At 44.9% G+C, this 57,671-nt stretch carries 47 protein-coding genes and 1 tRNA gene (1 of these 48 running past the window's edge); 19 read left to right on the top strand and 29 right to left on the bottom strand.

Annotated elements, in window-relative coordinates; translation table 11 throughout:
* The 3 genes from Q1A86_RS06755 to cutA form a co-directional block, all read right to left on the bottom strand.
* On the bottom strand, positions 1 to 493 hold the 5' portion of the coding sequence (locus Q1A86_RS06755; RefSeq protein ID WP_299804508.1) for a cation:proton antiporter family protein. The gene continues 1,166 nt to the left of window position 1, outside the view; 493 of the gene's 1,659 nt are visible here — the first part of the coding sequence; its start codon is at positions 491 to 493; its stop codon lies beyond the left edge, outside the window.
* A 182-nt stretch (positions 494 to 675) separates the two neighbouring features.
* A complete protein-coding gene (locus tag Q1A86_RS06750; RefSeq protein WP_299804505.1) occupies positions 676 to 2,508 on the bottom strand; it encodes a protein-disulfide reductase DsbD in 1,833 nt (610 codons plus the stop codon).
* The gene (gene cutA, locus Q1A86_RS06745) at positions 2,505 to 2,828 is read right to left on the bottom strand and encodes a divalent-cation tolerance protein CutA (protein ID WP_299804502.1); all 324 of its coding nucleotides are present in this window, start codon (positions 2,826 to 2,828) and stop codon (positions 2,505 to 2,507) included. Before cutA ends, Q1A86_RS06750 begins: the two co-directional genes overlap by 4 nt.
* 318 nt (positions 2,829 to 3,146) lie before the next feature.
* Here cutA and Q1A86_RS06740 point away from each other — a divergent pair, with 318 nt between their 5' ends.
* Entirely contained in the window at positions 3,147 to 3,731 is a 585-nt protein-coding gene (locus Q1A86_RS06740) for an FxsA family protein (RefSeq protein ID WP_299804500.1), read from the top strand.
* Here the strand turns inward: Q1A86_RS06740 and Q1A86_RS06735 are convergent.
* Positions 3,728 to 5,530 (bottom strand): protein kinase, encoded by a 1,803-nt coding sequence (locus Q1A86_RS06735; protein ID WP_299804665.1) that lies wholly within the window; start codon positions 5,528 to 5,530, stop codon positions 3,728 to 3,730. The two genes, Q1A86_RS06740 and Q1A86_RS06735, sit on opposite strands and share 4 nt — an antisense overlap.
* A 245-nt stretch (positions 5,531 to 5,775) precedes the next feature.
* On the opposite strand from Q1A86_RS06735, the gene Q1A86_RS06730 reads away from it, so the two are divergent.
* Positions 5,776 to 6,117, top strand: a complete 342-nt coding sequence (locus Q1A86_RS06730; RefSeq protein ID WP_220758999.1) for a hypothetical protein — start codon at positions 5,776 to 5,778, stop codon at positions 6,115 to 6,117.
* Positions 6,118 to 6,337: 220 nt separating this feature from the next.
* Entirely contained in the window at positions 6,338 to 6,997 is a 660-nt protein-coding gene (locus tag Q1A86_RS06725; RefSeq protein ID WP_299804494.1) for a thiopurine S-methyltransferase, read from the top strand.
* 275 nt (positions 6,998 to 7,272) lie between these two features.
* Here Q1A86_RS06725 and Q1A86_RS06720 read toward each other — a convergent pair whose 3' ends face one another.
* Together Q1A86_RS06720 and Q1A86_RS06715 are read right to left on the bottom strand one after the other, a co-directional pair.
* The gene (locus Q1A86_RS06720) at positions 7,273 to 8,316 is read right to left on the bottom strand and encodes a porin (protein WP_299804491.1); all 1,044 of its coding nucleotides are present in this window, start codon (positions 8,314 to 8,316) and stop codon (positions 7,273 to 7,275) included.
* Between the two features lie 651 nt (positions 8,317 to 8,967).
* Positions 8,968 to 10,032 carry a porin gene (locus Q1A86_RS06715; RefSeq protein WP_299804488.1) on the bottom strand — a complete coding sequence of 355 codons (1,065 nt, stop codon included), beginning with the start codon at positions 10,030 to 10,032 and terminating at the stop codon, positions 8,968 to 8,970.
* Positions 10,033 to 10,407: 375 nt separating this feature from the next.
* On the opposite strand from Q1A86_RS06715, the gene tcdA reads away from it, so the two are divergent.
* Positions 10,408 to 11,223, top strand: a complete 816-nt coding sequence (gene tcdA, locus Q1A86_RS06710; protein ID WP_299804486.1) for a tRNA cyclic N6-threonylcarbamoyladenosine(37) synthase TcdA — start codon at positions 10,408 to 10,410, stop codon at positions 11,221 to 11,223.
* 165 nt (positions 11,224 to 11,388) lie between these two features.
* Positions 11,389 to 12,006, top strand: coding sequence for a superinfection exclusion B family protein (locus Q1A86_RS06705; RefSeq protein WP_299804484.1), 618 nt, complete (start codon positions 11,389 to 11,391; stop codon positions 12,004 to 12,006).
* A 278-nt stretch (positions 12,007 to 12,284) separates the two neighbouring features.
* Here Q1A86_RS06705 and Q1A86_RS06700 read toward each other — a convergent pair whose 3' ends face one another.
* Complete coding sequence (locus Q1A86_RS06700) at positions 12,285 to 12,419, bottom strand: DUF3149 domain-containing protein (protein ID WP_012153859.1); 135 nt, start codon at positions 12,417 to 12,419, stop codon at positions 12,285 to 12,287.
* Positions 12,420 to 12,760: 341 nt separating this feature from the next.
* Here Q1A86_RS06700 and Q1A86_RS06695 point away from each other — a divergent pair.
* Together Q1A86_RS06695 and Q1A86_RS06690 are read left to right on the top strand one after the other, a co-directional pair.
* Positions 12,761 to 12,845, top strand: a tRNA-Leu gene (locus tag Q1A86_RS06695).
* A gap of 416 nt (positions 12,846 to 13,261) precedes the next feature.
* Positions 13,262 to 15,175, top strand: a complete 1,914-nt coding sequence (locus Q1A86_RS06690; protein ID WP_299804481.1) for a S9 family peptidase — start codon at positions 13,262 to 13,264, stop codon at positions 15,173 to 15,175.
* A 76-nt stretch (positions 15,176 to 15,251) separates the two neighbouring features.
* Here the strand turns inward: Q1A86_RS06690 and Q1A86_RS06685 are convergent, their stop codons facing one another.
* The 10 genes from Q1A86_RS06685 to Q1A86_RS06640 all read right to left on the bottom strand — a co-directional run bounded on the left by Q1A86_RS06685 (position 15,252) and on the right by Q1A86_RS06640 (position 27,459).
* Positions 15,252 to 16,388, bottom strand: a complete 1,137-nt coding sequence (locus tag Q1A86_RS06685) for a site-2 protease family protein (RefSeq protein WP_299804479.1) — start codon at positions 16,386 to 16,388, stop codon at positions 15,252 to 15,254.
* Positions 16,389 to 16,489: 101 nt separating this feature from the next.
* Entirely contained in the window at positions 16,490 to 18,154 is a 1,665-nt protein-coding gene (locus tag Q1A86_RS06680; RefSeq protein ID WP_299804477.1) for a DUF342 domain-containing protein, read from the bottom strand.
* Between the two features lie 180 nt (positions 18,155 to 18,334).
* The gene (locus tag Q1A86_RS06675; protein WP_299804475.1) at positions 18,335 to 19,363 is read right to left on the bottom strand and encodes a class I SAM-dependent methyltransferase; all 1,029 of its coding nucleotides are present in this window, start codon (positions 19,361 to 19,363) and stop codon (positions 18,335 to 18,337) included.
* Between the two features lie 333 nt (positions 19,364 to 19,696).
* Positions 19,697 to 20,956 (bottom strand): alkaline phosphatase, encoded by a 1,260-nt coding sequence (locus tag Q1A86_RS06670; RefSeq protein ID WP_299804663.1) that lies wholly within the window; start codon positions 20,954 to 20,956, stop codon positions 19,697 to 19,699.
* A gap of 59 nt (positions 20,957 to 21,015) precedes the next feature.
* On the bottom strand, positions 21,016 to 21,969 hold the full coding sequence (gshB, locus tag Q1A86_RS06665) for a glutathione synthase (RefSeq protein ID WP_299804472.1): 954 nt from the start codon (positions 21,967 to 21,969) through the stop codon (positions 21,016 to 21,018).
* A 119-nt stretch (positions 21,970 to 22,088) separates the two neighbouring features.
* Positions 22,089 to 22,820, bottom strand: a complete 732-nt coding sequence (gene rsmE / locus Q1A86_RS06660) for a 16S rRNA (uracil(1498)-N(3))-methyltransferase (RefSeq protein WP_299804470.1) — start codon at positions 22,818 to 22,820, stop codon at positions 22,089 to 22,091.
* Between the two features lie 13 nt (positions 22,821 to 22,833).
* The gene (locus Q1A86_RS06655; RefSeq protein WP_299804467.1) at positions 22,834 to 23,577 is read right to left on the bottom strand and encodes an endonuclease; all 744 of its coding nucleotides are present in this window, start codon (positions 23,575 to 23,577) and stop codon (positions 22,834 to 22,836) included.
* A 167-nt stretch (positions 23,578 to 23,744) separates the two neighbouring features.
* A complete protein-coding gene (locus Q1A86_RS06650; protein WP_299804465.1) occupies positions 23,745 to 24,323 on the bottom strand; it encodes a SprT family zinc-dependent metalloprotease in 579 nt (192 codons plus the stop codon).
* Between the two features lie 596 nt (positions 24,324 to 24,919).
* On the bottom strand, positions 24,920 to 26,080 hold the full coding sequence (locus Q1A86_RS06645) for a hypothetical protein (RefSeq protein ID WP_299804463.1): 1,161 nt from the start codon (positions 26,078 to 26,080) through the stop codon (positions 24,920 to 24,922).
* A gap of 467 nt (positions 26,081 to 26,547) precedes the next feature.
* The gene (locus tag Q1A86_RS06640) at positions 26,548 to 27,459 is read right to left on the bottom strand and encodes a LysR family transcriptional regulator (RefSeq protein ID WP_299804460.1); all 912 of its coding nucleotides are present in this window, start codon (positions 27,457 to 27,459) and stop codon (positions 26,548 to 26,550) included.
* A gap of 122 nt (positions 27,460 to 27,581) precedes the next feature.
* Between Q1A86_RS06640 and Q1A86_RS06635 the strand changes: the two genes are divergently transcribed.
* Entirely contained in the window at positions 27,582 to 32,135 is a 4,554-nt protein-coding gene (locus Q1A86_RS06635) for a biotin carboxylase N-terminal domain-containing protein (RefSeq protein WP_299804458.1), read from the top strand.
* Positions 32,136 to 32,228: 93 nt separating this feature from the next.
* On the opposite strand, the gene Q1A86_RS06630 is transcribed toward Q1A86_RS06635, so the two are convergent.
* The 4 genes from Q1A86_RS06630 to glf form a co-directional block, all read right to left on the bottom strand.
* Complete coding sequence (locus Q1A86_RS06630) at positions 32,229 to 33,473, bottom strand: cation:proton antiporter (protein ID WP_299804456.1); 1,245 nt, start codon at positions 33,471 to 33,473, stop codon at positions 32,229 to 32,231.
* A 107-nt stretch (positions 33,474 to 33,580) separates the two neighbouring features.
* Positions 33,581 to 36,226, bottom strand: a complete 2,646-nt coding sequence (locus Q1A86_RS06625; RefSeq protein WP_299804453.1) for an HAD-IC family P-type ATPase — start codon at positions 36,224 to 36,226, stop codon at positions 33,581 to 33,583.
* Between the two features lie 253 nt (positions 36,227 to 36,479).
* Entirely contained in the window at positions 36,480 to 37,295 is an 816-nt protein-coding gene (locus tag Q1A86_RS06620; protein WP_299804450.1) for a DUF707 domain-containing protein, read from the bottom strand.
* 23 nt (positions 37,296 to 37,318) lie between these two features.
* Positions 37,319 to 38,464 carry a UDP-galactopyranose mutase gene (gene glf / locus Q1A86_RS06615; protein WP_299804448.1) on the bottom strand — a complete coding sequence of 382 codons (1,146 nt, stop codon included), beginning with the start codon at positions 38,462 to 38,464 and terminating at the stop codon, positions 37,319 to 37,321.
* Between the two features lie 223 nt (positions 38,465 to 38,687).
* Between glf and Q1A86_RS06610 the strand changes: the two genes are divergently transcribed.
* Entirely contained in the window at positions 38,688 to 39,644 is a 957-nt protein-coding gene (locus Q1A86_RS06610; RefSeq protein ID WP_299804446.1) for a sensor domain-containing diguanylate cyclase, read from the top strand.
* Positions 39,645 to 39,687: 43 nt separating this feature from the next.
* Here Q1A86_RS06610 and Q1A86_RS06605 read toward each other — a convergent pair whose 3' ends face one another.
* Complete coding sequence (locus tag Q1A86_RS06605) at positions 39,688 to 40,593, bottom strand: LysR family transcriptional regulator (RefSeq protein WP_299804444.1); 906 nt, start codon at positions 40,591 to 40,593, stop codon at positions 39,688 to 39,690.
* A gap of 117 nt (positions 40,594 to 40,710) precedes the next feature.
* Here Q1A86_RS06605 and Q1A86_RS06600 point away from each other — a divergent pair, with 117 nt between their 5' ends.
* The 7 genes from Q1A86_RS06600 (at position 40,711) to Q1A86_RS06570 (ending at position 48,618) form a co-directional block, all read left to right on the top strand.
* Positions 40,711 to 40,851, top strand: coding sequence for a hypothetical protein (locus Q1A86_RS06600; RefSeq protein ID WP_299804441.1), 141 nt, complete (start codon positions 40,711 to 40,713; stop codon positions 40,849 to 40,851).
* A gap of 706 nt (positions 40,852 to 41,557) precedes the next feature.
* The gene (locus Q1A86_RS06595; protein ID WP_299804439.1) at positions 41,558 to 42,262 is read left to right on the top strand and encodes an SPOR domain-containing protein; all 705 of its coding nucleotides are present in this window, start codon (positions 41,558 to 41,560) and stop codon (positions 42,260 to 42,262) included.
* A 148-nt stretch (positions 42,263 to 42,410) separates the two neighbouring features.
* Entirely contained in the window at positions 42,411 to 43,040 is a 630-nt protein-coding gene (locus Q1A86_RS06590) for a hypothetical protein (RefSeq protein WP_299804437.1), read from the top strand.
* Between the two features lie 62 nt (positions 43,041 to 43,102).
* Positions 43,103 to 43,552: a DUF4402 domain-containing protein gene (locus Q1A86_RS06585; protein ID WP_299804435.1), complete on the top strand. Its 450-nt coding sequence runs from the start codon at positions 43,103 to 43,105 to the stop codon at positions 43,550 to 43,552.
* 97 nt (positions 43,553 to 43,649) lie between these two features.
* Positions 43,650 to 44,489, top strand: a complete 840-nt coding sequence (locus tag Q1A86_RS06580) for a molecular chaperone (RefSeq protein ID WP_299804432.1) — start codon at positions 43,650 to 43,652, stop codon at positions 44,487 to 44,489.
* Between the two features lie 79 nt (positions 44,490 to 44,568).
* Positions 44,569 to 47,700 (top strand): sporulation protein, encoded by a 3,132-nt coding sequence (locus tag Q1A86_RS06575; protein WP_299804430.1) that lies wholly within the window; start codon positions 44,569 to 44,571, stop codon positions 47,698 to 47,700.
* A gap of 69 nt (positions 47,701 to 47,769) precedes the next feature.
* The gene (locus tag Q1A86_RS06570) at positions 47,770 to 48,618 is read left to right on the top strand and encodes an SPOR domain-containing protein (RefSeq protein ID WP_299804427.1); all 849 of its coding nucleotides are present in this window, start codon (positions 47,770 to 47,772) and stop codon (positions 48,616 to 48,618) included.
* A gap of 109 nt (positions 48,619 to 48,727) precedes the next feature.
* Here Q1A86_RS06570 and Q1A86_RS06565 read toward each other — a convergent pair whose 3' ends face one another.
* Both Q1A86_RS06565 and Q1A86_RS06560 read right to left on the bottom strand, forming a co-directional pair.
* Positions 48,728 to 48,988 carry a DUF5062 family protein gene (locus Q1A86_RS06565; protein ID WP_220769919.1) on the bottom strand — a complete coding sequence of 87 codons (261 nt, stop codon included), beginning with the start codon at positions 48,986 to 48,988 and terminating at the stop codon, positions 48,728 to 48,730.
* Positions 48,989 to 49,090: 102 nt separating this feature from the next.
* A complete protein-coding gene (locus Q1A86_RS06560; protein ID WP_299804416.1) occupies positions 49,091 to 50,152 on the bottom strand; it encodes an AraC family transcriptional regulator in 1,062 nt (353 codons plus the stop codon).
* 166 nt (positions 50,153 to 50,318) lie between these two features.
* Here Q1A86_RS06560 and Q1A86_RS06555 point away from each other — a divergent pair, with 166 nt between their 5' ends.
* The 3 genes from Q1A86_RS06555 to Q1A86_RS06545 all read left to right on the top strand — a co-directional run bounded on the left by Q1A86_RS06555 (position 50,319) and on the right by Q1A86_RS06545 (position 52,658).
* Positions 50,319 to 51,401: a hypothetical protein gene (locus Q1A86_RS06555; RefSeq protein ID WP_299804414.1), complete on the top strand. Its 1,083-nt coding sequence runs from the start codon at positions 50,319 to 50,321 to the stop codon at positions 51,399 to 51,401.
* A 155-nt stretch (positions 51,402 to 51,556) separates the two neighbouring features.
* Positions 51,557 to 52,435, top strand: a complete 879-nt coding sequence (locus tag Q1A86_RS06550) for a universal stress protein (protein WP_299804412.1) — start codon at positions 51,557 to 51,559, stop codon at positions 52,433 to 52,435.
* Between the two features lie 43 nt (positions 52,436 to 52,478).
* Positions 52,479 to 52,658, top strand: coding sequence for a hypothetical protein (locus Q1A86_RS06545; protein ID WP_299804410.1), 180 nt, complete (start codon positions 52,479 to 52,481; stop codon positions 52,656 to 52,658).
* 79 nt (positions 52,659 to 52,737) lie between these two features.
* On the opposite strand, the gene Q1A86_RS06540 is transcribed toward Q1A86_RS06545, so the two are convergent.
* Genes Q1A86_RS06540 through Q1A86_RS06520 form a run of 5 tightly spaced genes read right to left on the bottom strand, consistent with a single transcriptional unit; the run spans position 52,738 to position 57,605 of the window.
* Complete coding sequence (locus tag Q1A86_RS06540) at positions 52,738 to 53,163, bottom strand: nitrate reductase cytochrome c-type subunit (protein ID WP_239888250.1); 426 nt, start codon at positions 53,161 to 53,163, stop codon at positions 52,738 to 52,740.
* The gene (gene napH / locus Q1A86_RS06535) at positions 53,160 to 54,068 is read right to left on the bottom strand and encodes a quinol dehydrogenase ferredoxin subunit NapH (RefSeq protein WP_299804405.1); all 909 of its coding nucleotides are present in this window, start codon (positions 54,066 to 54,068) and stop codon (positions 53,160 to 53,162) included. The genes Q1A86_RS06540 and napH overlap by 4 nt, the downstream gene beginning before the upstream one ends.
* Positions 54,065 to 54,799: a ferredoxin-type protein NapG gene (gene napG, locus Q1A86_RS06530; RefSeq protein ID WP_299804403.1), complete on the bottom strand. Its 735-nt coding sequence runs from the start codon at positions 54,797 to 54,799 to the stop codon at positions 54,065 to 54,067. Before napG ends, napH begins: the two co-directional genes overlap by 4 nt.
* A 60-nt stretch (positions 54,800 to 54,859) precedes the next feature.
* Positions 54,860 to 57,340, bottom strand: coding sequence for a nitrate reductase catalytic subunit NapA (gene napA / locus Q1A86_RS06525; RefSeq protein ID WP_299804400.1), 2,481 nt, complete (start codon positions 57,338 to 57,340; stop codon positions 54,860 to 54,862).
* Positions 57,330 to 57,605, bottom strand: coding sequence for a chaperone NapD (locus Q1A86_RS06520; protein ID WP_220759036.1), 276 nt, complete (start codon positions 57,603 to 57,605; stop codon positions 57,330 to 57,332). The genes napA and Q1A86_RS06520 overlap by 11 nt, the downstream gene beginning before the upstream one ends.
* Positions 57,606 to 57,671: the final 66 nt, after the last annotated feature.

Here is a 57,671-nt window from a genome sequence, read left to right as displayed (position 1 = left end):
AGATGGTGAGAAAAGCGACCGCAAAGATATCTTGCATAATCAAGATACCAATGGCGACGCGGCCATAAAGCGTCTGCATATCACCCTTATCTTCGAGCACCTTTACCGCAAAGATAGTACTGGAAAAACTTAAAGCGAAGGCGAGTAGGGCGAGCTGGTTAAGTTCAAGACCTGTAAGCTGTTCTAGCCCTAACAGGCCAAGCAGTTTTAGTAGCGGGATAAAAAACAGCATGGAGCCCATTAGGTGCAAACTTGAGCCTGCCCATACCTCGGCTTTAAATAGGCTGCGAAGATCTAACTTCAGGCCAATGGCGAATAACAGTAAGGTGACACCTAAGTTAGCCAGCTGCTCCAACATAGGAAGGCTAGATTCTTCAATTCCGAATAGAAACAGCACAAATCCCGCAACAAGATAGCCAATTAGAGGGGGAAGTCCCACACGGCTAACTAACATGCCGCAGGCTAAGGTGATAATGAGTATGGCGGGTTCCATGATGCTCCTTTTTAATATGGAATGATGCACCATTGTATAAGAAATTTATGAAGTTGAGCTGAAAAATGTGAATAATTTTGGCGATTTATGATGAGGGTAGCATTGAGGGGCATATAAAGAAAAACCCCAGCTTATTACAATAAACTGGGGCTTGGATATAAGCTAATGAGTGTTACTAAAGCTTACTTTACTAAGTGGTCTAGATGCTCGGCAAAGGCCTTTGGTCGCATAAAACCGGTAACACGAAGATCATCACGGATAGCGCCATTTTCATCGAACATTAACAACGTAGGTAGGCCGAGAATGTTGTAGTGCTCCAGCAATTCGATATCAATTGCATCATTCTTAGTGACGTCAGCTTGCAGCAGTACCATCTTGTTCATACGCTCTAGAACCTGTGCATCTTTAAAGGTAATAGCTTCAAATTCTTTACAGGCCACACACCAGTCGGCGTAAAGATCTAACATCACCGTCTTGCCTTGAGCACTTGCAGCTGCGATCTCGCTATTCAAGTCTTCTAATGACTTGATACGTTTGAATCCATGACTTTGAGCCTCACTCGAGCTATTAACTACTGCATGGTTACTAAAACCAAGTTTAGCCATTACTGCCTGCATACCGTAGGAGAAACTCGCTAATAATGACAACATGAGCAGTACCGAACGGGTGGTTTGCTTCCAGTTAAACTCGGTGAGTTTGTTTTGATGCATTAGGTAACCAACAAGTGCGATACCCCAGATAGACCAAAGTAGATCTGAGATAAAGCCTGGCCAGATCCGCCCTAGCATCACGATGGACACGGCGATGAGTAAGAAACCGAAGATAGTCTTGATGACATCCATCCAGCTACCAGCTCTTGGTAAGATCTTACCGCCAGAGGTACCAATAATCAGTAGCGGTACGCCCATACCCATGCTCAACACATACAGGGCTAAGAAACCTTGCATTAAGTCGCCAGTTTGCGCCACATAGATTAGCGCGCCTGATAGCGGAGCCGTGGTACAAGGCGAGGCAACGAGGCCTGAGATAATCCCCATCACAAACACGCCAATGACATTGCCGCCCTTCTGATTATTCGACAGCGAGTTCATCTTCTCTTGCCACTTAGAAGGCAGTTTTAGATCGTACAGGCCAAACATTGACAGACTTAATACAAAGAAGAGTATTGCCAATACAATAAGCACGGCAGGGTGCTGCAATGCCGCTTGGTACTTCATACCTGCCGAGGCAACGATAAGCCCTACTAACGAGTAGGTAATGGCCATACCTTGGACGTAAACCATCGACAGACTGAAGGCTTTAGCCGTAGAAAGCTTCTTACCTTGGCCGACGATGATCCCTGACAGGATTGGATACATAGGGAATACGCAAGGAGTTAGCGCTAGACCGACACCTAGACCGAAGAAGATGACTAAAGTCCAGATAAGGCTATCGCCCGCAAGCATAGCGCTTAGGGTATCTTGTTGCGTGATAGGTGCGCTGGTGGCTTCAGCAGGAGTTGCCGTTGCATCGACACTACCTAGCGACTTATCGGTATCGCTTAGCAGACCATCATTGGCAGCGACTTCGGTTAAGTCAGCCGTTTTCTTGGTCGGTGGAAAACACAGCTTGCCCTCGGCACAGCCCATAAAGGTGACATTTAACTTGCCGCCAGCAACCGACTCTTTGATTGCGACGGGCATCTCGACGTAAGTGTAATAAACCTCTTGCTCACCGAAGTATTCATCGGTGTGAGGCTTACCTTGTGGCAGCGCTATTTCACCTAAGACGGCACCGTCGGCTGCTTCGAATTTAAGCTTGTCGCGGTACATGTAGTAACCGTCGGCGATGACCCAGCTAATTCTGACTTGGTCGCCTTGCTGTTTAAAGTCGAACACGAATGCCTGATCGACAGGCATGAGCTCAGGCTCGCCCTTTAAAAAGTCAAACTTATTACTACTGAAAATACCCTCTGCATGTGCCAGTGGCGTCAGCAGTAGTAGTGAGGCTAAAAACAGGTTTATGATTCTTTTCATGGCTGTGTGGTTTCTTTTATCCAATCAAAATAGGCTGGCAATCCTTGGGTCACAGGGAGTGCGATTAGCTCGGGTACATCATAGGGGTGTAACTTTGAAATAAGTCGCTCGATGGCATTGTAATGTTGCGCTAAGCATTTTATGTGTACAACAAACTCTTGTTCTTCACATACTTGCCCCTGCCACTCATATACCGAAGTCACCGCTTGTGATATCTGCACGCAGGCAGCGAGTTTGGCTTTGACCAACTCATGGGCAAGCGATTTAGCCTGATTTTGAGTCGGGCAAGTTGTGATGACTAACAAAAATTCGTTTTGCATGACACTATTTCTATTTTCCAACAGATTAAAATTGTATTAAGCCAACTATTGTATTGTGTCGTTCAGATTACAATGACTTCACTTAAAGCGAACAGTTTTTAAAAATCTAATCGATACTTTACGTCTTTTAACTTAGCCTTGCATTAAGGTGTGGCTAAAATAGTGATGCCAGTAGTTTTTGCTTACAATTAGGCACCTAATTGCTGCATCAGTTAGGATTTATACTCTTATGTAGTAGCACCAAATAGGCAACGACTTGAAAGTAGACCGAGTCGCCCCAATTTAGTTTTCATCACTAGCAAAAAATGTGAGGTCAGTGTGTTTTTTATTTTGTTATTAATATTCGTGGTAGTCCCTGTGATGGAGCTATCTGTGCTGATCCGTGTTGGTGAGGTTTTAGGCAGCTGGACAACTGTTGCGTTGGTAATTTTTACTGCGGTAGTGGGTGTCTCTTTAGTGCGTAGTCAAGGGATAAGTACCTTGATGCAGGTGCAACAAAAACTTGCTCGTGGTGAAGCGCCGGGACAAGAGATTGTCGAAGGCATGATGTTAGCCGTTGCAGGTCTTTTATTGCTGATCCCGGGCTTTGTCACCGATTTTATCGGTCTGGTGTTACTGACGCCATTTACTCGTATTCCTGTCGCAAAATTCTTCTACAAGCGTATGCAGCTAAAAGTGCAAGCAAACGGTGGCTTTCAATCGGGTTTCGGCCCAGGATTTGGTCCTGGTATGGGTCCACAAGGGCACAATCCATTTGATAGCGACAATTCTCCTTTTGACCAAGGCAATACATTCGATGGTGATTTCGAACGTAAGCCTGATCCGAGCGACAAGCGTCCCGAGAGCCATCAAGTCAATGATGCGAGTAATCAGCCAAACGATGACAAACAGCCAAAGGCCTAACTCTGTTTGGGATTTCTAGGGTAGAAGCGATCGGCTTTACAGTTGATATGGTTAAATTTACGGGTGTTCTTATAAGGCAACTTCATAAAACCTGACACCCCTTTGCCCTGAATTTTATCTACATGAGCCAAGATCCTATCAAGGCTTGCCCTAAATGCGGCCTGTTTCCTTGGATTGAGTAGCCGTAAGTAGCTATGGATCTTCATGTGATTAGGCAATACCTCAAAGATGATACAGCCAGTATGGTGAATTTGGTTTATCCAGCCCAGTTCGGTCATGATTTCTTTGGGCAATTCTAAGTTCTCCTCTGGGTCTCGGCCATCTTCAAAGTAGGAGTGCAGGCGAGACTTATCCTCTAGAGATGGCACGTTACCCACTTCAAATGGTAATTGTTGATCGCTGCCTGTAACGAAAGGCTGTGTACTGTCTTCACGTTCAATATGTAAGGTATCTCGGGCGTTAAAGAAACAGGCTTTAAAAACTCCGATGCGGCGGATCCCGCGAGCCAATGTCACCATGTTATTGACTGCGATTGTGATGGCGTGTTTTTGCTCAGGCTTGTAAATCGCTAGATTGGAGTCGATAAACACCCCTGTCTCACGCCAATGAATGGCTAGACCACCGACAATGGCGTATTGGCTAAGACGACCAACTGCGGCGATAAAACCTTTCTCGGTATCTCCCATGCCAGCCATAAAGTTGCGGTAATACTTTTCAAGCTGCAGATCATCCATCTTAGCTATGGGGTCATGGCCATTATGTTCTTTTAAGAATGCCTTACGCGAGCTATAGCTCACCGTCTCAACTTCTTTATCTCTAGGTAGGATCCACACCGGGATCTCTGCAGTTAGCGCTGCCGAATCAATCTCGGGTAGATGCATACGGTGGCTGTGACTCATACTCTTTAAAAAGTAATCGCCAGCTTTTCTACGCTGTAGCGGGTCCTCACTGAGCATGCCATCTAAGGTTCTAGCCAGTTCGATGGGAAGGCCGATACTGGTCGGTGGGATCACCTTGCTACCAAAACGGCTCGCCTGACCAGAGGCTAGGGCATATAAGGTGGCTGCGACCCCTTGCTCATCAAATCTTGGACTAGAGAGCGCCCCATTGAGTTGTTCGTCACCGATGAAGTAGACATCGCCCATTCGAGCGTTGGTATGCTGCTGATCGCTGGACATCAAGTCCATCACATTGCCATTAACCGGATTACCATCATTATCTCGCTGAGCAAATACAGCCGAGCCCCAGTCAATGAGGGAGAGATGTTGCGTCTCGACGTCATAAACTAAGTTAGAAGGTTTGATATCGCCATGAATAAGCGGACGACCATTGTGTAGATACTGCAAGATGGCGGCGAGTTGGCGGGCGATATTCATCACTGTGGCTACAGGTAATGCGCCGACTCGAATGCAGAGTTGCTCGAGATCTTCACCTGGAGCCCTTGCCATGACTAAGATCCCTTGTTTGCCGACATGCTCAAACTTAATCACAGGTGGCACATTTGGGTGAATGACCTGCGATAGCATAAAGGCCTCCTCTTCAAGGCGGTCTTGAATATGCTGAGGCAAGGTTAGGCGAGAGAACTTAAATACGTGAGCCTGCCCTAGCTTATTCACGCCAGCAAATACAAAGCCATAGGCGCCTTTACCGACTAACTCCAATTCTTGATACCCCAACTTGCCTAGCTGCTGCTTACACAGGCGGATCCAGGCTCTATGTTTACGAGCATCGTGAGCACCGAGCAGATAGATAGATTGCTCTTCTGAGATGTAAAAATGTTGAAGTTCAGGTGTTTGCAATGGCGATCCCTCTTGTGTGAACTCCATTAAATCAACAAGCTGTAATAAAGTCCAAGCAGATTCAATTTAAAGCAATAGTCGTTGCTTATAAAAAGCCGGCATTAGTGACACCTAACCAATATTTTCGGGTTAGATATTGATGCACATCAAGCCTATGAGAATAAGAGAGAGGTAATCTTTAGTTAGTAAGACTATAAATGATATAAGCCAGATAAAAAGGCTTACATATCAACACAGAGGTGGCTATGTCAGGATTAGACAAATTACAATTAATTGAACTGCTTGAATACCCTAGGCGTCGAATCCTTCAGTCAATGGAACTGAATTATTGCCCTCATGCTGGGTTCTTTAACCATACCGATATGGAGTGCATTAATTGTCATCAAGGTATGGAATGCACCTGGATGAATCACAATGATGAAACCGTCGCGGTTGAGAAAAAATCGGTCGAAGAGCTGAAGCAGCAACTTCTGGTCGCAGTCGATTTCATCGATTCGAGTTTAACGCCGCACCATCTGTCCCGCCGTCAATGTGAATGTGAAAACTGTGTATGGTTAAAGAAAGTGCAGCAAGTGCTGAAGGTGTAATCAAGTCGGTAGTTTTGACTCGGTATTTAAAGTGAGACGCCGCTGATAAGTTTTGCTTCTGCTTAATTGTGTCTATAGAGTAAGGCCAAAGTGGTATATCAAGTCTTGAGTCCTGCTTATTTCAGTGAGAGCTAACTTCAGTGAGATGTTAGTCGTTCTCGCCTGAGGATATTCAAGTGCTAGGTCATACCTTGGTTTTCTTTGATATGGACCTTGAACAATGCAGCCAAGTTTTTGGCACGACAAATGGGATGCCCAACAGATAGGCTTTCATTTAAGTGCAGTTAATCCCCTCCTTATAAAATACTGGCCACAACTTGAGCTCGCCGCAAATACTCAGGTATTTGTTCCTCTGTGCGGCAAGTCATTAGATATGTGCTTCTTAGCAGAGCAGGGCCATGACGTCTTAGGCTGCGAGTTAAACGAGTTGGCCGTGCAGCAATTTTATCGTGAAAATGCTCTGACTGTTGATGTTAGCACTGTAGCTGAACACCAACGTTTTCACACCGAACAAGTCACCATCTATCAGGGTGATATTTTTACCCTAGATGCTGCAGAGATGCCGAGTACCAAGGCTTTTTACGATCGCGCCGCCTTGATTGCTTGGCCTGAAGAGATGCGTGGAGCCTATGCCCGTCAACTCGCTAAGCTTATTCCGGCAAACAGTGTTGGACTATTAATTACCCTCGACTATCCTCAAGCAGAATTAAATGGACCGCCTTTCGCTGTATCAGACGATTGGGTGCAGGCCAACCTCGCCGTAGACTTTGAGATAGAGCGTTTAGCGAGTGAAGATGTGTTAAGTGAGAACCCTCGTTTCGTGAACAAGCAGGTTTCATGGCTGACGGAGTCAGTTTATAAGTTAGTTAGAAAAGGTTGAAAAGCAGGTTCTAGGAAAGGCTGGTTCTAGGAACTAGGAAAGGCAAAGATGGTAAAAGCCGGAAAAGCTAAGAAAGAGCAAAGATGATGTTTTTTGCTTTATTCTCTTCCTAGCTGGGCGTAGCCCGTCCTCGTAGCGAAGCGTCCTAGGAGCTAGTCCCTTTTTTAAAACGAAGCGTCCTCGAATCTTCTCTTATCATTTTACCAGATCAAAAAAGCGACCCTAAGGTCGCTTTTTTATGGCTTAAAATCGTAAGAGTCTACAGACTCATTCGATTAGAAGTTGTAACGTACACCAACAGTGAATACGTTGTCATCTGCTAGGTCAACTTTAGCTGTACCCACTTTGTGGTCGCCTTCGTACATAGCGTAGTGGCCATATACCATAGTTGATTTAGAGATCTTGTAGTCAGCACCAACAGTGATTGACTGAACGTTTACGTCTGAACCGTCTACATCAGAGATGTTTGAGTAGTACTTACCAAAACCTGCTTCGTCTTTACCGTACTCAGCCTTTAGGTTAACGCCGTTTAGGTTGTAAGCAACGTTTACGAAGTAAGTGTTACCTTCTTGATCAGTTGTTTGGCTTTCAGTGTTCTGGAATAGACCACCGATTTTGAAGTCACCCAATTTAACTTGAGCCACACCACGGTATGCATCGATGCCACCGATAGTGTTGTAGGCAGCAGCTACATAGTAGTTTTGTGCCTTAAGTTTCTTGTCACCGATAGTCGCGCTTAGTGCGTACTGATCTTCATCAATTGGATTACCAGCCTTATCAGTTTGGTTGTCTTCCATTAGGTAAGTCGCGTTTAACGTTACTAGATCAGCGATCTTTGGCGAGTAGTACCAGATACCGTCTGCAGAACGAGTTTGACCACCAACTAGACGATCGATATCGGCGTTAGTGTTACCAAAGATATCTACGCCACCTTCAGCTTGCTTGAATACAGTGTCGTTACGACCAACAAGTACAGTACCAGCTTGAGACTTAAGACCTAGGAAAGTGTTACGCGCTTTAAATACGTCACCTTTGCTTGAAGTGTTTTCTACTTGGAATTCCATCTGGTAGATAACGTCGATGTTGTTAGTTAGGCTTTCGCTGCCCTTAACACCGATGTGAGAGAAGTTATTTTCAAAGTAAGTACCGCTTTCACCAACTTTAGCACCGTTAGTGCCACCTTGAAGTGTTGCACCATTATCTGTGTTAGTCACAGCTAGATCTAAACGACCGTAAAAGCTAGGACCATCGGCTAGCGCGCCGAAAGAAGCTAGGGTTAAAACTGATGCCACTGATGCCGAGATTAGCGTCTTTTTCATTTCATTTGCTCCCAGAACCTAAGTTCCTATTCGTTTCTTATGGTTTATTACATAAACTTTTGTTTTTGTTACAAGCATCCGAGCGCATAACAACTGTGGGGCAAATATTACAGTTTTATGGATTTTTAATTGTGGACTAGATCATGTTTTCAAGGGTTAAACACTGAATTGAGATTTTTTTGTGACGATTAGGCGGTTTTAGTTATCTGTTTGGTAACTTATATGGAACTAACGATTTAAATGTATCTATAAATAGGTATTCACAGGTGTTTTCGCTGAATGCTTTACCGCTTTATTCGTGAACTAGTTACTCAATGTCGACGCAATTATGCTATTGGAATGCTTGTGTGAAAAATGTACAGGAGGCGTTTTGAGGACGTTAAATTAGTCAAAGAGGTGAATATCCACTTTTCTTGTTGAGAGTCTTGTATTTACGGGCATTTGCGGTTGCATAATATAAAAAATCTTATCGAGTAAAGTCGGTAGTAGAGTAAGGAGTTGAGTAAAGAATTGAATAAGGAGTGGAGTTGAAAATGAACACTTGAAGCAGAAATTGCAAAGGCAGCCTAAGCTGCCTTTGAGAATTGACTCATACCTCTGTTGCCCTTTCTTGCTTTTCTTAGCCTGAGGAGTAACAGACGAAAAGTCTAATTAGAAATCGAAGCGCATACCAACAGTGAAGATATCGTCACTTAGGTCATGGCTAAAACCACTAAGCTTCATATCGCCATCGTACTTAGTGTAGTGGCCGTATACTAGAGTGTTCTTGCTTAGGCGGTAATCCGCACCAACGCTGAACTGTTGTAGATCCACATCGCTAACTGTTTCTAGCGTTGCACCATCAGTGCCACCTACGTAACGGCTAACATACTTACCTAAACCTGAGTCATCACTACCGTACATAGCTTTAAGTTTTAGGTTGCCCATTACATAAGCTGCGTTTACGAAGTAGGTGTCGCCTTCTAGGTTTGAGAACTTGCTGTCAACGTGTTCACTGTTCTGGTACAAACCACCTAAGATAACTTGACCAAGCTTAACTTGAGCCACACCGCGGTAAGCTTTTACGTTGTCGATGCCATCGTTGTAGGCAGCAGAAACGTAATAGTTCTGTGCTTTAAGACCTTTATCACCAACAGTTGCACTCAATGCATACATGTTGTCAGTGTAAATGTCTTCACCTTGAGCATTGGTTTGATCGTAGTTGTCGTCCATTAAATAAGTGGCATTTAATGTCACTAGATCGGCAATCTTTGGTGAGTAGTAGCTAAAACCATCGGCGCTACGAGACTGACCAGCCGCTAATAGGTCGATATCAGAGTTAGTGTTACCGAAAATGTCAAAGCCACCTTCAGATGCTTTAAATACAGTGTCGTTACGACCCACTAGGATGGTACCAGCTGTTGCTGACTTAAGCCCTAGGAAAGTGTTACGCGCAGAGAAAGTGTTATTAGAGTTATCGAAGTTGCTTACGCCAAACTCCATTTGATAAACCACTTCAAGATCGCTGTTGATCGCTTCAGTGCCTTTCACACCTAACCAAGAGAAGTTGTTCTCAATGATAGTACCTGATTTTTGGTTTTGGGTTGCGATACCCATATCAGAGTTAGTGATTGCAAGATCGGCACGGCCGTAGAAATTTGGGCCATCAGCAAGTGCTGTAAAAGAAGTGGCGGCTAGTGCTGAAATAATAGTGGCAGACAGAACAGTTTTTTTCATTTTCATATTCCTGTAGCGAATCGCTATTTTATAGTTGCAGGCTATCAATAATCGTTAGCCCTATTTTGCGGGCTAACAAGAGTGAAGCTGTTATTTGTCGGATGAGATTCTTGCACGGAAATGGAACTTTCATGCGTGACGCTTGTCACAGTTCGCAGATCTTATGTGATACATGTCAGTTGTTTTTACCTATAAAAAACAATAGTTTGAATAAAAATTAACAGCTGAAGCATTTCAGGTGTCTAGTCGGTGAGTTTTGTTGTTTTGCTTTACAGATGTAACTGTGGTTGGGTTTATTTTTTTAGAGTTTTATTCACTTTTGAGATAAAATCTGTATCAAGCTTCACTTTCTACTTTTTTACACTGAGTATCATTTTGAATAATCACACTTTGTCAGACGCTTACTTGAATCGCTTCGCAGGTATCGGCCGTTTATATGGTCAACAGGCTTTAAGCTTTTTTGCACAGGCCCATGTTGTCGTAGTGGGGATCGGTGGTGTCGGCACTTGGGTTGCTGAGTCTTTGGCAAGAAGTGGTATCGGACAGATCACCCTTATCGATTTAGATGATATCTGTGTGACCAATACCAACAGGCAGGCTCATGCGTTAAAAGACACCATTGGTGAGTCTAAGGTCGAGGTGATGGCGCAGCGATTAAAGCAGATTAACCCAGAGTGTATTGTGAATGAAGTGGAAGACTTTATTACACCTGAAAATTTGTCTGAGTATTTTCAAGGTAAGAAGCAGGGCGGCAATCTCGATTATGTGGTGGACTGCATCGACTCGGTTAAAGCCAAGACAGCCCTGATTGCCTGGTGTAAACGTCAAAAGTTACCGATTGTAACTGTAGGTGGAGCGGGAGGGCAGATGGATCCCACTCAGGTGCAGGTTGCCGACTTAGCCAAGACCTACCAAGATCCGTTATTGGCCAAAGTCCGCAATATGCTTAGACGTGAGTATAACTTTTCTAAAAATGTAGCCCGTCGTTTTGCCATTGAAGCGGTATTTTCAACGGAGCAACTGGTATATCCGCAAGCTGACGGCACTGTATGCAGCACTAAGGCCACAGCAGAAGGTAGCATGAGGATGGATTGTGCGTCAGGTTTCGGTGCGGTGACTGTCGTTACTGGGACCTTCGGATTTGTTGCCACGAGTCGTGTATTAACTAAGCTTGCCGCTAAGGCACAATAGATTTCTGCAGACATAAATAGAGCTTAAGGCTTTGTAGCTAGAGAGGCGCTAATTCAGCGCCTTTTTTGTGCCTGTTTATTCAGAATTAGTTAGCTTCAGTGAAAATACTGGCATTATTATTGCTTTTATTTGCGTAGGAACAGAATTCTGACACTGGATACGGCTATGCAAAAAGTGGCTTTCAATACATCTTCTTTTAAAATGATCTCGGCTAAAAAGTTGGTTTTTACCAGCATGCTATGGCTAACACTGGCTTGTGCGGCACTATTGCTGGCTCCGCAAGCACTGCTGGCGCAGTTAAGCCTAGATGAGCTGTTGCAAAATCATGCTCATTTTATTGGATTAGGCTTGATCATTGGTGCCGCTTATTTATTGACGCTTCTGCTTAACTATTTTCTCGATGAAGCGATTAGTTACTTTAGTGATAAACGTTCGGTAGAGGTAATAGAAGAGAAGGTTAAGCTACTCGATCCAATGGAACGTGCTTTGCTAAGGGAGTTTTTTCTGCAAGGGGAAACCATTCTTACTTTGCCAGAACTAGAGCCTGCCGTTAAGAGTTTATCGAAAGCTGGAATTTTGGAGTATTTAGGCAACCAACAGCATTATGCGATTCAAGGATCAACCGCAGACTTTAAGATTTCGATGCGTGCAAGGGTTCACTTAAACCGCCAGGTATTACGCTTCCCTGTTGGCGAGCCAAGCGCTGAAGAGATGAAAAATTTGATTAAGGCGCGGCCACATTTCGTTAATACTCTGGCCGCACCGAGAAAGCACGCAGCCTAGCGAGTAATGACATTCATTTAAGAACTTTGCTCTGCGAAAATTTGATGCCTTTATAAAGATGAGAATGCACCACAGAGGACGCGAAATGAGCGCTTCGTGGTTTATCGCTTTTAAAACTAAGCCCTGTTTTTAGTTTTTTATTGATTAATCAGATTTAGGCTTAATTTACCAGCAATACAGGCTAGTTATTTAGAATTTATCAACTTTGGTTGTGGCTGTTTGTTTGGACAAAAAAAGGGGGGGCGAATAGCCCCCTGCATTAGAAAGAACATTGAAAGCTAATTCTCGGGATCCGCAGACTTGGTATAGAACATCCACATCAGATAGGAGATGATGCCTATTGTGCTAAAGATAACTATCATCGAGAGCAAACCTATTGGGTTGCCAAACATCAAATCTAACCAGAATGCCATTTGCGAAATCCTCTTTCTTTTTCTGAGTTCCCGTTAACGATACGCCGAGGCGTAAGTACACTTTTTGATCTCTGTCAAAAATAGCACCTGTTATTAACGGAATGAGCGCTTATTGTTAATAATTATGTTGTAGATCATGTTTTGCTAATTTTGAGTGCTTGTCGATGTTCGAGTCGAGATAGCGACTTTGCATGGATAGTGAGCGTATAAGCATGCTTGAGCTTGAAAAATGGTCACTTGAGTCAAAGCTTGCCTCAAAGTACTTGCCATTCATCTGCTGGTAGGTATAATTCCGTTCACTTACTGAGGTCGAGCAGATTTAAGTAAGTATTATTGATAATGCCTGAGTGGTGGAATTGGTAGACACGTCGGATTCAAAATCCGATTTCGAAAGAAGTGACGGTTCAAGTCCGTCCTCAGGTACCATTATCAACAAAGCAACCTGCCATCGAGCAGGTTTTTTTATGCCTGTAATTTGGCTATGCTAGGCTTAGCGCACTTCACTCCGAATTTACATTTCCCTTTGTTCCCTTTGTTCCCTTTTTTATCAGTTTATTAGCCTCTATTCATCAGTCTCCCAATTTGCTTTATGGTTTATATATGGCGCATCACATGCCAGATCTTGTTTTGAGCGTGATAAATGAAAAACCGGCATAAGCCGTTTTTTTTATAGAATTGAGTTAATACTAAATATTAGGAAAACCTATTTTTCTAATATAAATCTGTGGTTTAGTAAGTTTAAGTTGAGCGTAAATCAGTTGATTTGTTTCTCCTTGGTTGTAAAATTGTTATCGGATTGGTGGTTTGTTTTGCGTGTGCCAGATGGATAAAAGGATATTTAAATGAAATTGATAAAAAGGATGATTGCCAGCGTAAGCGTTGCAATGCTCAGCTGCAGCGCTTTGGCTATTTCTGTTGAGGACCTCTCTAAGCACCGAGAGTTTTATAATGTAAAAATTTCTCCCGATGGTAAGCATCTTGCGGTACTGGTAAATGATGAAGGTCGTAAGACATTAGCATTTTTAGAGACCGACAGTTTTGAGGTGACCTACACCCTTAATGGCGGGGAGCGTGATCAGGCCGGTGACTATTTCTGGGTTAACGATGAGCGAGTGATTGTTCAGCTTGAGCAGGTAAGGGGCGCATTAGAGCTGCCATTAAGTTATGGCGAAATTTTTGGCGTTAACTACGATGGCCGTAAGCGCAAAATGATTTTTGGTTATCGCTCTAAAGGTGGAGTTGTACTTGCTGGCTACGCTGGATTTTTATTAGATAACCTAGATGGCGACAACAAGCATATTTTGATCCGTAAACAGCTTATGGATAGGCGCAGCGATATCCGTCCGAGTGTGGTGCGTTTAAACGTCTACAATGGTCGCGAAAAACGCATTAAAAAGGCACCGATTGCCTATAGTCAGTTTTTAGTCGACAACGATGGTAATCCCAGATTTGTTGCGGGAATCGATAAGAATTATAACGCTAAACTCTTTTACTCAAAGGGTAAAAACCAAGATTGGCAACCATTTGGCGAAGAGTTTGAGGGGGAGTTTTCTCCTATTCGATTTACTCAAGACAACCAAGGTGTTTATGCACTAAAAAGTGTTGATGGTAAGCCAAAAGGCCTCTTTAAGTATGATCTCGCGACGGGAAAAGAAACTCTACTTTATCAAAGTGATATAGCCGATCCAACCTATCCTATCTCTTCGAGTCTCAATGGGGTTTATGGTCTTAGAATGGATGAAGACTATCCAACCTATCTTTTTATCGAGCCAGACTTAGAGGAAGCTAAATTACATAAGGCATTAGCGGGTGCGTTTAATGGTGACAGCGTGGCCATTACCAGTATGACGCGCGATGGCCGTTTAGCCGTGGTGCATGTTTCTGGTGACAAAAATCCAGGTGAGTTTTATCTGTTTGATACTGAAAACATGAGCGCTAAGTTTTTACTCAGTAGTGCTAAGTGGGTTGATAAAACGCAACTAGCAGCAACGGAGCCTTTTCGAATTAAAACCCCAGATGGTCTAGTGCTGAATGGTTTATTGACTCTGCCTGTGGGTAAAAGTGAAAACTTACCTACTGTCGTGCTACCCCATGGTGGCCCGCATGCCCGTGATTACTGGGGTTATAATTCTCAAGTGCAGCTGTTAGCAAGTGCTGGTTATGCGGTGGTGCAAGTCAACTTTCGTGGCTCGGCGGGCTATGGTAAAAACTTTGAAGAAGCGGGTTACGGTCATTGGGGCACAAAGATTCAAGACGATATTCTACTCGCGACTCAATATGCTATCCAGCAAGGTATCGCAGACAAAGATAGAGTTTGTATATTTGGCGCCAGCTTTGGCGGCTATTCGGCGCTACAAAGCGCGATACGTAAGCCTGACGCCTTTAAGTGTGCTATCGGTTATGTGGGAGTTTACGACTTAGAGATGCTCTATAGCGAAGGGGATATTAAAGAGCTCACGTGGGGAGGTGCTTACCTAGATGAGACCTTAGGCAAAGGTACAGCCGATCTGATAGCCCAGTCTCCGGTACATAATCTCGATAAGCTAAAAGCACCAGTATTAATCATTCATGGTGAAGACGATCAACGTGCTCATTTTGAACATGCGTTAGCCTTGAAAGAGGCGATGGATAAAAAAGGCCATCCCTACGAGTGGCTAGTGAAAGATAAAGAAGGTCATGGCTTTTATAAAGAAGAAAATATCATCGAAGCTAACAAGACCATACTTAACTTTTTAGATAAGCATATTGGCGATTAGCCATTAGCTTCAGTTGATTTTAAGCAGTAAAAAGGGCATTAATTAATGCCCTTTTTTATTGCCTGAATCGCAGCGATTAGCTCTTTAAGATCTCTAGTGGTAAGGCGAGCATCTCATCACCACTTGCCGCAAAGTACCAGATGATACCGATAAGGGCGCCAACGGTTAAGAAGTACCAGACTGCAGAGAATATCTGGCCATATCGATCCAGTGGTAACAGATGACTTTGATGGCGTGTCTTCCACTCAAACACAATCTCCGCACTACCAATAAGCAGCAAAAAGCCTAGTAGAGCAAGTCCTAGCGAATAACTGATATACACACCCACAGCGGCGCCAAGAATACAGGCAACTAACCCCATCATGCTGTTCATCGAGAAGCTAATGCTCTTGAGTATATGTCCACCATCTAGGGGCAGGATTGGCAGTAGGTTAAACAGATTCAGCAGAGCGTTGAAGGTGGCTAAGCCGGCGAAGAAAATATTGCCCGTAATCCAGTAGGCCACAAGAGAGGCTAGCGACATAAATAGGCCAAAGGTTGGCCCCATAATCGAGATCACGACATCTTGCCAGCGGGTGTTAATCTTCTCATCACTTAAGGCGAGCCCCCCCATAAAGGGGATTAAGTAGATCCCTTTAGTTTTCATACCGAAGTACTTCATCGCCCTAATATGGCCATACTCATGAAACACCAAACAGGCGATAAGCGCGAGTGCAAATTGGAATGAGAATAACCAAGAGTAGGCGGCGACACTCGCGCCAGCTAGCAGCACCTTAATGACCTTGGCGCTCTTTAAAAGCTTAAAGCCAAGTGATGCTAGGCCAACCATACTAAATTGGCGCTTTTCGGCAATCGGAGTCGTTGGTGTTTGGCGTTCAATGTCTTTGGTGGTGCGTTGCCCTGTGGTGACCACTTCATCATCTTTCAGTAGACGATAATCAATGATAAAGGGTTGCCACTGGAGATCGGTTTCAAGAGTGATCTTAATGGTCTTTAACGGTGGGAGTTCTGCATCGCCTGCTTGCGCTAAAACTGGATCTTGAATCGATAACTCAAAATCATGGCTCTTTAGGCCTTCATTATTTGGGCTTGCTTGAATAACGGAGACTAAGCTATCGCCCCAAAATAGTTGTTGCCAACCAGCAAGAGAACCCTCTAAGCGTAAGGGCTTGCCAAGGCAATCGATTTTCAATAATTCCACGTGATAACTCAAAGGATAAAAGTGGACTAATTATGCCGTGAATGCCTTGTGCAAGGAAAGCTAGAAGCGCTTGAAAGTTGTTTAATTACCCTGAAATAGGGCGTAACCACTCGCTAATGGCTGTAATCGAAGCAGATCTCTTGATTTTCGTATCTGATCTGGCAGGGACCATGTTCTCTTTGAGTGCGTTGAAATGCGCTTCCGATATGGAGCTCTACATTGGAGAAAACATGCTTGAGCGCATCAATACAGTAGTGTTTATAGTAGCCCTCTATCTCTAGCTTTAACGCCTCAAATTCAAGTTCCTCTTGGGCGCGGAACATCGCCGTACGGCGCTTCTCATCGAGCATGACTTTCACCTGCTCAACCATCATGGCATCTCCTTGCCACTGCTCTTTAGGAGGAAGTTTTCTGAGTTGAGCCTCGATATTTAAGCCTACAACAACCATGGACTTAATGCTTTGGTCTAGCTGCTTGAGTTGCTGCTTTAATTCGCCCAGTTCCATGGCGCAGAAGAGTTCGGTTTTGGTGTCGGCAGTTGCGCCGATAGCGACAGCCTTTATGCCTTTACTGGCCTCTGCTTTACCGCCAACAAGATCGCCTCGGCGAGCGCTGGAATCACTGACGATTAATTGTTGTTGAGTCTGAGTGTGACTATGCAGTAGCTGCTTAGTCACTAAAATATTGCCCTTAGCCTTAAGTTGGGAGTACTGCACGAATTGCGCGCTGATCTGACCTTGGGCGACTAACTTAGTCGATAGGCTGAGGTTTTTCAGTTGGCGGCCAATGACCCCCTTACTGACTGTAATGTCGCCTTTGGCCTCAAGGGTCGCGGAATCGACAAAGCCCATCACAGTAATGTCGCCAGCACTCTTAACTACCATGCCTTCACCGACATCACCGGTGATCAGTACGCTGCCTTTAAAATCGACGTGACCATAACCCACATCGACATTCTTTATCTGTAAAACATCATCGACCTGCATTCCCGATGGGGTTTCTACTGGTTGGCCTGCCACCGTTGCGATGAGTTGATTGGGGTTATGTGCCGAAAATTCAGTGCCGTTGCCTGCGGTGAACTTAAGATCTTTCCCCGGTTTTGCAATAAGCGTTTCACCATAGACGTTATAGCCGTTGACGCCTTGAGTCGCTGGGTGCTTCTCAATCAGTATGTTGCCAGGTTTGACCATGATGACTGCACCAAGATTACGCATATCGACTGTGCCATCACTGTTCTTTTGCGGCTGTAATAATCGCTCCCTTGCTAGGGACACTTTTCTTTCAAGCTTGGCTGGCGTGCCATTCACCGCTGCCCGGCCATTGGCGATGACACTGTGGCATTTTGCGCCGGGTGACAGGGTAGAAAACTGGGCTAATAAGGCTTCTATTTTTGGTTTGCTCAGCCCCATGCTGATGCGCTGTAGCTTGAGGTTTTGCAGTATATCTCTAAGGCCTAAATCTTTGCCCCCAAACGCTGCGGTCAACGCCATAGTCGCTTGCATCTTGTCGCAGGAGATCTCGAAGCTTATTTCGGCGTCACGTCTTTCAGCTATTTCAAAAAATAGTTCAACTTTGCCATCATCTTGAGGATGCAACTGGTTAACTTGAATGACGGCTTGAGTAATAACCGCGTGTAAGGGACAGAGACTAGAAAACTCTGCTAGTGCTAATAATTGCAGTAAGTCATCTTCAGTTATCGGCCCATGGAGGTTGGGAACGATCTTTAATTCGGCTTTTTGGTTATCTTGACTAAACTCAATGAGCTCTGGGCGCAACATAAAAACCCCATATTTTTATTATTTTTATTATTTTAAGAGACTGCTCAACGAGTATAACCACATAAGAGCTTGGTTAAAAAGTGTCTAAGGTGAATAGTGTGAATAAAAGGCGGTGGGGGGATGCTCTAAGTCACAGAATTGATGGGATAATCCTGGACTTAGAGGCGATGTGAGGCTGGTTTAAGATTTTATGTTGGAATAGATCTTATATTTGTTATTTTCGGCTGCCACGTTTACTGAACCGAAGTTTTCGGCAATGGTGTCAGAGTAGGGCAGGTGACGATTGGCCACAATATGGAAAATACCACCGGCTTTTAAGTTATCGGCACTGTCTTTCACGAAAGTCGTCGCAATATTCGTGGTGCTTGCTAAGCCGTCATGAAACGGTGGATTTGAAATAATACCGTCATAGCGCAGAGATGTTTGCGTTAGGCCATCGGATGCAAAGACCTTAGCCTTAAATCCATTCGCTTCTAGGGTTAGCTCGCAAGAGGCGAGTGCCATAGCATTGATATCGACACACTCAAGCTTGAGTTCAGGTTGAGCCTTGAGTAAAGCGGCGGTGATAACGCCTGCACCGCAGCCAAAATCGAGCACATTACCGCTCATTTTTGGTAAATTAGCGAGTAGTAATTGGGTGCCTTCATCGAGCTTCTTCTCACTAAATACACCGACCAAATTACAAATAGTTATTTGCCCTTGAGGAGTATCGAGTTGGTAGCGACTGAGCCAGTCCTTGAGTTTTAACTCTGGAGCAGGCGAATTTAGCTCACTGGTAAACACGATGCAGTGACGGGCATTATCGACTTTAAAGGCTTTATCAAAATAGCTAGGCAGTTGCTTAGGAAGTGACTTAATCCCGCCCTTATTTTCACCGACAACAACAAGTTGGCCTTGAGGTTTTAAGTGCTTGGCCGCGAGGTTAAATAGATAAGGTGCTAACGCCTTTGCCTTTGGGAAATAAACGATCACAGAGTCAAACAGATCATCGGTTGGCAACTGATGGCCAAAATACAGTTGTAGATCTGCACTGGCATAGGGCTGCATCTGCAGATGGTGATGATAGTCTAATGCTAATCCACAGACGCTGCTGGCGGTAGCTAACAACTCTTTTGGCAGGTGATCACTTTCATAGTTGAGCACTAATACCGATTGGTCTTTAACTAAATCACTGTTTCTGAGGAGGACTTGCGAAGCGTTGGTTAGCATGTGTATTCAAGGTCGACTTTTAATTAGCTGCAATTATACCGCAACGACTTTGGAATGCGAACTTAACTGGCCGTTCTCATATATACCGTAACCGTATTTTGAATACGAATTTGACTGGCCACCCCAACATATACCGTAACCGTATTTTGAATACGAATTTAACTGGCCACCCCCACATATACCGTAACCGTTTTGGAATGCGGATTTAACTGACCATCCCCATATATATCGTAATCGTTTGGGAATGTTAGTTCTGAGCATTTGCCAATAAAAAGGCCGCCACGATGCCTAATACCATGGCGTCGTGGCGGCCTTTATATCTTAGTCGAGAGACTAATTCACCCTAGGTAGCAGGCTTATCATCTTCTCTGCGATATCGGTATTGTCTTGATTACCCTTAAATAGATCGGCTGCAGGCCCTGCTGCAAACACCTGCACATCACCACCGGTGTGGCCGCTGGTGGTCCAGCCGGTAAAGCTGCGGTTATCGATAAGCAGCTTTAAGGCAGTATCTAACGCGACTTTTCCTTGCATTCTGGCGTTGCTAAGACTCAGTAGCTCTTCAGCTTTAAGTTCAAAACCTAGCTGCTGACTCACTAATGTCTGCCAATCGTCGATGGCGATAGCTTGCTCGGCGATACTCGTTGGGCTTGCTTGAATGCCTTTAAGTAACGCCGTATCCCAAGCATACTCACCGTTGGCACCGATTGAGAGTCCACCAGTATTGTGGTCGGCGGTCACCACCATCAAGGTGTCAGGATTGGCTCGTACATACTGCTCGACCACCTCAATTGCATTAGCGAAGCCGTGCATCTCTGCCATGGCCGTGGCGATATCATTATTGTGACCAGCCCAATCAATCAAGCTACCTTCGACTAAAAGCACGAAGCCCTTGTCATTTTGAGATAACAAATCGAGAGCTTTTTGGGTTAGCACGCTTAATTGAGTCGAGTCTTGCTGATCGATAACCCAAGGTAATTGCACCTCGGCAAACAGGCCTAAGGCCTTGCCTTGGGTCAAACTATCGAGTTGACTCAGTTGCTCAATATGCTGGTAGCCCTTGGCTGTAAACTGCTTAAGCAGATCTTCAGGGAAGTACTTTTGGCCTCCGCCAAGGAGCACATCGGCATCGGAGTTAAGATAGCTTTGTGCTATTTCATCGTAGTTGCGACGGCTCTCGTTATGGGTAAGAAAGGCCGCAGGGGTCGCATGATTAACTTGAGAAGTTACGGCTACACCCGTCGCCATGCCGCGGGCTTTAGCCATCTGCATTATGGTTGTAAGCGGGCGCTTATCTACATCGACTGAGATGGCGCCATTATAACTTTTGACGCCGGTTGCCAGTGCGGTAGCTGATGCGGCCGAGTCGGTAACATAGCCACTCTTCCTTGCCGGGTAGGTCGACGCCATGCCCACTAACAGCCTATCAAAAACAGTCTGCTCTATCTCTTCGGTATCGGGGTTATCTTGGTAATAACGATAAGCACTGGTGTAGGCCGGCCCCATACCGTCACCAATCATGATAATCATGTTTTTAGGGCGTGATGGTGTCTCATGAATATCGACGTTGGCCGATACAGATAGGGGTAACATAACGAGGGCACAAAGTGCCCAAGTGAATGTTCTCTTTAAGTTCATGCCGAATCCTTTGGCTAAGATGACTTGTTGATACGTACTTCGATAGCATCCATTAACATGCCCGTGATATCGACATCGAAGGCTGCTTCAATTTCTTTAATGCAGGTCGGGCTGGTAACGTTAATTTCGGTAAGCTTATCACCGATGACATCTAGGCCGACAAAGATAAGGCCGCGCTTCTTAAGCTCAGGGCCAATGGTGCGAGCGATATGCCAGTCTGACTCAGATAACGGCTGCGCAACCCCACGACCACCGGCGGCTAAGTTGCCACGAGTCTCGCCATTTTGCGGAATACGCGCTAACGAGTAGGGAACGGGTTCGCCATCGACCACTAAGATGCGTTTGTCACCGGAGGTGATATCGGGAATAAAGGCTTGTGCCATCGCATAGCGCTGACCGTATTCGGTTAAGGTTTCGATGATCACGCCTGTATTGGGATCGCCGGCCTTCATTCTGAAAATCAGTGTGCCGCCCATACCATCGAGTGGCTTAAGTATGATGTCGCCCTTTTCTTGGTGAAAAGCTCGAATACGCTTTTCATCTCGAGTGACGATAGTTTCTGGGGTGAACTCTGAGAACCAAGCGGTAAACAACTTTTCGTTGGCATCACGTAGGCTCTGTGGTTTGTTAACGATTAGCACACCTTGCTCTTCTGCGCGCTCAAGCATATAGGTCGCATAGATAAATTCGGTGTCAAAAGGCGGATCCTTACGCATTAAGATCACATCAAGCTCGGCAAGAGGCGTATCAACCGCCTCTTCAAGTTGATACCACTGCTGTGGATCGTCTTTCACGGTTAAGCCTCGCATGGTCGCCATCGGCTGGCCATTAACCAGTGCGAGATCGCTCATTTCCATGTAGAACAGCTGGTAACCACGGGATTGCGCTGCCATTAACATTGCAAAGCTAGAATCTTTCTTGATGTTGATGTCGCTGATGGGATCCATCACGATGCCGAGTTTAATCATGGAGCGGTTTCCTTATCTTATATTCGTGTCAAGGGTCAACATGGGGGCGATAATGGCTAATTTCTAGTTTATAAGAGATAAACTTTAAAGCTAAGCCATAGTCGCCAATGTTTGCCCATTTAGCCGATGTCGCCAAATTTTAGCTGCAGGGCACTAATGGTGGTGAGTGCGGCGGTTTCGGTACGTAGCACACGTGGCCCGAGTAATACGTCGGTAAACAGGTGCTCTTCGGTCATGGCGATTTCGGCCGAGGATAATCCTCCCTCTGGACCGATAACTAGCCTCACTCTGTTATTAGGCAAGGTTAGGCCGTTTACGCCGTGAGAGGCGCGTGGGTGCAAGTTCAGTTTGACCGCGTCAGACGCTTCTGCGCACCAATCGCTCAGTTGCATCGCTGGGCGAACAACTGGCACCACGCTGCGACCAGACTGCTCACAGGCGCTAATCACAATCTTTTGCCATTGCTGAATTTTTTTCTCTAAACGCTCGCCAGTTAATTTGACACCACAGCGCTCAGAAAATAGAGGCGTAATGGTGTTTACGCCCAGCTCAACTGATTTTTGAATGGTGAAATCCATTCTGTCGCCGCGAGAAATCACTTGCCCTAAATGTAAATTAAGTGGTGATTCGCTATTATTTGCCTCACATGAGAGGACCTTAACTTCGACGTTTTTCTTACTGGCGCTAATGATCTCGGCTAAGTAATCGTTGCCGTCACCATTGAAAAGGCTAACCTGTTCGCCCACAGACATTCTAAGCACGCGGCCCACATGGCCAGCAGCTTCATCATCTAAAGGAACTGATTGGCCGATAGCAAGTGGCGATTGTTGGTAAATTCTTGGCACTCTCATGATGTTACAAGCCTTATTCTGCGTGTGTTTTCGAGTCATTCAAGTGCTGACACTGAGCTTGTACAAACTCATTGTGGTTGCCTTGAACCTTGGCGATCTCTCGATCGCGTCGACACTCAATAGTATCAACTGGGTAGGTTTTATCCCATGCCTTAAATAACTTTAATTGGCTGCTGGATATTTTCAAACCATATGTTTTTTGCATATAAAAATAGGTGCGCGCTATTTGGCCGCGAGTATGAGCCGGTGGTTGAACTTTGCGGCCTTTAAAATCGACGCTGACTTGACATTGACCATATTGATTCGGTTTAGCATTCCATTGGCTAAAGCGATAGTTACTACGATCGCCGTTAACTTCGCCGATGGCGGGGACTAGGTTATGTAGATCGGATTCCATCTTTTTAAAGGTTCGGTCTTTACGGCCACAATTTTTACGTCCGCCTTCTTGCCAGCACAATAGCTGATGACCAAACTCCCATGCTGGGACCACGTGTTCCCACTCTATACGCGATGCGCGTACTTTTTGCTTACGTATTTCATAGCCGCAAGTATCAAGTTCTGGGATCCACTTCTTACCTTTAACCGTGATATCACAGCCACAATAGAAACTGGTTTGAGGCAGGTTGTTAAGATAGATCTTACGGACATTTTTTTTAGCTTGGTTGAAGCTTTTTGCATGACCCGTTGAAGCATAAGTTGTTTGAGGTAACAGCCACAGAAGGCCGAGTGCTACAGTGAGCACTTTCATAAATGACATTTAGAAAATCCCTAAAAAATATCGAAGTGATGGAACATTTTTTTATTTGGGCGGGATTGTAAGTGAGCCGTTGTTTTGTCGCAATGTAAGATTTGTGGCTATGTAGGACATAAGCTTTTAGTGAACAAATAGCGCGGTAAAAACACCTTCAGCTTAAAGGTACTTGCTTAAGTACTTACAGGGGCTGTGGATAGCAGTTGACCACATCTGCGGCAGCGGTATTGGGTTTCTCCGCGCAGGACCTTGTTATGACGACGAATGCTGAGATTAATCGGCCCGCATTGGCAGAAATACTCGAAGGTTTTTCCCTCGACAGATTGAGTATCGAAGCTGTGGGTAGTGCGCGGTACTCGCCCATAAAGGTGTTGCATCAAGTACTGCCACTCTCTGCCATGGGGTTTGACGCGGCCATAGACTTGGAAGGCTATCAAATGGCAGATCTCATGGGGGATGACATCGTCTAAGAAGGCTTGCTGATTATCGTTAAGCAGTTTGGGATTAAAGCGCAGCTTATTGAGTTGTAGGTGGGCTGTACCGGCACTCTTGCCACGCAGCATAAAACCGATCTCGGGTCTTGGAAAGCGTTTACCCAGTTTAGATTCCGCGACTTGATAGCAATCTTCAACTTGCAGTGCCACCTGCTGATGCAGTGGATCCGCAAACTTCATTTCAGGCTGGTTATGCAAAGGGGCCGTTGACGACTCTTTGCTCTGTAAGGATTTGAAAGGATTAAGCGATTTGAACATTAACTCTCACTACTGCAATAACAACGGGATATAAATGATTAGATGTAAAAGCTGTAGCTAAAAAATAGCGTATAACGGCTTCAACCTAGCTATTTTAACCGAGGCGGCTAATGCAGACTAGCACTACATCTATCTGTCATACCAATCAGTATAAGAAGTTTATCTACTCAGAGCGTTTTTTGGCAAACTAATTCAAGGCGAATAACTGAAGGAATGTTTGCTCCCTTGTGAAGTTGTTCAACGTAGAAGTAGGCAGCCAAAAACGCTCCAGAATGGCGAGTTTTAGCGGCACTGATACTGTGTTAACTAGCTTAAACGTAGAATAACTATGCTCTTCACTCGTTGCAAACCACATGGATGTGGTGAATGTCATTAATGCAGGAGCGTTTAATGACCTTGCCTCAGTGTCGCTAAACTCTCGCTGAGCGACCAAATCTTTATACTGATTGGTATCACTCGCCGCTATAGAAAGCTTCTAGGGTTAATGTAACGGCAGTTAACAGTGCGAAATAGATGCGAATACAGCTACTCGCTTGAGGCTAAGCAAACAAGCGAGCAGGTTAGAAGGAGAGTAGAGCTATTACTCATCATTAAGATTAAAGCGTGCCTGCGGCAGCGACCACCATAGCTTGTACTTGCTTGACGATATCGCTCTCGATTTTGACATCGTAGGCGGCGATACGCGGAGTATGAATATGACCAACAGGAATGCTGCTATTAAATTGTTTTTGCAGCAAGATGGCGCGATAGGAGATCTCATTAGACAAGTAGCCACCGCCAGAACCCTCTACCGATGTCGCGCCTTGAAGTTGAGCTAGAGAGCCAGATTCAAATTCACCTCGCTCAAGAGTCGATACAGTGTGGTTGTCATTGACTTTCCACGGGCCTTTCACCGCTTGCATTGCAGTAATAGGCAGAGAGAACTCAACAAACTCTGGGCCATTTAAACTGCCGCCATTAAATTTAGGCGCAATCGGAGCCAGCTTGTTTGCGCCTGTTAACACGTTAAGGTTGTCTGGTGCGCTAGCGCTGCGATTACGCCCAGGGAAGCGTTCGAGATCAAAATCATCACGTCCCATGCTGACGGTAAAAATAATGTCTACGCTATTATCACGATAGATAGGCGTGAGCAGAGACTCAATCATGCCCTCATCGAAGTCGGCAAAGCGGACAGGGATCATCACTGTCTCTATCTGTGCTTGTTTGCCATCGATTTTAAAGCGGTAACCGTCTAGTGCCAGCGCTGCGAGCCCAGAGGGATTACTCTGGTCGATATTGCGATCAAGAAAGAAAGGGTCGAAGCCAGTGAGTAGAATTTTTATCTGAGCATCATCTTTGAAGTTGAGATCGCTAAAACCACGAGATGACTTTTCGACGGCTTTAATCAAAATATCTTGCTGCCAAGAGGCGAGGTTAAAATCGGGTTTCTGGGTCTTTAGTAGTTCGCGCATCGCTAAGCGATTCCAATATAGAGAGCGATCATCCAAATGCCCCGACTGCACATCTCGCACCGCTTGTTGCCATAATCTAAGGCCTTGATGAGCCACCATCTGGGTGACTTTGAGCTCATCGGAATGTTGGCTGTACTTTTCGCTCAAATTACTCACAAAGGCTTGGTAACGGCTGACGACATCTGGCATGGCTTTAGTTGCAGCCGTTAGACGGCTTTCCTCAACATCAAGTTTCGCAAAAGCGGGTTGGATTAACGTTAATGAAGTTATAGCACTAACGAGTACCACTGTGCCGAAAGTAGTCATTGCCAAGTCCTTTATTATTATGGCTGCAACTCCGCTGTCCCACTTTGGGTTTATCGTGGTTAAGTTGCAGTTTTATATTGGGTTCCAAGATATCTGACGCTCAGTATGCACCACAATAAATCTCATTGAAAGTGATGTGAATGTCCCTAAGTCGGCATTAATCGACGAGGGTATGGTGTTGCACCTGTATGCTTGAAGGGGGTAAGTAATAGTATGGTCCGCAGATATGCCTATCACTAGGACTCGATGTAGCAGAACCTAACAGCAGGGTTAGGCATTCGCGGTAAACGCAAACACTTCTAGAGTGAGGTTATTAGATTGATTGGTATCAAAGAGAGTGAAATATCTGATCTCGGGTCGTAATGATTAATGGGGGGGCTCGAAAAAGCTCCAGTATCGAGGAGCTAATTCATAAGAGATAATTACTATAGGTTGAGGCTGTTACTGCCTCGCGTTGCAAATTGAGATTACATCATTAACGACTGCAAGGATTCTTGGTTGGTGAATCGCTTATGGAAGAAGTCCAGAAACACACTGATGTTAGTGGCTAGCTGGCGCCTGCTCGAATACACCCCATATACCTTAAAGGCTTCCATGGGCCACTCCTGTAGAATAGGCACTAAAGAACCGCTTGCCAGCTCATTCTTGCACACAGAGTTAGACAGCATGGCAATGCCAAAATCGTCCATTACCAATTGTTTTACCATCACAGCGCTATTGACTCGAACCTTACGCTGAAAGTTAACCATGGTTTTTCTGGCGCCTTTGCCTAGGGGCCAGATTGGCGCAGAACGAGAGGTACCCAACAAGATCCCGCTATGCTCGGCTAAATCTTGCGGTGTTGCAGGTGTGCCATGGACTTTTAGGTAACCAGGGCTAGCAACCAATATTGGCTGGCGCTCGAATAGTAGTCTGGCGACAAGATCCGATGATTGCAGTGGACCGTACTTGATAGCGATATCATAACCTTCTCCCACTAAACCCACATCACTATCGGTAAACTGAACATCTAACTCGATGTTGGGGTAAAGGCGCAGAAAACCACTACACAAGGTGGCGATTAATTCTTGGCTGAAAGAGACGGGAATAGCTATACGTAGCAGACCAGAGACGTCATTATGGGTATTTTCCACTGTGGCTTTTGCAGCTTCAATTTCATCGCTTATACTGGAGCAATGCTGAAAAAATAGCGCACCGACCTGAGTTAAACTTAGATTGCGGGTATCTCGCTGCAAGAGTCGCACGCCAAGCTGTTCTTCTAGCTGGGCAACCTTACGACTAATGGTTGATTTTGGCATGCCTATTTCACGGGCAGCTTGAGAGAAACCTTTGGCTCTAACTACCGCCGCAAAGAGCATCATACCGTTTAAATCAGGCATGTTATCTCCACTGTCTCAAATATGGAACAAAGCGTCTAGTGCAGTTTAATAGCAATTGACGGGATAACAAAGTTATATTTACGGGCTAAAAATTTCAGAGGCTAAAAGCAGAGGATCTTTCGATGACCAGCAAAAATCAGCCCGCTAACATGACTCAAGTGCAAACTGCCGATCCGCTTTTTCTAAAAGCAGAGCAGTTAGCAAAAGACTTTTCATTGTTTCCTGAGCACAGCAAGCAGACGCTTTCAGAAGAGATTAAAGGTCTTTTAGACGACGACGCGATTCAAGCGAACCTTAAAGACTTGGCTCAGTTAGACGTTGATGGTTATGTCACTAAGGTGATTCAACCGACCCAAGATAAAAATCGTCCAGGCGCTAAGCGCATTATTGCCGACCTTAAAGGCAAACTCATTACTGAAACCCATATCGGCCCTTTTTATAGTGCTGAGATCGAACTGAATTTTGGATCTCGTACTCGCCGTATCGGTTTTGTGGCGCAAGAGCGTACAACAGCAAACGGTGCATGGATGCCTGAGCACCACATCGCCTGCTGTAAAGCGATTCGTCACTTTGCTGAACTGTCTATGCCGATTGTTTACCTTATCGACACCCCCGGTGCCGATGCCGGTGAAATCGCTAATAGCCAGAACCAAGCACACTCTATTTCTAAAGCGATTGCCGAGAGCGCGAATGTTGACGTACCGACTATTGGTATTGTTATCGGCGCGGGTTACTCAGGTGGCGCAATTCCGCTAGCCGCTGCAAACATCTTGTTATCGCTACGCGATGGTATTTTCAACACCATTCAGCCACAGGGTCTACAGAGCATTGCGCGTAAGTACAACCTATCTTGGCAGGAATGTGCGAAATCAGTAGGTGTTTCACCTGAAGAGCTTTATACCTCAGGCTGTATCGATGGCATCATCGATTTCTCACCATCAGACAGAGATGAGCGTCAGCACAACCTTCGCCGTGCGATTATTAGCAGCATTGAAGCGGTAGAAAAAGCAGCCGTCAACTTTGTCCGTGAGTCAGAAGATTTACGTGAGCACTACGATCGCAGCTTAGAGCGTTTCCTTAGCCCATCTAAGAGTCTTGAAGCATTGGAGCTCAACGCAGAGCTAGCGGTTGCTAATAACCCAACCATGCATTTGAACCTATTTGGTAGTACCTACCGTTACTTGCGTTACCTGACGCTGCGTAGCCGTATCCATTCTATCTCGCAAGAGCAGTATGGTCGTCTATCTAAGGTGAGCGTACCTGAAGGTGATTTGTTAGCGCGTATTCAGCAAGAGCAAGATCGTGTATTCCAGTCTTGGTTATCAAGCCCAGATAAACTGGTTTATGACGAAGAGCTGAACAAGCTATGGGGCAACTTCATCGCTAAGCGTGATGACGTGTCTACCGAGCGTAACATGCTAACGCGTTTGATTTTGGGTGAACCCAAAGAGAACTATAAGAAGGCTCGTAAGGCACTTATCTTTAATATCAGCTGGTCGCTATATCACCGCTGGAAAGGTAACGCTGAGAACAACTTCAACGGCCTTATCAATTACCTAGAGACGCTTCCATCTGAAGTGACTCAAGCGGACTGGCCTGAGCTGAACAAGCTAACTGTACTTGATGTGATTGTTCACGATGAACTTCGTGAAGACTTCATCTGGCAATGTCATAACATCTTGGTATTTAACGCACTTTACGACAACGTAGTGGGCAACCTAGCGTCTATCGCTAAAGAAGCCATGATGTCTAAGAGCTTGTCACGTAATTCAGTTGATAACTTGCTACATGACTCAATTGACCGTGCGCTATCGACGCAAAATGTGGCTAACGACAAGAACAAGTTCTACAAGTGGCTTAAGTACTTTATGTCACAGTCAAACCGCGCCGAGCTACTGACTCGTACCGAGCAGTGGAAGAGTGTTGGTTTCCCACAGCTGAACGACAGTCTATTCGTTATTTTGACTTACTTCTTCGAGCGTTTACTCCCTGAGTATTTCGACAGCGAAGAAGAAAGCGGTGAATACACTGGCGCGATTAACCCTGTGCGTATCGGTCGTCGTAAAGACTTCTGGAACCGCTTGACCATGGGTTATCAAGACTTGTTGATCCAGAAAGTGCTACGTGATGAAAAACGTACGGGCAAAATGGGTTGGGAATCAATTGTTGCTAAGTTCTTCACTGAGTTTGAAGAGATTAATGGCGACAAGATTTCGGCAAACCTACTTAACTTCCCTGGTTTCCGTCTATCTATCGAAGATGCATTAGATAAGGGCATTCGCCCATGTGGTTTAATCACAGGTCTTGCTGATTTTGAACAGAATGGTCAGCCGATGCGTGTGGGTGTTGCGGTATCGAATACTGCATTCCAAGCCGGTGCATTCGATATGGCCGCCGCTGAGAAGTTCAGTGCGCTATTGATTGAGTGTGCTAAGCGTAAACTACCGGTTATCTGTTTCATCAGTTCGGGTGGTATGCAGACTAAAGAAGGTGCTGCGGCGCTATTCTCAATGGCTGTAGTGAACGACCGTATTACTCGCTTTATTCGTGATAACGAATTGCCAGTATTGATGTTTGGTTATGGTGACTGTACTGGTGGTGCACAGGCGAGTTTTGTGACGCATCCGCTTGTACAAACTTACTACCTATCAGGTACTAACATGCCGTTCGCGGGTCAAATGGTTGTGCCTGCATACTTGCCATCAACTTCGACCCTATCTAACTACTTGTCGAAAGTGCCTGGTGCGATGAATGCCTTGGTGACTAACCCATTTAGTGACACGATTGACGATCAACTACAAAGCATCGATCCATTGATGCCAAAGCCAACGGCTAAGATTGTGGATGTGATTGCGAGTGCGGTATCGACATTAGTACCAGAACGTTTAATCGCCGAAGAAGAGATTGTTCAGGACGATCCGCGTCAGTTGATGAAGCCGATTGAGAAGGTACTGGTTCACGCTCGTGGTTGTACTGCTGTTAAGCTTATCCGCAAGGCGCACGACAACAACATTAACGTGGTACTGGTTGCATCAGACCCAGATATGACTTCTGTACCAGCAGATATGCTTAAAGGTGACGATAAGCTAGTTTGTATCGGTGGTAACACCTCTGATGAAAGTTATCTAAACGCATACTCGGTACTTAAAGTTGCCGAATATGAAAACGTAGATGCACTGCACCCAGGTATTGGTTTCCTATCGGAAAGCCCACAGTTTGCGGCTCTTTGTGTAAACAACGGCGTTAATTTCGTTGGCCCAAGCGTACACAGCATGACGACTATGGGTAACAAGTCGAATGCGATTAAGACCTCACAAGCGCAAAACGTGCCTGTTGTACCTGGTAGCCACGGTATCTTGACTAACGCAGAGCAAGCGGTAAACGTAGCCAGCGAAATTGGTTACCCAGTGCTGCTTAAAGCGGTACAAGGCGGTGGCGGTAAAGGTATTCAGGTTGTCGAACGTCCAGGCGATATGATTGCTCTGTTCCAAAAGACCTCTACTGAAGCGGCTGCAGCGTTCGGTAATGGTGACTTGTACTTAGAGAAGTATGTTACTTCACTACGTCACATCGAAGTCCAGTTACTACGTGACCAATTTGGTAACACTAAGGTACTGGGTCTACGTGACTGTTCTGTACAGCGTAACAACCAGAAAGTGGTTGAAGAGTCTGGTTCAACAATGTTGCCTGATGAGCTTAAGCAGCGCGTGATGGAATATACCCGTGCACTCGGTGATGCAACTGATTACATGGGCGCAGGTACGGTTGAATTTATCTATAACTTAGACGCAAACGAAGTCTACTTTATGGAGATGAACACTCGTCTGCAGGTTGAGCATCCAGTGACTGAAGCAACATCGGGTATCGATATTGTTAGCGCTGGTTTTGATATCGCTGCGGGCCGTTCGATTGCCGAGCTTGAGCCACAAGAGATTGGTTACGCGATGGAAGTCCGTGTAACGGCAGAGAAAGCGGCGCTTGATAGCAATGGCGTACTGCAATTACTGCCGTACCCAGGTCTAATCACTGAGTACCAGATGCCAGAGCGTGATGACATTGAAATCATCTCAATCGCGGGTGAAGGTAAAGAGGTTTCTCCTTACTACGATAGCTTGATTGCACAGATCATCTGCCGTGGTGAGAGCCGTGAAGATGTAATTGTTAAGCTACACGATTACCTAGCGAATCAAGTGGTGATTAAAGGTATCGCGACCAACATTCCATTGTTAACGCGTATTCTTAAAGATGGCACGTTTAACGAAGGTGTTTACGATACTAACTACCTACCACGCTTTATGGCAGAGCTAGACGTGCCAGAGATGATTGCTGAAATGGAAGCGGCAGCAGAGACTGTTGGCGTTGACACTGCATCACTACGTGTGGGTGAGAGTAATGAGCTTAAAGTGATGGCACAGGGTGCAGGTATCTTCTACACCTCTCCAGCGCCAGGTGAAGCCGACTTCGTTAAAGAAGGCGACATCGTTACTGTAGATCAGACTTTAGCGCTTACAGAAGCGATGAAGATGTTCTCACAGGTCACTCTAGCCGGCTTTAACCGTAAGAATGCAGTACTTTACCCTGAAGATCAGCAGTATCGTATCGAGCGTATTCTTAACAGTAACGGTCAGCAAGTTTCTCAAGGTGAGTTGCTATTTGTTGTGTCACCTGTTGCCTAATGGCTTAAATACTCCGTTATTGGCTTACTCCAAGCGATAGCGGAGAATTTATCGGCTAAAAATACCCACATTACGTGGGTATTTTTTTGTCTGTTACTCTTTATCCACCCCGTGGAATCGAATTAAAAAGGCTAACAGCAGTGGAGTGATAATGCTGGTGGTTATTGCCATGATCACTATGGCAGAAAATAGTCCCGCTATAATTGGTGGTGTAGGCTCAGGGTGGTTAAAGAGCCCTGCTTGCAAGGCCACGCCAGCCAAGACAATCTCCACAGCCCCTCGGCCGCTCATAGCGACTCCAATTCGCAGTGACTCTTGAGTGCTATGACCCGTAGCCCGTGCACATAATCCAGCCCCGATTAGCTTGCTGAGTATGGCAACACTAACCAGTAGAGCAACAAAGCCTGGTATAGATAGCAGTGACGTTAGATCTAGGTGAAACCCTATCGACACGAAAAAAATCGGCGCAAGGAATCCTGAGGTAATACCGGAGGTTTGCCCCTCTACATGGTCAAAAACATCTTGCTCTACCACGGCGGGGTGAAAAAACATACCAGCGACAAAGGCGCCGATGATGAAGTGTAGCCCTAGCATTTCTGCGAGTACCGCATATGCCAGAGAGGCGATTAACAGCATACTAAAATCGATATCGGGAATATTTGTGAGTTTGAGGTAACTCCCAACGAGAGGAAACAGGTAATAACCGACAGGGATGGTAATCGCGAAAAATAGTAGTACCTTAGCTAACAGAGGTCCCCACAACTCAAAGGAAAAAGAGAGTGTGCCACCATTGCTTATGGCGGCTAATAACAGTGCTAGGATAAATAGACTTAACAAGTCGTCCCACAGCGCTGCGGCGATAATCGTTCTCCCTTCCTCAGTATCTAAGCGGTTAAACTCCATCAGCATACGTATGGTTACTGGTACAGCGGTAACGGCAAGGGCGGTACCTAAGAACCAGCTCTGTACCGTTTTGAAGGGGGATTCCGGAAACAGTATCAGCCCAATCACAGTACCTGCAACAATAGGCACTAACATACCACCCACCGCGACGGCAGGGGCTGACCCCGATGTCTTCTTGAAGTCGAGCGGACTCATGCGTACACCCGCCAGTAGCATAAGGAAAAACATGCCCAGATCGGCCAGAGCCTCAAATGCTTCACCTTGGGTGACTTCCCATAGCAGGGGAAATGAGTCTTGAAAGCGGTGCAGAAATAGCCCCAGTGCGATCCCCGACACCAATTCACCGACAATTGGCGGTAAGTTTAAGCGTTTGGCTAAAACGGCAAATACCCTGGTAACTGCAAGTAATACAAGAACTAAATATAGAAAGCGCATCTGTATTTCCAACCCTTTGGTTGACTAGTATGAGAATAGTTGTGGCCTGGTATAAAGTCTAATATTTGACCTTGTCACACTGCTAGTTAGTAAAGACCAGTTGTTGACTACTCTCGTGGATGCTCCGCTATTGGAGCGATTTGCTCTGGATGGCGAGTCCAGCGCCAATACTTTTTATGTGCTTCGTCTACAACGAAGAGCACTGAAGCCATGGCGAGCAAGAGCAGCCATAGGTTAAGGTTAATAGGGCTCAGTTGGAGTGCATCGCTAAGTCCTGGTGTATACATGGCGCCAATATGGATCCCTTGAGCCACTAGAATTCCGATAAGTAATATTGGGTTACTTAGCAAAGGAGTGCGCAGTAAAGATCTATGTTCGGAGCGACTGTTGAGGGCGTGTACGTTCTCAAATAACACCATTAGCATTAAAGTGAGGTTTCGAGCTTCAACTTCATCGGCCCCCATATTTAACGAGGTGGCAAATAGGCCGAAGGCCACAAGCCCCATGGTCAGTGCGCTACTGCAGACTCTCTCAATCATTAGACGATCGAAAATGGGCTCCTTGGGGGAACGAGGGGCTTGAGATAGCTCTCTGCCTTCAGCGGGTTCAAAGGCGAGGGCTACGTCTTGAACGCCATTGGTGACGATATTGAGCCAGAGGATCTGCAGTGGAAAGAGGGGGATCGGTAGCGCAAACAATACGCTGAGGATAAATAGAAATATTTCAGCCGCCCCAGTACTGATAAGCAGATAAATCACCTTGCGAATATTGTTATAAACGATCCGCCCTTCGATAACCCCTTTAACGATTGAGCTAAACTTATCATCAGTTAGCACGAGTGAGGCGCTTTCTCTGGCGACATCCGTGCCCCTGAGCCCCATGGCTATCCCCACATGGGCATGTTTTAAGGCCGGAGCGTCATTGACACCGTCTCCGGTCATGGCGACAAATTCCCCTTGCCTGATAAGCGACTCGGTGATCTCCATCTTCTGCTTGGGTTTGACCCTAGCAAACACTCTGTGGTTGGCCACGAGTCGGTCGAAAGCATTGATATCTTGCAGTCTCGCTTGTTCGAGGGTTTGACCTGTGATAGCGCAGTCCGTTTCATTGGCAATCTTGAGTTGTTGCGACAGCGTCAATGCGGTGGCTGGGTGATCGCCAGTGATCATGGCAACCTTGATCTTGGCTTGGCGGCAGGCTGCAACTGCATCAATAGCGTCGGGCCTTAAGGGATCGCTCATGGCGACTAAGCCTAGAAATTCGAGCCCGCTAAAGTGATCATCTAGTGGATTGCCTAAGCCATGAGCCAAGGCTAGAACTCGATAACCTCTTCTCGCCATGGATTGGGTTTGTATGAGGATACTTTGCTGCATCTCTTTGTTTAGTGAGCACATGGGCAGGAGTTTCTCTACCGCCCCCTTCACCGAGATTTTGGGGCCGACTTCTGTTTCATCGACACTGGCACTGAAACCTTTTTCAGATTCATAGGGGAATAACTTCAGCCGCCGCTGCACCGGATAGGGGGGGAGATTGAACTTGTGTCCTAATATGAGAAAGGCAAGATCGACACCGTCACCATCTGCATGAATCTGATCCCCTTCAAACACTAAGTGTGCTTCATTGGCGAGTGTGCCAGCTGTGACTAACTGTTTAAGCTGGCTATCCTTTGCTAAGCAGTCTTGCTGTAATCCATCTAGCTCTGAACTATTAAGTTCTGAAGTATTAAGCGCTGAGTCAGCGGGAGTTTCTTCTCCAGAGCGATGCACTGTACCTATGGGGCTCAGGCCTTCACCCGTTACATCATATAGACGATCATCCGCCAACCAGATTTGACCTATGGTCATCTCATTAACAGTCAAGGTGCCAGTCTTATCGGAGGCGATAAAGGTGCAGGAGCCGAGCGCCTCAACCGCAACCAGTTTGCGCACGATTACGTTGGCCTTAGCCATACGTTTCATTCCTATGGATAAGGCGACGGTAATCGCTGCGGGGAGTCCCTCTGGAATGGCTGATACGGCTAATGCCACGCCGAGTAAGAACACATCGGAGAGGGCTGCGCCACGCAATAAGGTGAGGCCAAAAATCAAGGCTATGATGATAATAATCGCGATTGCGATGCGCAGGGTGAACTGATCTATCCTCTGGTTCAGCGGTGGTTTGGTGTGGCTTCCTTGGTGAACCAGCTTGGCTATCTGTCCAATTTGTGTCTTGTTTCCGGTAGCCATGACTTCGCCTTCGGCTCGGCCATGGGTGACTAAGGTACCAGCAAACGCTTGCGTCTTATTACTGACAGAGACTGACTCTCCAGTCAGGGCTGACTCATCGACTTGAAACTGAGTCGATTGCTTTAGGCTGATGTCGGCACCTATACGATCGCCGCTATTGAGGGTTACCCAATCACCGGGAACCAGCTCTTCACTGTTAAGGAGTATTGGGTGACCATCGCGGATTACTCGGCTCTGCTGCGGCACCATTTGAGTCAGTGAATCGGCAGCTTGCTGCGCCGAATATTCCTGAATAGTGCCAATAAGCGCGTTGATAAGTAATACGACCGAGATAAAAAACGCATTGATAAGCTGGCCAAGCAGTAAGCAAACTATCACTGCCACCAGTAACACATAGATGAATGCGCTGCGAAATTGGATAAGAAACAGCTTAAAAAAACTATTCCTGAGCGGTTTAGGTAAACAGTTTGCTCCATACAGCTTTAGTCGCTCTAGCGCCTGTACGGTAGTCAGCCCTTGAGTTGCCACATAGCCTCCAGCTGTCAGCTTTGTTTCATCCCTTGATCTATAGTCAATAATTATAGGGCAGGATATGTTTTAAGGCGTTTAATTGACCAGTATCAAAGGGTAATGACTCTCGTGGCTTGTGGGAAAAGAAGTTTTTAGGGATGGTGCTTGTCGTTGTGTACAAGCCCAATGCCGTTAATGAGGCTGAGCATGAGATAAGTTGCCTTAATAAAAAGCTTTATCTCATACACTTTTGTCAATCGTAATATCTGGATTAGCTATTACTATATTTGGGGTGCTTTTTAGCTTTGTATTTGGCAATAACTCTTTGATATTTTCCTCTTATGCTCGCCAAAATTGAGGTGCATAAGTTGGATTCAGAGATCTGGCTAAAAACTTTAAACTTATTAGGAGCGTGGCGACGACTAATATTGAACTGCGGATATAAGCTTTGAAGTTGTTCAGCATCTCTTGCTGGTGACAGCTCGGGGTTAAGCTTATACAGTTCGCCACCGACAGGGCGAGTATGAATAACTGCAGTTGCATCAATAACGGCAATATTCTTGAAGTCTTTATTTTCAATGAGATGGGGCCAAAGAGCATCGAGCCCCCACCCCGATGGGCTTTGCGCAAAAGTTCCTTTTAAGGCCTGTAAGGCATTGGCTGAAAATACCGGCACCATGACTTCAACAAAGTTACTGTAGCGTAAAACAGAGTTCGGTTGACGTAGTAAACTTGAATGGGAGAAGTAGGAGTCCATGGTTAGCGCGGGTTGTGCTAGCGCTAGACCAAAGCCATCAAATAGGCTGAACATCTTGTTGATGGTATTCGCATCGGTCATGATGTCATCATCGGGTAACCAGACTGCGTCATATTGCGATATGAATGCCCAGTTGTTTTCAATCAGCTTATGGATTATTGGCCACTTTCCTCCTTTTACCTGCTCATAATAAGTCGCTTCTGCTTGATAGTGATTAGGCTTATCACCAAAGTAACTTAAGAATAAATCAAAATTAGGCGCTGCGTTTTCTAACCAACGGGGATGCAGTGAGTTGTCACCTACTCGGGCAATGACTAAGTATTTTTTCATATCAAATGACTCTAAAAATCTATCTATTGTGCAGTAAAAGCTGGCATGGTTTGTTGAGTTACTAACGTATCCAAAAAGATCTGACTGGCAGTTAATGCTTCATCAATCGTTGCGTCCATATCTAGGTAGCGATAGGTCCCCAGTCGGCCAACAAAAGTGATATTTTGCTGTTGTTTGGCAAGCTCAATATAGCGTTCAAGCATGGAGTTATCACCACTGAGTCTGACGGGATAGTAGGGGGTGTCGTCAGCAGTTGCTTCGCGGCTGTATTCTTTAAATATCACGGTACGAGCATGTGCTTCCCAAGGGGTAAAGTGTTTATGCTCACTGATCCGAGTATAGGCTTGGCTATTATCGCAATAGTTAATTACCGCATTACCTTGGTAGTCACCCTCATGGGTTTCTTTACGAAAGTCTAAAGTTCGATAGGGCAGTCGACCGAGTTGATAATCGAAATAGGCATCTAACGGCCCCGAGAAAAACACATGATCATAGTCTGATGTCATTGCTGCGCAGAATCTGGAGCCGAGTTGTAAGTTGATATTAGGGTGATCGAGTAACTTTTCAATTAATGGAGTATAGCCTTCAATCGGCATCCCCTGAAAAGGGTGGTTAAAGTAATTATCGTCATAATTAAATCTAACGGGTAAGCGCTTTAAAATACTTGCAGGCAAGTCGGCAGGCGATCGCCCCCACTGCTTAATGGTGTAATGCTTGAAAAACGCTTGATAGAGTGATTCACCAATCATTTTTTGGGCTTGTTGTTCAAAGTTCTCTGGCTGCTGAATACTTGAATCTGCTTGGTTGGCAATGAACTGCTTAGCCTCTGCTGGCGACATCTGTGCATTAAAAAATTGATTGATAGTGTGAAGGTTAATGGGCAATGAATAAACCTGACCATTACTCACTGCCTTTACTCTATTTGTAAATGGCATCATCTGCCCAAGCTGAGTGATATAGTCCCAAATATGCGCTTTATCGGTGTGGAAAATATGCGGGCCAAAATGATGTTGCATAATATTGCTCTCGCCATCTCGAGAAGAGTAGCAATTACCTGCAACATGTTTTCGGGGCTCAAATACTGTTACTTGGTGGCCAGCTTTGGCTAGCTCATTGGCGATAACAGCACCAGAGAATCCGGCTCCAGCAATTCCGATTTTAAGTATCATGTATATAGTATTAGCAGTCAGTTAACCAAGGGATATTTTACATGACAAAAATATGATTTGAGTGAAATTAATTACTTTAGGGCTAAAAAGTTGCTGGTATGTACTTACTCGCGTGCTGTTGTGGTTTTATTGTTTGGTGTTTGTTGTTACTTTTGTGTGGTTGCAGATTTGAAAAAGCTATGGGAGATGAGTCGGTGCGCCTAAGGAGAGGATAATTAGGACCGTGACAGATAAAGACAAATTGTTGGCAAAGTTAGCGAGTGAGAATGCGCGACTTGCGACAGAGAATACCTCGCTACGTGAACAGAATAAAACCTTAGAGCAGAAGCTCAATGCCGCCTTGGATGGCACAGGCCTGTGCCTGTGGGAGCAGCACATCCCCAGCGGTAATTTAACCATGTTTAATATGGAGTGGGGTTCTTTGCTGGGTTACAGCATAGACGAATTGGCAGCGCATATAGACAGTTGGAAAGGCAATCTGCACCCAGAAGATCGTGACTGGGTCATCGCTAATTTTGATGACCATATTAATGGTAGAACAGACTCCTATGATGTGACTCATAGAATGCTGCATAAAGATGGCAGCATCAGTTGGGTTTCAGATCGAGGGCGTATCGTTGAATATGACGCTGATGGCGAGCCTCTGCGGATCATGGGGACCCATGTCGATATCACTAAAGAGAAACGCTATGAGCTGGAGTTATCCAAGCTTGCTCATTGTGATCCTCTAACGGGTTTACTCAATCGACAAGCACTAATTAAGGCGTTTAATACGTCGTATCAATCCCATGGAAGTGGGGCTTTAATGTTTATCGACTTAGATGACTTTAAGGCTAACAACGACCGTTATGGGCATAAGTTTGGTGATAGCTTACTGATTAAGATTGCCGAGACTTTACAACAGCAAATTCTAATGACGCATGTTATGGCCAGGCTAGGTGGCGATGAGTTTGTAATGCTTTATGAGTCAAGCGATAAAGCCTTGCTTACATCTACTGCCGATAAGATTTTGAGTGTTTTTAGCAGCCCGTTAATAGTCGAAAATCGCAGTGTCACCATTGGCATGAGTATCGGGATTAGTCTTTTTACCGACCAGTCGTTTGCGACGGTATGTGAGCAAGCAGATAAGGCTATGTATGAAGTTAAACGTAACGGAAAGAACCGCTACGGTTTTGCATAACAAACCTCAACCTATGGTGCTTGTTATGCCGCAGCGCTTTTTGTTAGTTCATTGTGACATCAGCGTTAGGGTTTAGCTCCCGACTTAAATTAATAAAGCTCTCGGCTGCGGGAGTGAGTGGTAAGTTTTTGCGCCATATTAAAGCCAGGTCCCATGTTAATGCTGGAGATAGTGGCCGATAGAGCAATTTGTTCGATTTTACCTTTTCACATATTGGCTCAGGTAAAATCGCTATGCCCATCTGAGCTTCTACCATCGCGGCGATAAAATCCCATTGACCACTTTGGGCGGCAATGTTTAGTTCGACATTTGCCTTTCGACTCAAGCGATGGATAAGCTTTGAGAGGGAAAAATCATCGTTGTAGAGAATAAAAGCGTGGGGCTCAATCGCTGCCCAGGTGATAGCTTTCGACTTTGCCAGCGGGTGCTCTTTGTGGATACAAGCAAGAAGGGGGTAGCCTTCCAGATTATGGCTATTAAACTCTTGTGAGTGAGTCGTAGGTAGTGCTGTAAAGGTTAGATCTAGCGTGTCATTAAGTAGAGCTTGTTCAGCCCCATATCCGCCGAGCTCGACAATACTTATCTCGATTTTTGGAAAGCGTTTGCGGTATTCTGACAAGAGTTCGATAATCATCTCTCCCATCATAGGGCACACACCCAAGCGCAGTTGCCCAGATTGCAATCCATTTAAGCTATTAATATCTTCTTGAAGCCTATGCCATTGCCCTACGATTTGTTGCGCGCTATTGGCGAGCATCCTGCCAGCCTCGGTGGCGATCACTTTCTGGTTATTTCGAATGAGTAATGGCTGCTCTAAATTATCTTCTAAACGCTGGATCATCTTACTCAGCGTCGGTTGAGTAAGGTGTAACTTCTCGGCTGCTCGAGTGTAATTGCCCACCTCAAGTAACGTCATAAAACAGTGTAGGCTCTTAATCTGAATATTCATGCTTAAATGGAATCTATTTGATGGATATTATTCATTTTACTAATAATAGAGTGAGGGTTACCTTGACCGCAAGCACACTATTTAAGCTATTTTTTGTAGCAACTAACAGGAAAGAAGATGAAGTCATATCAAGGTTTGTTTGCCCAAGCTCTCTATTTAGCCGCTAAACCATTGGATAAAGCCGAAAGGCAGAAGTTAGATAATGCCTCAGGACAGGATCAGATCCCTAGTGACTCACCGAAGAACAAAGCAAGTTAAGTTTAGGCCACGGCTATAAGCATCGTATCGTTTCTAATTTAACCAGCCCCCCCAAGATCCCACGCTAAACTCGCTTATCTTTAGCGAGTTCCCCACCTAGCTAGTATTGCTAACAAGTAAACCAACCTTAATTAATAAATTCGCCTCTTGAAACTAGATTTAATAAATAGAGTGCTAGTTATTATTTTTAATCAAATTTAAGGTTGTTTGTTTTTTGTTCGGTGCGGTTTGCACTTTTATCGAGTCAATATCTTGGCTGGTCTTTAAGTTCTGGATATAGGTTGATCGTAATTTATACTGGTTGAGTTTTATTTAATCTTTATTTTTACGTGAGCTATATATGGTGGGTGGAATTGTTAATTGACAATATTGATTCCCGGTACTCTATATTGTTGGTGCTTTTGCTTGATATTTTTGGTCGTAAAACAAATGATTGGTTATCGGTTTGGTTTTTTGCTTTTTTATTTTGCTTTATTTCGGTTTTAAACTCTGCGATTGTAGGAATAGCTAGTGTGATTTAGTTCATGTTTATTATTGTTGTGTTTGGAATAGTCGTTTTATTGGCATTATTTTAGCATTGTATGGATGCAGGTTGATTTGTTTGTTAACAATTGCGGCTTAAATAGAAATAGTTTTGCAAATTACGGTTTGCTGGCTAATAAATTCCCCCAATTTACATTACTGATTTTAAATTAGAGTTAGCTATATGAGACTTTTAACTTGGCTGGGCGGAGGCTTGGCTAAGCAAACAAAAGCTGCAGCTAGATATTGCAGTGTATTGTTGAGCTTTTGTTTGTTTTCTCATCTGGTTCAGGCCAATGATGACCAAACAGAATACGCAAAAGAGCTACAGGAGCTTAAGCTGCAGCTAGAGGAGTGGCAACGGTTAAGGCCCGCCATTGAACGTTTGATTAGCAACGAAGCGGATCTCGAGTTTCTAATTCTAGAGTTAAGTAAATTAGCTGAAATAAAAGAGAACCCTAATAAACAGAGTTTTAATCAGTATGACAATGCATCAACTCATGATGCCAAGAAAAGTTATATTTCACCCCCGGTTAATAAAGCAGCAACCCAAGATTTTAACGCTGTAGTAGTTGGGAGCGAGCTCAATAGTCATTATTCTGAAAGTATAAAAAATGAATCTAATTTGTACGCTATTCATTTGGCATCGTTTACTAATAAACGAAATATTAAATCTAGTTGGATTCAGTATCAGAATCGTTTTCCGGGCTTGTTGATATCGGGCATTCCATTAACAGTTTCTTTAGTTAAAAACTATAAAGAGTATACCCGGCTTATTTATGGTCCATATTTGTCTAAAAAAGAAGCTGAGTCTAGTTGTAAGCTAATTAGAGTCAGTAAGCAGTATTGTTCAGTGGTTAAGTACAGTGGAGAAAAACTAAAAGGGTGAAATAGTTGTAAAGTTTATTAAAGTTAATTTTAAAATTGCCGATGAGCTAATCAAGACTGATTTTAGTCACGCTTTCTCATTAAGTTATTTAAAAGTTTGTTCTCGTCTAATAGTTAAAAATACAGATAATAGTATAATGGAGTTTTAAATGAAGAATATTTCTATGGTGGCAAAAGCGGTTGCTTTGGCATTAGTGGCTGCAGTTTCACTCCCCGTTCTAGCTGCTGAAACAGAGAATGCGACAGCATCTGTAACAGTTAAAAACGCTTTTGAAATGGTTGTTGCTAAACCATTGAATTTTGGTGAAATTACTGCTGTGGTAGATCTAACTGAAGCTGATGGCGTTAGTGCTAGCATTACTATGTCTCCAAACCCTACCGAGCAGGCGACTGTGGTAAATGGAGAGGGAAATGCGGCAACGATTAGATCGTTAGTACCAGGTGAGCCTGGTGAAGTTACCGTAGCTGGTGTTGCACCATATTCTGAGTTAAGTGTTACTTTGCCGACAACTTCGACTAACGTTGTGGCGCCATCTGCGCCTCCAGGCTCACCTAAGTTTGTGTTAAGTGCAGTAACTGCGTTTATTACTTCAGGTGACAATGACGGTACTGTGTATGCCGCCGATAATAAATTGACTGCAGACGGTCAAGGTAATGCTAGCTTCAACTTTGGTGGCACTTTAACGACTGATGTGAATATCGCTGGTACTAACGTAATCGATAGACAGTATCAAGATGGTGAATTTACCGGTACTTTCCCGATCACTGTTAGCTATTAAGCAAAAATAAAATTAGGTGGCAAATCGTTTATGAGGCCACCTTATTTAAACTAAGGTTAATTTTGAAATTCATCTTATCTTTGATTTTTTGTTTGGCGACATTGGGGGTAAAAGCTGAAGTATTTTTTGAGCAACCACTCTCATTTGGCACCATAGTGATCCGTGATAATAGTATTCAAAGTAGCGTGATGGTGCCAACCTATGGCCACAGTACTTCTTCAGGGCAGTTGCTAATAATCAGCCCTGGTAAAGCTGCTGAAATGGTAATCACTGATTACCCTCCTTATGTAGAACTCTCAATTACTCCTATGCTGCCTGTTACAACGACAGTCGCTTCAGGGGATACAGAACAGTTCACTTTAAGTGAAATTTATATTGAGCAGAACATACGTACTGATGGTGCAGGCGTGGCTAGCGCGAAAATGGGCGGAAAGTTGACGACGTCGGGTAATGGCAAACATTATTTGAATACTTCCTACCAAGCTGTTTTCTATTTAGATATTAGTTATTAAATCCATAAGCAAACTTAGAGTTTGTCCTGTGGTCTTTACTGGGTTTTGGTATGCCTACCAAAACGTATTTGCATTTTTACTGGTTTGAGTTTTTTCTATGTTTAAGAGTTTATTAAAGGCTGCTCTTGTTGTATCTGTGTGTATGTTGTCACCTATCAACTTCGCTCAAGCCAGCTTATTGGTGTCGCCGATCCGTGTTGCTTTCGAGGGACGAGAGCGTGCCCATGAAATTGTACTGATCAATAGCAGTTCAGAGATCAAAACTTATCGCCTGCAATGGCAAGAAAAGCTAGCTGTTGCTAACGGCGGCTATCAAGAATTAACTGCAGAACAAGCAAAAGGTTACCCATCCGCAAGCAAAATGCTGCGCTTTAGTCCGAGACAAGTCACCTTAAAGCCTAATGAACGTCAGATTGTCAGGTTGGGTCTTAGACGCCCTAAAGATCTTGCTGATGGAGAGTATCGTTCGCACCTAAAGTTAGAAGCCTTGCCACCGAAGCGAGCCAACAAGGCTGACGGTGAGATGTCGATTAATTTAGACGTATTACTCAGTTATAGCCTACCTGTGATTGTGAGGCAGGGGCAAGCGAACCCTGAGGTTGAGATTACATCTAAGACATTAGGTTTTGATCCGCGTAACGGTAAAACGCAGTTGAGCGTTAACTTAACTCGCACGGGCCAATACTCTACAGCTGGTAACTTAATTGCTTATTGGCAAGGTGAGCAACAGCCTGAGCAAGTGGTTGCGCGTTTAAATAACGTAAACATATACCCTGAAGTTAATGCAACGGCCAAGTCAATGGCTTGGATTGTTCCGAACTTTACGCCATCAAGCGGAGTACTGCGTATTGTTTATGAAGGGCAGCAAGAGTTTAATGGTCAGGTTTTCGCTGAGCGTGAGTTCGCTGTAACACCTGCAACGTTTGCTGAGAATTAATCCATTTTAGACAGAGCCTTGGTGGGCTCAGAGCAAAATCTTTGCGTATTCTCTTGTTGTTACGACCGAAGGGCATGTGGTGCGGTACCGCCTAAGTTACTTATTACTCTTGTGTTTGTTATATAGCTATGCAGGCCGCGCCAATGCGCAGCCTGCTTTAATTGCTTGCGTATCCGTTCAACAAACTTTATCTGCCCCGGTTCAAAATGAGCCTAGGATTCAGCTTGCGGATTTAAATAATTCCGATGTGGCTAGCACTCTAGCTAGACTGAAACAAAGCTATGCGTTATCGCAACAACAGCTGCAATCTCAAGCATTAGATTTAGCGTTAAAAAGCCATAACACTCTTTTACAGAGTGAGCCATCTGCTGAAACTCTCGGTATTCCTGAAGGTGAGGAGTTACTGTTATCCCTCTATGTTGATAGCCATTACTTATCTGATGTTTTTGCAATAAAAAGCAAACAAAATGCTCAATTTAGCTTAATGGGCTTATTTGAGTTAATTGACTTTCCTATTGAAGTTGATATCGATAACAGCATCGTTAAAGGTTGGTATTTAGATGAAAATCGTCAGTTTTTTATGCAATTACCCGAAGCGGGTGATAGTGTTGTCAGCGTGTCGGTTAACCAACAAGTTTTCCTATTATCACCTGCAGATTATAGTTTGATGGCTGATGATATCTATGTTGCAGGAGATGTGATTGAAGAGTGGTTTGGTATCACTTTTGACTACAGTTTTGCCGATCTTAAAGTGGATATTAGCAGCAGCTCACCACTACCTGTACAGCAAAGGTTAGCCCGTAAGAACCGGCAACTAAATCAGCTAGCCAGCGGCAGTAGGGAGGCGGTATTGCCATGGAAAGAGTCCAACTATCGAGCGATATCTTCCCCGTTAGTCGATGTTCAAGTTAACGCCGCTGTTACTGAGCATAATAACTATCAAAGTTATTCAGTTATGGGCGGGCATGATTTTGCATTTTTAACGAGTGAATTTTATGCCAGTGGTAATAGTGATGACCCGCTGACAGATCTGCGTTTAACCCTGTCAAAAGAATCTGCAACAGCTGAGCTTCTAGGCCCATTAAAGGCGACTGAATTTAGAGTGGGCGATATGACTCCTACGAGTGTCGGGGTCGATGGTACTCTCGGATTAAGCCGTGGTGTGTCAGTAACTAATGATAAAACTGGCGTATCGGCTAATAATCGAACCATAACGTTAAGTGGTGATATTCAACCCGGTTGGGATATTGAGCTTTATCAAAACGGGCTATTGATCGAGCAAGCATTGAGTTTGCAAGATGGCCGCTATGAATTTAATGATATCGAGCTACTGTATGGTGATAACCAATTTGAGATGATTGCGTATGGTCCACAAGGTCAGGTCAAAACCGAAACTAAGCAAGTCTATGTTGATAGCAACAAACTCAAAGCTAGCGAGAGCAGTTATAGTGTATCCGTTGCCGAAATAGGTAAGAGCTTATCGGGAATATCCAGTACACCCACAGATAATGAAACAGGATGGGTACTCAGTTCAACTTATGAGTATGGTTTGACCGATTGGGCCTCTATTAATCTGGGCGTACAAGAGCAGTTATCTGAGCAAGCCACTTCAATCGATACCTATGCGATTGGCGGTAACTTTAATCTGTTTGAACGCTTTCTTTTTGATGCTGACTATCAAATTAAAGGCCATCAAGATAGTACTTTAGTGCTTTCTGGGCGAACTCAAGTCGGTGACCAATCCTTGAGTATGCGTTATCGAGTATCAGAAAATACCTTAGAAGATTTTAGTCAGCGGCAACAAACAGAATATGATTTTGACCACAGTGGTTTTATGTTTAAGCATTCTCCATATCGCTTAAACTATCGTAACCATTGGCGACAAACTCAAACGAGTAACGGCGCTAAGCATAATGAGTTTGGTAACTTGTTAGCGATGAACACTCCCTGGGCGAATATTAATAATCAATTAACTTGGTATGCAGGCCATTCTTCTAATGACGTTGCTTTAGATGACACGCTAACGGGGCAGTTACAGTTGCAAAAGAGTTTTGGCTGGGCATTTAGTCGAATTAAGTTGGATTACTTTATTAAGCCGGAAACTGAAATTTCACGATTTTCTACTGAGTTCTCAATCCCCATTAATACTAATCTGCAGTCTGAGCTAGAGGTTGATTACTACCCGGTAACAGACCTTCTCAGTAGTAGTGCGAGCTTAAGCTGGCAGCATGATGCCTTTAGCTTAAACTCTACCGTTTCTTACGATAATACTGGCGATTGGTCTTTAGGGCTTTATGGCCGCTTTAGCTTTGGTTATGAGCCCGATACAGAGCAAGTGTTTATGTCTTCGCGCAGCTTATCAGGGGCTGGGGCATTAATGGTGCGAGTATTTGAAGATGACAATCTTAATGGTCGATTTGATGCCGGTGAAGCGGTTATTGAGGGCGCGAGGGTCAAAGGTGTACAGCAGTACCGTTATGGTACAAGCAATCAAGACGGTGTGGCTATGTTGACCTCTATGTCTAGCCAGAAGAAAACCGATATTGTATTGGATCAAAGGAGTTTAGGGGATCCATTTTTAATACCCTCAATCCCCGGGGTTTCTGTTACGCCAAGGCGAGGTCATATTCAGACATTAGATTTCCCTGTGGTGAACGCCGCAGAAGTAGAAGGCACAGTTTATGTGCGTGAAACTGATGGCACTGAGTCAATTGCACCTTATGCAACAGTCAATTTAGTCAATGCGGCAGGTGATATAGTTGCCACGACTGAAACTGAGTTTGATGGTTATTACCTGTTTACTGATTTAATTCCGGGTGATTACCAGTTATCTATCGACGCCAATTATCTTGAACGCAAAAAGTTACGTGGTGAGTCACAAATGGCAGTCACCCTGCAAAATAATGGCGATGTAATGAATGGTGCTGACTTTACGTTTGCAGAGGTCATGATGACCAAAGGATATGTAATGAATCTTGGTAAATTTAATTCACTGGCAATGCTCAAAACCTACTGGCAGTTAGTTAAACATAATTATGACGATGCTATGAGCCAGCAAGTGTTTTATGTCGAAGATAAACAAACTAAGCGTTATGCATTGAATGTGGCTTTTTTAGCGCTTAAGCAGCAAGCTGAAACCGGTTGTGTGCAAATTGCTAAGCAAGGCCTTAAGTGTAATGTTGAACCGTTTGAGTTCGAATTTGAATCATAACAAACTTACGCTTTTTCCATTTTAATCGTATTACTTTTCAGAGACAGTCTTGTGGAAATGAGTTTTAAAATGAATGTAGTGAACTATCGAGCTCGCTGTATAACAGCGACTTTGCTTGTTGCCATTATGAGCTTAACTGGCTGTGCTAATCAGGCTGATATCGCGCTTGAAAAGCAACGTATTGCAGAGCAGAAACAGCTCAAAGACAAAATTGAGCAATTAGAGCTAGAGCTTGCAGAGTGGCACCAAATGAAGGCTGGTTTGTCACGACTCATTGTCATCGAAGGTGATCTTAAGTTACTAGTAGAGCAGTTAACTATGCTTGCAGGTGGTAACCAAGCTCAACAAGCACCTAAAACTACAGTTGCACCTGAATCGATTACGGCTGCTAATACAAAACGTGATACACAAAAAAGTGCCGAAAGTAGAAACATTGAAAATACTTCTGTTGAGCAACCTATTGAGCCAGAGCTTAAATTACAAATAGCTGAAGAGCTCACTAATGACATCAAGCTGCCAGAGCCTTTAGCTCAGAAAACCTATGCCTCAGCCTACCCAGGTGCGCCTGAGCAGCCTGTCGAGGTCAATGCAAAGGTCTTGAAGTATGCGAATAATGCGAGGTCAGCACCCAAAGCCATACTGGTGAAAGGCGACTATGCTTTGCAGTTATCATCAGTGGATAAATTTTCACGAATAGAGCCTACTTGGTTTGAGCTACATAGCCGCTTTGGCGCGCAATTAGGCCACTACGTACCGAGGTACGAGCGAGTGTTTGTTAAAGGCAAAACATATTATCGCATCAAAGTCGGTCAGTTTAACCAGCGTCAACAAGCATTGTCAGCCTGCACGAGTATGAAGCAAAGCGGCTTAGAGTGTATTGTGGCAACGAGTAAAGGTATTAACCTTTATAGTGGTTAGTTTGAAAAAAGAGGTCTAGTGAGAGCAAGCTTGGCTAATAACGTAAGCTAATGAACATAGCATTTAAGCGAGTTCATTAGCTTCTATCTTATTTGCAGTTGTAATTGATTTAGTTGAGCAGTTCGTGCTCAGGGGGTAATTGGCGGCTGATCCACAGCACTAACTTGTGCTTCATGTTGGGGCCATCTTCTTTATCTTTGGGGAGTGCTTGAATAAGGTTATCTTGCACCAACAAACGATAGATACATTCGACCTTGTCTTTGGGTGAGATCCCTTGGCCAAAATCAGCAAAGCCTCTCTTCTTGGCGTAGCCTACACCAATTTCCATCGCGAGTTTCAGTAGTTGTGCATCATGCTTACCTGACTTCATAGCGGCGCTTCTTATGTCAATTGATATTGCTCTAACGTTACCTGAAAATTGGACTATAGCAAGTGACATTGCACCGATAAAAGTAGTTTAATCTATTGAAATTTAGTGTTTGTTATCGTTTGGCAAAGATTGTTTTGAGCCGTTTCGCTGTCGATATTGTAGCGGTGATACACCATACCAACGTTTAAATGCTCGGGTAAAGTTACTGGGATCTTTAAAGCCTAATCGAAACGAGATCTCTAGCATTGAGAGTTGCGGACACGACAGGTACTTCTGTGCCAAATCTTTTCTGAACAGTTCGACTTGCTCGCTAAAGGATGTGCCTTCCTCCCGCAGCTTACGTTGTAAGTTACTGCTACTCATATGAAATGTTTTGGCGATTGTATCTCGGTCTGGATTACCTAATGTCATAGCAATGGCAATCTCTTCGGAAACTTTCTTGCTAAACGCAGGTTGAGATAAAGTCTGGAAGTAGCTTTGAATTGCTTCATCGTTTTTTAGGGCGAGCTCTTTATTAGCCGATGGGAAAGGCAGCTGTATATCTTGGTTGGAATAATAGATTTTGTTGCCATTGGCTGCGTAGTTGATTGGACAGTTAAATAACTGCTCAAAAGGTTTAGGGTTAAAAGGTTGTCGGCGCTCTAGCACTAATCTCGTAGGCTTAATCTGACCATTACTAACCTGTAGTGGCATTAAATAGCTCGTCGCCATAAAGGCATCTATGGCTTCATCTGCATAGTGTTTCCCTGGGAGTTTATTAAAGCATAATGCAGATTCTTGTGACCCGTGTTCAACATCCATCTCGAGTACGTTACTAATAATGCTGTGATAACGCTTTACCCGACTCCAGGCATCGGCCAAAGATTCGCTGACAAGCAGTGAAAAGCTTAAGGCGTTGAAGCTGGTGGGCTGTACAAAGTTGGCCACTTTTAAGCCGATGGCTTCGTCTGTGGTAATCGTTACCGCACGCCGCCATAGCTGCGTCATTTGCTGTGTGGGTAATCTAGCATTCGGATCCTGCAATATAGATTTGTCTATACCGATCTCATCGAGTATTTTTTGGCTATCGATGCCAGCCGCATCGATTGTGCGGCATACGGCTAAAGCCCAAGAGGCAATCGTCGTAGGCTCATCGGTTAACTTGTTACTGTCCGTTAAAGTCATAAAGCTGTCTCTCGCCGACCATTAATCCGCCACATCTTGGTTTAGGTTACAAATAACGCCCAATAAGCTCAATCTTTATCCTACATAGAAAATGAGTCTTCGTAATCATGTGAATAGGGTTGTGGATATAAGGCATTTTGTCGGGTATATAAGAAAAGGAATAATAATGAATCATTACTCGTTGACCTCTCGAAGCGATTTAAAAAAATCCCTGCTTACGTTGGCATCTTGTTTGTCGATGATTGCCCTTGTGGGGTGTAACTCCGATTCAGTGCAAGAGCCTTTGGGTAAGCAAATTGAGCCCAGCGCCTGTTTCTGGGTCGGCCCCTATAACATCGACCATCCTGAACGTAACTTTGCCTACCCCGATACGGGCGCTAATTACTGGCACGCGGGTTATATCCTGCCAGAAGGTGCCAGCTTAACCCTGCATGGCGAATACCCTTATGCGCGCTATATATCACTCAATAGCTACCGAGCAGACACCTCACCAGCAACGGCGATAACTGATAAAGATATTGTTGCAGATGACGGGTCGTTTAATCCCTATATTCAAGGTGCGGAGCGCCAGAAGCTGCTAAGAGAGTTTACTCTTGCAGTTGCTCAAGGGCAGCCAGCAGGCGAACTGCCAAGTAACACCTTGTTTGATTACGCCGATCAGGGCAATAAGGCGGTACTGATTTATCGAATTTACGTTAACGATGAAGGCCAAGATGAGCAAGGCGGTGTTGAACTGCCAGCAGTAGAGCTGACTCTATCATCTGGTGAGCAACTGTATGGCCAGCAAGCTTGTGATGCTCTGCAAGTTGATAGTGATAACCTCGCTATTCCACTCGTCCCCAAAGAAACTTACGGCAAGATCCGTCTAAACCCTGCATTCGACCCAGCTAAAAATCCAGCGGTTTGGCGGGCTGCTTATAATGGCGCATTCGGTATTCAGTGTAACTTCTTAGGTAATTGTGATGGCGAGCCTGAGCGGAAGGTGAATTACTATGCCAATGCCGAGTGTGGTTATAACTACCTACCATGGACCGAGCAGGGAGATGGTTTCGGTCGAGTTGAGGGTGGGGAGAATAAACTTAATGAAGCATTGCTCATTGTGCGTAATATGCTTCCGAAAGCGGACTTTGCCGAGGCGATTCAGAACACTTCGGTACCTGGAGATGAATACGTCATCATGGGGGAGTATCTGCCCACCACTGAGTATATGAGACAGGCTGACTTTGAGGCGTTAGGTTGTGAGATTTAATTTAGTCTAATGATTTCCACCGTAAAAAAGCCATCGAAAGATGGCTTTTTTGTTATCCATAGCATTTTGATCCGGATCATAAGTGGCGTTGATTAACGGCATTTATAGAGGAATTTGTCTAAGCTAATATTAGGGAGTAGTAAGCGGAGGTTGCGATGAATAAAGTATTTATTATTTCTCAACGAGAAGAGGCTCATATCGATGCTATTGCAGCGGGTGTCGAGCTTGCAAGAACACTCGATAAACAAGCTGAGATCTTTGCTTATAGCTTTGAGTATTTTGGTGATGCAGAGTATTACAACCCTAAGTTCGTTGCTGTCGCACAAAAACATGTGATGAAGCAACGGACGGGAAAAATACAGCAGATCTTAGACAGTATTGACGAGCCTGATATCCCAATACATAGTGTTTGGAGTAAAGACTTGTTTGAACATGCTTGCCATCATTCCAAACGTCATGGTTTTGATCTTATCGTTAAAGCCGTGCATCACGCCGAGCATTATCTTCCTGTGGATTGGAACCTCATTCGCCATACTCGTGTGCCGCTAATGCTGCTAACAGACAATCCTGTGCATAAAAGTAATACCGTTATGATGGCGTTGGATCTGGATAGTAAAAAAACCTTAAAGCAGCAATTAAATCATGCAGTCATTCGTCAGGCCGTTGCTTTGGCGGAAGCGACAAACTGCGAGCTACATCTTGCATTTGTCATTCGACTACCTCAGGTGATCCACGATATGGAGATCGTCGACACTCATGGGATGATCAGGCAAGCTCGGGAAAAGTATCAAGCATTGTTTGATGAGCTCAATATTGGTCCTAAATGCATCCATATTACCGTGGGCGAACCGGATCTGTGTATTTATCAATTAGCCTGTAAGCATAAGGTGCGTTACTTGGTGCTTGGCGCGGTTCAGCGTCAAGGTATTTACGCGTTTGTTGTTGGTAATATGGCAGAGTCGATACTTAACCGAATTCGCAGCAATGTACTGATAGTGCCTGCACGAGAGGGGCTATTACAGCCTCTAGAGTAGATACTTTAGAAGTAAATTACTGTAGGGGAAGCGGAGTTGTGTATTGATTTATCACTTAGCCTGTAAGCATAAAGTGCGGCTTCTAGTCGTACTTGGTGCGGTGCAGCGTCAAGGCCTGTACGCCTTTGTGGTCGGTAATATGGCGGAATCGATATTAAGCCGTATCCGCAGCAATGTATTGGTTGTCCCGGCCCGCGAAGGGATGTTAGAGCCCCTAGAATAAAGCGATTGCTAATAAGAGATGGCACATAAAAAAACCACCTCAATGAGGTGGTTTTTAATGGCTTAAAGCTAGCTAAAGCTTACTGAACAGAGAAGTCGTTTTCGACTAGCTGCTGCTTATTCTCAGCTTGTGGCGTGTGGCACTGAGTACAGTTGTAGTACTCGTTGTTTAGCTTGCCATCTGCCAACATATGCGATGGGTCAACGGCAGTTGCCTTCATACGCTTGGCTTTAGCTGGGCTATGACAGCTAATACAGCCATTCTTCTTCAGCGTGATTGGATAATCGGCTTTGTGCGGGATCATCGGTGGCTGGTGTACGAAGGTACGCTCGATAGACTTACCGCGCTTTGGATAAAGCGGCGCCGGATCGGCTGCACGAATATCGGTGATTTCAGACTTACCCAATGAGCTGATGTTCACAGGCTCTGCTTGAGTATTTGCTTGCTGACCAGAGCAAGCACTAAGCGCCATCACTAGCGCAGCTAAGGTGAGTACTTTTTTCATTGGTTGTTCTCCGCCTTTAGGGCAATTCGATTTTGATTCTTTCGATTTTTAAACTGGAAAACGCGTTGAGCACAAACGTCGATACAACGGCCGCATTGAGTGCAATCACTGTCGGTTATCATAGGTTGCTTGCCTTTGAGTGCAGGTTTTAATACCTGTCTTTCTGGGCATACAACGAAGCAATCCATACAGTTATCGCAATCTTTTGCATTTACGGCTGATACTTTTACCGGACTGACTTTGCCGAAAAGGCCAAAGAGTGCACCCGTTGGGCACAAGTGTCCGCACCATGCTCGCTCACTGATAAACAGATCCAGTAAGAAGATAGCGGCCAAAATCCATAAACCGCTGCCAGCGCCAAATAGTGCCGCGCGGTACAATACAGGAACAGGGTTAACCCATTCCCATACTGTAAGGCCGGTCACTACAGGCAATAGCAGTACGAGCGCAAGTAGGTAATAACGTAAGTTTCTTGGCATCTCTGAGGTGCGAGGCAAGTTCATCTTACGGCGTAACCAACTCGCTAAGTCTGTCACCATGTTCACGGGGCAGACCCAGCTACAAAATACTCGGCCACCTAATACTGCGTAAAACAGCGCAATAATAACGGCACCTAGTATTAGGCTTAACTCGGGTAAATGGCCTGTCATCAACACCTGCAAAGTGGCAAGAGGATCAGACAAAGGCACAACGCCGAAGAGTTCGCTGGCAGAAAGGTTACCTTTAAGTAACCAAACGCCAGCCCACGTTGCGATAAAAGGGCTAAAGGCAAACATGGCAAAGACACTGACTTGGCTTACACGGCGTAAGAACAAGAACTTGTGGGCGCGCCACCAGCCTAGCTCTTTCACTGCCGCGTTAGCAAAGCCATGTGTTGTCGGTTTTTGCTTTAGTGTTTGGCTCATAACTCAAGCCCCTTGTTTAACATCTCAAGCGTGGTCTCTTCAGTGTTGATATAAGTATCGTGTGCAGCAGCTTTGCCAACAGCAATATGAGGCGGTAGCACTTTTATCGCAGCTTGTTCAAGCACGCAGGCATGTTCACATTTACCGCAGCCCGTGCAGCTATCGCTGTTGACCGTAGGTAAAAACATAGCGTGATGACCACTGCGTTCATTGTGCTGCATTTCAAGGGTGATAGCGTCGTCGATTAGCGGGCAAACCCGGTAACAAACATCGCAACGTAGCCCTTTAAAGTTAAGGCAATTTTTCTCGTCTATTAAGACCGCAACACCCATCTTAGAGTCTTCAATATCCGTTAAAGCGTGATCGAGCGAGCCCGATGGGCAAGCTTTAACACAAGGGATATCTTCACACATCTCACAAGGGATAGTGCGCGCAGTAAAGTAGGGCGTGCCCGTTGGCACACCTTCAAACCAGCGAGCCAGTTTTAGGGTGTCGTAAGGGCAAGCATCTACACATAAACCGCAGCGTACACAGGCCGAGAGAAAATCGTTTTCACTTAATGCGCCTGGCGGTCGAATCGCGAGCGGGTCTAACTGACTAGATTGCTTAGCAACTGCCGTTAATCCCATTCCTAGCAAGCCCATCGCACAGCCTGCTTTTGCCGATGTGGCTAAAAACTGGCGGCGATTGACGCCTTTAGATGCGAACTTACTGTGATTGACCGTACTCATTTGCGTTAGTTTTCTCCGCTTTTGCTCAAGCGATTAAAGTTAAATTTATTAGTGAAAAGCTTACGCTTTCATCACTTTAACTGGACACTTCTTGAAGTCTGTCTCTTTTGACAAAGGATCAGTCGCATCAAGTATTAACTTGTTGACCAGCTGGCGCGCATCGAAGAATGGCATAAACGCCACGCCTCTTGGCGGCTTGTTACGGCCTTTAGTTTCAACACGGGTTTTCACTTCGCCGCGAGGTGAAGCTACGATGACTTCATCACCACGTTTAAGGCCACGGGCTTTAGCGTCTTCTGGGTGCATAAAGATTTGTGCATCTGGGTAAGCGCGATAAAGCTCAGGTACACGAGCGGTCATTGAACCTGTATGCCAATGCTCAAGTACACGACCAGTTGATAACCAGATATCGTATTCTTCATTCGGCTCTTCAGCTGCTGGCTCATATGGTAGGGCGAAAATAACCGCTTTACCGTCTGGCTTACCGTAGAAGTCGAATTCCTTATCACCTTTCACATAAGGGTCACCCTTAGAGAAACGACGTAGGGTTTCTTTACCATCAACTACCGGCCAACGTAGACCGCGAGACTCATGGTAAGCATCGAAAGCTGCTAAATCGTGAGCGTGGCCACGACCAAACTGGGCATATTCTTCGAATAGACCTTTTTGAACGTAGAAACCAAATGCATCAGACTCGTCGTTGTACTCGCCCTTACACTCGCTCGCAGGGAACTTGTTCACTACGCCGTTGGCGTAAAGCACGTCAAATAGGGTTTTATCAGCAAGTTCAGGTTGCTTAGCAATCAGCTCAGCAGGCCATACTTCAGATACCTTAAAGCGCTTAGAGAACTCCATTAGCTGCCACAAGTCAGACTTAGCGCCTTCAGGTGCTTTAACTTGCTGGTGCCACATGTGGGTACGACGCTCTGCGTTACCGTAAGCCCCTTCTTTTTCTACCCACATTGCTGTTGGTAGAATCAAGTCGGCTGCCATTGCTGTCACTGTTGGGTATGGATCAGACACCACTATGAAGTTTTCTGGGTTACGGAAACCTGGGTACATTTCGTCGTTAATGTTCGGGCCAGCTTGCATGTTGTTGGTACACATGGTCCAGTAACAGTTCAGCTTGCCATCTTTAAGCATACGGCTCTGTAGTACTGCGTGGAAACCAGGCTTTGGCGGAATCGTGCCTTGTGGTACTTGCCATAACTTTTCAGTAATTTCACGGTGCTTAGGATTCATCACCACCATGTCTGCTGGCAGACGGTGCGCGAATGTACCCACTTCACGTGCAGTACCACATGCTGAAGGTTGACCTGTTAGTGAGAACGGGCTGTTACCAGGAGTGGCAATCTTACCGGTTAGCAAGTGGATGTTATAAAGCATGTTGTTAGCCCACACACCACGGGTGTGTTGGTTAATACCCATGGTCCACAAGCTCATCATCTTCACGTTTGGATCGGCGTAAGCTTTCGCCATTAGCTCTAGCTTTTCTGGTTCAACACCACTCATTTCAGCTGCGTATTCAAGCGTGTAAGTGCTTACGAATTTAGCGTACTCGTCAAAGCTGATTGGTGCGAACTTACCGTTACCAGGGTTCTTGGCTTTCTTTTCAAGCGGATGATCTGGACGTAGACCGTAACCGATATCGTCAGTACCCAATGCAAAGGTGGTGTGCTTGTTCACGAAGTCTTTGTTTACTGCATCGTTTTGAATGATGTAGTTAGCAATGTAGTTAAGGATCACAAGATCTGACTGTGGACGGAATACCATCGCGTTGTCAGCTAAGTCGAAGCTACGGTTTTCGAAAGTCGAAAGTACATGTACGCGGCTTGTTGGGCTGCTTAGACGGCGATCTGATAGACGTGCCCAAAGGATTGGGTGCATCTCAGCCATGTTGGCGCCCCAAAGCACGAATTGGTCTGCTGCTTCTAAGTCATCGTAACAACCCATTGGCTCATCAATACCAAAGGTACGCATAAAGCCAACAACCGCTGAAGCCATACAGTGGCGTGCATTCGGGTCGATGTTGTTGGTTAAGAAACCGGCTTTGTGCAGTTTAGAAGCGGCGTAACCTTCCCAAACGGTCCACTGGCCAGAACCAAACATACCAACGGCAGTAGGGCCTTTGGTTTTAAGTGTGTTTTTCCACTTGTCAGCCATGATGTCGAAAGCGCTATCCCAGCTGATTGGGGTAAATTCACCTTCTTTATCGTATTGACCGTCTTTCATGCGAAGTAGCGGTGTGGTTAGACGATCCTTACCGTACATGATTTTAGAAAGGAAGTAGCCTTTAATACAGTTAAGGCCTTTGTTCACAGGGCTTTCAGGGTCACCTTTGGTGGCGACTACTTTGCCATTGTCTGTGCCCACTAGAACACTACAACCTACGCCACAAAAACGACAAGGTGCTTTGTCCCACTTGATGCTATCTTTTTGCTCTGCAGCTTCAACTATCTTAACTGGCAGAGTCGCGCCTACGGCTGTTGCAGCGGCAACGGCAGCGTTGGCTTTTAGAAACTCGCGACGGCTAATGCTCATGGTGTTCCTCACTCTTTTTTTCTACTGGATCGACTTGATGATAAATAAGACTGCTATTAAGCACGCCTTCTAGGGCGTTAATTGCTTCTACGCTATCGAGAATGGCGCGTTGGGTGTCACCTTCAACGGTGACCACAAACTTACCTTCGTCAGTAACGGCATGGATTTCGGTGCCTGACAGTGCTGAGATCCTGTTGTTAATCTCAGCTACAGCATGGGGTGCGGCATGCACCACTAGGCTGGTAATATGAAATTCTTGGCTCATCTGTTTACCTTCTGTAATTTGGCAAATAACACTCATTTTGGAATAGTGCTGCGGTTACTTACCAAG

Source organism: uncultured Shewanella sp. (assembly GCF_947497935.1).
In the GTDB taxonomy this organism is placed as follows: Bacteria; Pseudomonadota; Gammaproteobacteria; order Enterobacterales; family Shewanellaceae; genus Shewanella.
This window is presented reverse-complemented; position numbering and strand designations above follow the sequence as displayed.

Excerpts from the sequence above, each read along its gene's own strand:
- Q1A86_RS06570 (WP_299804427.1), top strand. The coding sequence starts at position 47,770 with ATGAATGTAGTGAACTATCGAGCTCGCTGTATAACAGCGACTTTGCTT.
- Q1A86_RS06725 (WP_299804494.1), top strand. The coding sequence starts at position 6,338 with ATGCAGCCAAGTTTTTGGCACGACAAATGGGATGCCCAACAGATAGGC.
- Q1A86_RS06650 (WP_299804465.1), bottom strand. The coding sequence starts at position 24,323 with ATGTTCAAATCGCTTAATCCTTTCAAATCCTTACAGAGCAAAGAGTCG.
- glf (WP_299804448.1), bottom strand. The coding sequence starts at position 38,464 with ATGATACTTAAAATCGGAATTGCTGGAGCCGGATTCTCTGGTGCTGTT.
- Q1A86_RS06715 (WP_299804488.1), bottom strand. The coding sequence starts at position 10,032 with ATGAAAAAAACTGTTCTGTCTGCCACTATTATTTCAGCACTAGCCGCC.
- Q1A86_RS06635 (WP_299804458.1), top strand. The coding sequence starts at position 27,582 with ATGACCAGCAAAAATCAGCCCGCTAACATGACTCAAGTGCAAACTGCC.
- Q1A86_RS06595 (WP_299804439.1), top strand. The coding sequence starts at position 41,558 with ATGAGACTTTTAACTTGGCTGGGCGGAGGCTTGGCTAAGCAAACAAAA.
- gshB (WP_299804472.1), bottom strand. The coding sequence starts at position 21,969 with ATGATTAAACTCGGCATCGTGATGGATCCCATCAGCGACATCAACATC.
- Q1A86_RS06580 (WP_299804432.1), top strand. The coding sequence starts at position 43,650 with ATGTTTAAGAGTTTATTAAAGGCTGCTCTTGTTGTATCTGTGTGTATG.
- Q1A86_RS06655 (WP_299804467.1), bottom strand. The coding sequence starts at position 23,577 with ATGTCATTTATGAAAGTGCTCACTGTAGCACTCGGCCTTCTGTGGCTG.
- Q1A86_RS06700 (WP_012153859.1), bottom strand. The coding sequence starts at position 12,419 with ATGGCATTCTGGTTAGATTTGATGTTTGGCAACCCAATAGGTTTGCTC.
- Q1A86_RS06675 (WP_299804475.1), bottom strand. The coding sequence starts at position 19,363 with ATGCTAACCAACGCTTCGCAAGTCCTCCTCAGAAACAGTGATTTAGTT.
- Q1A86_RS06620 (WP_299804450.1), bottom strand. The coding sequence starts at position 37,295 with ATGAAAAAATACTTAGTCATTGCCCGAGTAGGTGACAACTCACTGCAT.
- Q1A86_RS06555 (WP_299804414.1), top strand. The coding sequence starts at position 50,319 with ATGAATCATTACTCGTTGACCTCTCGAAGCGATTTAAAAAAATCCCTG.
- Q1A86_RS06590 (WP_299804437.1), top strand. The coding sequence starts at position 42,411 with ATGAAGAATATTTCTATGGTGGCAAAAGCGGTTGCTTTGGCATTAGTG.
- cutA (WP_299804502.1), bottom strand. The coding sequence starts at position 2,828 with ATGCAAAACGAATTTTTGTTAGTCATCACAACTTGCCCGACTCAAAAT.
- napA (WP_299804400.1), bottom strand. The coding sequence starts at position 57,340 with ATGAGCATTAGCCGTCGCGAGTTTCTAAAAGCCAACGCTGCCGTTGCC.
- Q1A86_RS06560 (WP_299804416.1), bottom strand. The coding sequence starts at position 50,152 with ATGACTTTAACGGACAGTAACAAGTTAACCGATGAGCCTACGACGATT.
- Q1A86_RS06550 (WP_299804412.1), top strand. The coding sequence starts at position 51,557 with ATGAATAAAGTATTTATTATTTCTCAACGAGAAGAGGCTCATATCGAT.
- Q1A86_RS06750 (WP_299804505.1), bottom strand. The coding sequence starts at position 2,508 with ATGAAAAGAATCATAAACCTGTTTTTAGCCTCACTACTACTGCTGACG.
- Q1A86_RS06520 (WP_220759036.1), bottom strand. The coding sequence starts at position 57,605 with ATGAGCCAAGAATTTCATATTACCAGCCTAGTGGTGCATGCCGCACCC.
- Q1A86_RS06540 (WP_239888250.1), bottom strand. The coding sequence starts at position 53,163 with ATGAAAAAAGTACTCACCTTAGCTGCGCTAGTGATGGCGCTTAGTGCT.
- Q1A86_RS06690 (WP_299804481.1), top strand. The coding sequence starts at position 13,262 with ATGAAATTGATAAAAAGGATGATTGCCAGCGTAAGCGTTGCAATGCTC.
- Q1A86_RS06600 (WP_299804441.1), top strand. The coding sequence starts at position 40,711 with ATGAAGTCATATCAAGGTTTGTTTGCCCAAGCTCTCTATTTAGCCGCT.
- Q1A86_RS06645 (WP_299804463.1), bottom strand. The coding sequence starts at position 26,080 with ATGACTACTTTCGGCACAGTGGTACTCGTTAGTGCTATAACTTCATTA.
- Q1A86_RS06605 (WP_299804444.1), bottom strand. The coding sequence starts at position 40,593 with ATGAATATTCAGATTAAGAGCCTACACTGTTTTATGACGTTACTTGAG.
- rsmE (WP_299804470.1), bottom strand. The coding sequence starts at position 22,820 with ATGAGAGTGCCAAGAATTTACCAACAATCGCCACTTGCTATCGGCCAA.
- Q1A86_RS06680 (WP_299804477.1), bottom strand. The coding sequence starts at position 18,154 with ATGTTGCGCCCAGAGCTCATTGAGTTTAGTCAAGATAACCAAAAAGCC.
- Q1A86_RS06670 (WP_299804663.1), bottom strand. The coding sequence starts at position 20,956 with ATGTTACCCCTATCTGTATCGGCCAACGTCGATATTCATGAGACACCA.
- Q1A86_RS06630 (WP_299804456.1), bottom strand. The coding sequence starts at position 33,473 with ATGCGCTTTCTATATTTAGTTCTTGTATTACTTGCAGTTACCAGGGTA.
- napG (WP_299804403.1), bottom strand. The coding sequence starts at position 54,799 with ATGAGTACGGTCAATCACAGTAAGTTCGCATCTAAAGGCGTCAATCGC.
- Q1A86_RS06720 (WP_299804491.1), bottom strand. The coding sequence starts at position 8,316 with ATGAAAAAGACGCTAATCTCGGCATCAGTGGCATCAGTTTTAACCCTA.
- Q1A86_RS06565 (WP_220769919.1), bottom strand. The coding sequence starts at position 48,988 with ATGAAGTCAGGTAAGCATGATGCACAACTACTGAAACTCGCGATGGAA.
- Q1A86_RS06640 (WP_299804460.1), bottom strand. The coding sequence starts at position 27,459 with ATGCCTGATTTAAACGGTATGATGCTCTTTGCGGCGGTAGTTAGAGCC.
- Q1A86_RS06705 (WP_299804484.1), top strand. The coding sequence starts at position 11,389 with ATGCAAAAAGTGGCTTTCAATACATCTTCTTTTAAAATGATCTCGGCT.
- Q1A86_RS06730 (WP_220758999.1), top strand. The coding sequence starts at position 5,776 with ATGTCAGGATTAGACAAATTACAATTAATTGAACTGCTTGAATACCCT.
- napH (WP_299804405.1), bottom strand. The coding sequence starts at position 54,068 with ATGAGCCAAACACTAAAGCAAAAACCGACAACACATGGCTTTGCTAAC.